This window comes from Faecalibacterium sp. OF03-6AC, assembly GCF_003478175.1.
Classification (GTDB): domain Bacteria; phylum Bacillota; class Clostridia; order Oscillospirales; family Ruminococcaceae; genus Faecalibacterium; species Faecalibacterium taiwanense.
Map to the genome: position 1 here is coordinate 358 of NZ_QUEN01000014.1, position 46,226 is coordinate 46,583.

52 protein-coding genes and 8 pseudogenes are annotated in these 46,226 nt (G+C 44.3%); 19 read left to right on the plus strand and 41 right to left on the minus strand.

Annotation, left to right across the window (positions count from 1 at the left end; translation table 11 throughout):
• Nucleotides 1-205 precede the first annotated feature (205 nt).
• The 9 genes and pseudogenes from DXA66_RS12785 to DXA66_RS12825 form a co-directional block, all read right to left on the minus strand.
• Entirely contained in the window at nucleotides 206-409 is a 204-nt protein-coding gene (locus DXA66_RS12785) for a transposon-transfer assisting family protein (protein ID WP_118529247.1), read from the minus strand.
• Nucleotides 399-713: pseudogene (locus DXA66_RS12790) on the minus strand (YodL domain-containing protein); the annotation flags it as partial. The gene DXA66_RS12785 and the pseudogene DXA66_RS12790, both read right to left, overlap by 11 nt.
• Before the next feature lie 722 nt (nucleotides 714-1,435).
• A complete protein-coding gene (locus DXA66_RS12795; RefSeq protein ID WP_002304425.1) occupies nucleotides 1,436-1,741 on the minus strand; it encodes a hypothetical protein in 306 nt (101 codons plus the stop codon).
• A gap of 85 nt (nucleotides 1,742-1,826) precedes the next feature.
• The gene (gene xerC / locus DXA66_RS12800) at nucleotides 1,827-3,200 is read right to left on the minus strand and encodes a tyrosine recombinase XerC (protein WP_002304423.1); all 1,374 of its coding nucleotides are present in this window, start codon (nucleotides 3,198-3,200) and stop codon (nucleotides 1,827-1,829) included.
• A 4-nt stretch (nucleotides 3,201-3,204) separates the two neighbouring features.
• On the minus strand, nucleotides 3,205-3,828 hold the full coding sequence (locus tag DXA66_RS12805; RefSeq protein WP_002304420.1) for a helix-turn-helix domain-containing protein: 624 nt from the start codon (nucleotides 3,826-3,828) through the stop codon (nucleotides 3,205-3,207).
• A gap of 117 nt (nucleotides 3,829-3,945) precedes the next feature.
• Complete coding sequence (locus DXA66_RS12810) at nucleotides 3,946-4,182, minus strand: helix-turn-helix domain-containing protein (protein WP_002304418.1); 237 nt, start codon at nucleotides 4,180-4,182, stop codon at nucleotides 3,946-3,948.
• Nucleotides 4,183-4,188: 6 nt separating this feature from the next.
• Nucleotides 4,189-4,596: a type II toxin-antitoxin system PemK/MazF family toxin gene (locus DXA66_RS12815; protein ID WP_002578938.1), complete on the minus strand. Its 408-nt coding sequence runs from the start codon at nucleotides 4,594-4,596 to the stop codon at nucleotides 4,189-4,191.
• Nucleotides 4,597-5,110: 514 nt separating this feature from the next.
• Nucleotides 5,111-5,416, minus strand: a complete 306-nt coding sequence (locus DXA66_RS12820) for a helix-turn-helix transcriptional regulator (RefSeq protein ID WP_002304413.1) — start codon at nucleotides 5,414-5,416, stop codon at nucleotides 5,111-5,113.
• A 262-nt stretch (nucleotides 5,417-5,678) separates the two neighbouring features.
• Complete coding sequence (locus tag DXA66_RS12825) at nucleotides 5,679-6,242, minus strand: hypothetical protein (RefSeq protein WP_002304412.1); 564 nt, start codon at nucleotides 6,240-6,242, stop codon at nucleotides 5,679-5,681.
• Between the two features lie 286 nt (nucleotides 6,243-6,528).
• On the opposite strand from DXA66_RS12825, the gene DXA66_RS12830 reads away from it, so the two are divergent.
• A complete protein-coding gene (locus DXA66_RS12830) occupies nucleotides 6,529-6,978 on the plus strand; it encodes a helix-turn-helix domain-containing protein (RefSeq protein WP_002304411.1) in 450 nt (149 codons plus the stop codon).
• A 51-nt stretch (nucleotides 6,979-7,029) separates the two neighbouring features.
• Nucleotides 7,030-7,584: an ImmA/IrrE family metallo-endopeptidase gene (locus DXA66_RS12835; protein WP_002304410.1), complete on the plus strand. Its 555-nt coding sequence runs from the start codon at nucleotides 7,030-7,032 to the stop codon at nucleotides 7,582-7,584.
• A gap of 162 nt (nucleotides 7,585-7,746) precedes the next feature.
• Here DXA66_RS12835 and DXA66_RS12840 read toward each other — a convergent pair whose 3' ends face one another.
• Nucleotides 7,747-8,124, minus strand: a complete 378-nt coding sequence (locus DXA66_RS12840) for a helix-turn-helix domain-containing protein (RefSeq protein WP_002578940.1) — start codon at nucleotides 8,122-8,124, stop codon at nucleotides 7,747-7,749.
• A gap of 382 nt (nucleotides 8,125-8,506) precedes the next feature.
• Here DXA66_RS12840 and DXA66_RS12845 point away from each other — a divergent pair, with 382 nt between their 5' ends.
• The 16 genes and pseudogenes from DXA66_RS12845 to DXA66_RS12935 all read left to right on the plus strand — a co-directional run bounded on the left by DXA66_RS12845 (nucleotide 8,507) and on the right by DXA66_RS12935 (nucleotide 18,173).
• Complete coding sequence (locus DXA66_RS12845) at nucleotides 8,507-9,643, plus strand: site-specific integrase (RefSeq protein WP_002304408.1); 1,137 nt, start codon at nucleotides 8,507-8,509, stop codon at nucleotides 9,641-9,643.
• A gap of 34 nt (nucleotides 9,644-9,677) precedes the next feature.
• Entirely contained in the window at nucleotides 9,678-10,061 is a 384-nt protein-coding gene (locus DXA66_RS12850; RefSeq protein ID WP_279233781.1) for a helix-turn-helix transcriptional regulator, read from the plus strand.
• Nucleotides 10,021-10,122, plus strand: a pseudogene (locus tag DXA66_RS14720) (peptide-binding protein); the annotation flags it as partial. The gene DXA66_RS12850 and the pseudogene DXA66_RS14720, both read left to right, overlap by 41 nt.
• 46 nt (nucleotides 10,123-10,168) lie before the next feature.
• Nucleotides 10,169-10,906, plus strand: coding sequence for a 23S rRNA (adenine(2058)-N(6))-methyltransferase Erm(B) (gene erm(B) / locus DXA66_RS12860; protein WP_002292226.1), 738 nt, complete (start codon nucleotides 10,169-10,171; stop codon nucleotides 10,904-10,906).
• 169 nt (nucleotides 10,907-11,075) lie between these two features.
• Nucleotides 11,076-11,336 (plus strand): annotated as a pseudogene (locus DXA66_RS12870) (topoisomerase DNA-binding C4 zinc finger domain-containing protein); the annotation flags it as partial.
• 102 nt (nucleotides 11,337-11,438) lie between these two features.
• Nucleotides 11,439-12,335, plus strand: coding sequence for a ParA family protein (locus DXA66_RS12875; RefSeq protein ID WP_002304405.1), 897 nt, complete (start codon nucleotides 11,439-11,441; stop codon nucleotides 12,333-12,335).
• Between the two features lie 91 nt (nucleotides 12,336-12,426).
• Complete coding sequence (locus DXA66_RS12880; protein ID WP_001835296.1) at nucleotides 12,427-12,642, plus strand: peptide-binding protein; 216 nt, start codon at nucleotides 12,427-12,429, stop codon at nucleotides 12,640-12,642.
• Nucleotides 12,643-12,658: 16 nt separating this feature from the next.
• Nucleotides 12,659-12,931: an antitoxin gene (locus DXA66_RS12885; RefSeq protein ID WP_000301765.1), complete on the plus strand. Its 273-nt coding sequence runs from the start codon at nucleotides 12,659-12,661 to the stop codon at nucleotides 12,929-12,931.
• A 1-nt stretch (nucleotide 12,932) separates the two neighbouring features.
• Nucleotides 12,933-13,094 carry a hypothetical protein gene (locus DXA66_RS12890; RefSeq protein WP_002304403.1) on the plus strand — a complete coding sequence of 54 codons (162 nt, stop codon included), beginning with the start codon at nucleotides 12,933-12,935 and terminating at the stop codon, nucleotides 13,092-13,094.
• Between the two features lie 47 nt (nucleotides 13,095-13,141).
• On the plus strand, nucleotides 13,142-13,687 hold the full coding sequence (locus tag DXA66_RS12895; RefSeq protein ID WP_002304402.1) for an AAA family ATPase: 546 nt from the start codon (nucleotides 13,142-13,144) through the stop codon (nucleotides 13,685-13,687).
• Nucleotides 13,688-13,973: 286 nt separating this feature from the next.
• A pseudogene (locus tag DXA66_RS14770) lies at nucleotides 13,974-14,277 on the plus strand (toxin zeta); the annotation flags it as partial.
• 503 nt (nucleotides 14,278-14,780) lie between these two features.
• Entirely contained in the window at nucleotides 14,781-15,650 is an 870-nt protein-coding gene (locus DXA66_RS12915; protein WP_002578944.1) for a hypothetical protein, read from the plus strand.
• Between the two features lie 19 nt (nucleotides 15,651-15,669).
• Complete coding sequence (locus DXA66_RS12920; protein ID WP_002304399.1) at nucleotides 15,670-16,710, plus strand: hypothetical protein; 1,041 nt, start codon at nucleotides 15,670-15,672, stop codon at nucleotides 16,708-16,710.
• Nucleotides 16,711-16,719: 9 nt separating this feature from the next.
• Nucleotides 16,720-16,974 carry a hypothetical protein gene (locus DXA66_RS12925; RefSeq protein ID WP_002588965.1) on the plus strand — a complete coding sequence of 85 codons (255 nt, stop codon included), beginning with the start codon at nucleotides 16,720-16,722 and terminating at the stop codon, nucleotides 16,972-16,974.
• A 16-nt stretch (nucleotides 16,975-16,990) separates the two neighbouring features.
• Nucleotides 16,991-17,254 carry a DUF1292 domain-containing protein gene (locus DXA66_RS12930; protein WP_002304397.1) on the plus strand — a complete coding sequence of 88 codons (264 nt, stop codon included), beginning with the start codon at nucleotides 16,991-16,993 and terminating at the stop codon, nucleotides 17,252-17,254.
• 49 nt (nucleotides 17,255-17,303) lie between these two features.
• Nucleotides 17,304-18,173 (plus strand): zinc metalloprotease HtpX, encoded by an 870-nt coding sequence (locus tag DXA66_RS12935; protein WP_002588966.1) that lies wholly within the window; start codon nucleotides 17,304-17,306, stop codon nucleotides 18,171-18,173.
• 278 nt (nucleotides 18,174-18,451) lie between these two features.
• Here the strand turns inward: DXA66_RS12935 and DXA66_RS12940 are convergent, their stop codons facing one another.
• The 24 genes and pseudogenes from DXA66_RS12940 to DXA66_RS13055 all read right to left on the minus strand — a co-directional run bounded on the left by DXA66_RS12940 (nucleotide 18,452) and on the right by DXA66_RS13055 (nucleotide 40,884).
• A complete protein-coding gene (locus DXA66_RS12940; RefSeq protein ID WP_002578945.1) occupies nucleotides 18,452-19,864 on the minus strand; it encodes a relaxase/mobilization nuclease domain-containing protein in 1,413 nt (470 codons plus the stop codon).
• 62 nt (nucleotides 19,865-19,926) lie between these two features.
• Nucleotides 19,927-20,211, minus strand: coding sequence for a hypothetical protein (locus tag DXA66_RS12945; RefSeq protein ID WP_002578946.1), 285 nt, complete (start codon nucleotides 20,209-20,211; stop codon nucleotides 19,927-19,929).
• A 116-nt stretch (nucleotides 20,212-20,327) separates the two neighbouring features.
• Complete coding sequence (gene mobC / locus DXA66_RS12950; RefSeq protein WP_002578947.1) at nucleotides 20,328-20,660, minus strand: plasmid mobilization relaxosome protein MobC; 333 nt, start codon at nucleotides 20,658-20,660, stop codon at nucleotides 20,328-20,330.
• Nucleotides 20,660-21,499, minus strand: a pseudogene (locus DXA66_RS14435) (helicase); the annotation flags it as partial. The pseudogene DXA66_RS14435 and the gene mobC, both read right to left, overlap by 1 nt.
• Nucleotides 21,500-21,955, minus strand: a pseudogene (locus DXA66_RS14595) (YodL domain-containing protein); the annotation flags it as partial.
• A 13-nt stretch (nucleotides 21,956-21,968) separates the two neighbouring features.
• Nucleotides 21,969-22,814: an LPD16 domain-containing protein gene (locus DXA66_RS12960; protein ID WP_002304387.1), complete on the minus strand. Its 846-nt coding sequence runs from the start codon at nucleotides 22,812-22,814 to the stop codon at nucleotides 21,969-21,971.
• Entirely contained in the window at nucleotides 22,811-24,886 is a 2,076-nt protein-coding gene (locus DXA66_RS12965) for a DNA topoisomerase 3 (RefSeq protein ID WP_002578949.1), read from the minus strand. The genes DXA66_RS12960 and DXA66_RS12965 overlap by 4 nt, the downstream gene beginning before the upstream one ends.
• A gap of 177 nt (nucleotides 24,887-25,063) precedes the next feature.
• On the minus strand, nucleotides 25,064-26,296 hold the full coding sequence (locus tag DXA66_RS12970) for an ATP-binding protein (protein ID WP_002304383.1): 1,233 nt from the start codon (nucleotides 26,294-26,296) through the stop codon (nucleotides 25,064-25,066).
• A gap of 151 nt (nucleotides 26,297-26,447) precedes the next feature.
• A complete protein-coding gene (locus DXA66_RS12975; RefSeq protein WP_002578950.1) occupies nucleotides 26,448-27,131 on the minus strand; it encodes a DUF4366 domain-containing protein in 684 nt (227 codons plus the stop codon).
• Nucleotides 27,121-27,378, minus strand: a complete 258-nt coding sequence (locus DXA66_RS12980; protein WP_002304378.1) for a DUF4315 family protein — start codon at nucleotides 27,376-27,378, stop codon at nucleotides 27,121-27,123. The genes DXA66_RS12975 and DXA66_RS12980 overlap by 11 nt, the downstream gene beginning before the upstream one ends.
• Nucleotides 27,379-27,392: 14 nt before the next feature.
• Nucleotides 27,393-29,129 (minus strand): C40 family peptidase, encoded by a 1,737-nt coding sequence (locus tag DXA66_RS12985; RefSeq protein ID WP_002304377.1) that lies wholly within the window; start codon nucleotides 29,127-29,129, stop codon nucleotides 27,393-27,395.
• Nucleotides 29,130-29,132: 3 nt separating this feature from the next.
• On the minus strand, nucleotides 29,133-31,520 hold the full coding sequence (locus tag DXA66_RS12990) for a VirB4-like conjugal transfer ATPase, CD1110 family (protein WP_002588967.1): 2,388 nt from the start codon (nucleotides 31,518-31,520) through the stop codon (nucleotides 29,133-29,135).
• On the minus strand, nucleotides 31,480-31,914 hold the full coding sequence (locus DXA66_RS12995; protein WP_002304375.1) for a PrgI family protein: 435 nt from the start codon (nucleotides 31,912-31,914) through the stop codon (nucleotides 31,480-31,482). Before DXA66_RS12995 ends, DXA66_RS12990 begins: the two co-directional genes overlap by 41 nt.
• Before the next feature lie 17 nt (nucleotides 31,915-31,931).
• Entirely contained in the window at nucleotides 31,932-32,798 is an 867-nt protein-coding gene (locus tag DXA66_RS13000) for a VirB6/TrbL-like conjugal transfer protein, CD1112 family (RefSeq protein ID WP_002304374.1), read from the minus strand.
• Between the two features lie 25 nt (nucleotides 32,799-32,823).
• Nucleotides 32,824-32,907, minus strand: a pseudogene (locus tag DXA66_RS13005) (Maff2 family mobile element protein); the annotation flags it as partial.
• 89 nt (nucleotides 32,908-32,996) lie between these two features.
• On the minus strand, nucleotides 32,997-34,667 hold the full coding sequence (locus DXA66_RS13010) for a recombinase family protein (RefSeq protein WP_118529250.1): 1,671 nt from the start codon (nucleotides 34,665-34,667) through the stop codon (nucleotides 32,997-32,999).
• Nucleotides 34,668-34,865, minus strand: a complete 198-nt coding sequence (locus DXA66_RS13015; protein ID WP_118529251.1) for a hypothetical protein — start codon at nucleotides 34,863-34,865, stop codon at nucleotides 34,668-34,670. It lies immediately after the preceding gene.
• A 241-nt stretch (nucleotides 34,866-35,106) separates the two neighbouring features.
• The gene (locus tag DXA66_RS13025; protein ID WP_038292699.1) at nucleotides 35,107-36,444 is read right to left on the minus strand and encodes a virulence-associated E family protein; all 1,338 of its coding nucleotides are present in this window, start codon (nucleotides 36,442-36,444) and stop codon (nucleotides 35,107-35,109) included.
• The gene (locus tag DXA66_RS13030) at nucleotides 36,413-37,057 is read right to left on the minus strand and encodes a CHC2 zinc finger domain-containing protein (protein WP_118529252.1); all 645 of its coding nucleotides are present in this window, start codon (nucleotides 37,055-37,057) and stop codon (nucleotides 36,413-36,415) included. The genes DXA66_RS13025 and DXA66_RS13030 overlap by 32 nt, the downstream gene beginning before the upstream one ends.
• Nucleotides 37,058-37,122: 65 nt before the next feature.
• Nucleotides 37,123-38,703 carry a MobQ family relaxase gene (gene mobQ / locus DXA66_RS13035; protein WP_118529253.1) on the minus strand — a complete coding sequence of 527 codons (1,581 nt, stop codon included), beginning with the start codon at nucleotides 38,701-38,703 and terminating at the stop codon, nucleotides 37,123-37,125.
• Between the two features lie 188 nt (nucleotides 38,704-38,891).
• Entirely contained in the window at nucleotides 38,892-39,728 is an 837-nt protein-coding gene (locus tag DXA66_RS13040) for a DUF2262 domain-containing protein (RefSeq protein WP_118529254.1), read from the minus strand.
• Nucleotides 39,729-40,068: 340 nt separating this feature from the next.
• Nucleotides 40,069-40,365, minus strand: a complete 297-nt coding sequence (locus DXA66_RS13045) for a DUF3847 domain-containing protein (protein WP_118440873.1) — start codon at nucleotides 40,363-40,365, stop codon at nucleotides 40,069-40,071.
• The gene (locus tag DXA66_RS13050) at nucleotides 40,358-40,699 is read right to left on the minus strand and encodes a DeoR family transcriptional regulator (protein WP_118529255.1); all 342 of its coding nucleotides are present in this window, start codon (nucleotides 40,697-40,699) and stop codon (nucleotides 40,358-40,360) included. The genes DXA66_RS13045 and DXA66_RS13050 overlap by 8 nt, the downstream gene beginning before the upstream one ends.
• Entirely contained in the window at nucleotides 40,696-40,884 is a 189-nt protein-coding gene (locus DXA66_RS13055; protein ID WP_002304353.1) for a hypothetical protein, read from the minus strand. Before DXA66_RS13055 ends, DXA66_RS13050 begins: the two co-directional genes overlap by 4 nt.
• Nucleotides 40,885-41,366: 482 nt before the next feature.
• Here DXA66_RS13055 and DXA66_RS13065 point away from each other — a divergent pair, with 482 nt between their 5' ends.
• Nucleotides 41,367-42,173 carry a helix-turn-helix domain-containing protein gene (locus DXA66_RS13065; protein WP_118529256.1) on the plus strand — a complete coding sequence of 269 codons (807 nt, stop codon included), beginning with the start codon at nucleotides 41,367-41,369 and terminating at the stop codon, nucleotides 42,171-42,173.
• A gap of 61 nt (nucleotides 42,174-42,234) precedes the next feature.
• On the opposite strand, the gene DXA66_RS13070 is transcribed toward DXA66_RS13065, so the two are convergent.
• The 7 genes and pseudogenes from DXA66_RS13070 to DXA66_RS13100 form a co-directional block, all read right to left on the minus strand.
• A complete protein-coding gene (locus DXA66_RS13070; RefSeq protein ID WP_005601707.1) occupies nucleotides 42,235-43,197 on the minus strand; it encodes a DUF3658 domain-containing protein in 963 nt (320 codons plus the stop codon).
• Between the two features lie 29 nt (nucleotides 43,198-43,226).
• Nucleotides 43,227-43,604, minus strand: a complete 378-nt coding sequence (locus tag DXA66_RS13075) for a TnpV protein (protein WP_005335912.1) — start codon at nucleotides 43,602-43,604, stop codon at nucleotides 43,227-43,229.
• The gene (locus DXA66_RS13080) at nucleotides 43,564-43,926 is read right to left on the minus strand and encodes a helix-turn-helix transcriptional regulator (RefSeq protein WP_005335920.1); all 363 of its coding nucleotides are present in this window, start codon (nucleotides 43,924-43,926) and stop codon (nucleotides 43,564-43,566) included. The genes DXA66_RS13075 and DXA66_RS13080 overlap by 41 nt, the downstream gene beginning before the upstream one ends.
• Before the next feature lie 70 nt (nucleotides 43,927-43,996).
• Nucleotides 43,997-44,149 (minus strand): annotated as a pseudogene (locus DXA66_RS13085) (Maff2 family mobile element protein); the annotation flags it as partial.
• An 83-nt stretch (nucleotides 44,150-44,232) separates the two neighbouring features.
• Nucleotides 44,233-44,625 carry a helix-turn-helix domain-containing protein gene (locus DXA66_RS13090; protein ID WP_002304334.1) on the minus strand — a complete coding sequence of 131 codons (393 nt, stop codon included), beginning with the start codon at nucleotides 44,623-44,625 and terminating at the stop codon, nucleotides 44,233-44,235.
• Between the two features lie 5 nt (nucleotides 44,626-44,630).
• Nucleotides 44,631-44,951, minus strand: coding sequence for a hypothetical protein (locus DXA66_RS13095; protein ID WP_002304332.1), 321 nt, complete (start codon nucleotides 44,949-44,951; stop codon nucleotides 44,631-44,633).
• A gap of 12 nt (nucleotides 44,952-44,963) precedes the next feature.
• Nucleotides 44,964-46,226, minus strand: a 1,263-nt coding sequence (locus tag DXA66_RS13100) for a VirD4-like conjugal transfer protein, CD1115 family (protein WP_118529257.1), incomplete at its 5' end; no start/stop codon positions are given.

Below are 46,226 nucleotides of genomic sequence, written 5' to 3' on the forward strand. Positions count from 1 at the left end.
TTGTTTCGGATGGTCTTTTCAAAGATTGCCATAATGGTTCCTCCGTTCTGACAATTAAAAATCGGTCCCTTATTTTTGATACGAGCAGAGCCACAGGAAAATTGCGGAGAAATCGCTTGAAGAGAGGAATTTTGTCTAATTTGATTATAGCATATCTTTTGGAAGAACAAAATACTTTATGTACGCCGCCCGCAGGCGGCAAAGATCAATCCGGGGGAAATTCCAGTTCGGCAAACTCCGCATCCGTCAGCAGTTTCAGCTTTTCGATAACACCCTCCGACAGTTCCCGTAGAGCGGTCTCGTCCGGCATCAGATAGCATTGCATGAGCCGCAGTTCGTGGACAAGCCCCAGCCGGGTGCCGGTGTTGTAGAGCATCATCAGCATGAGTTCCTCATGGTCAAAGTTCATGTTCAGCCCTCACTTTCCGACAGACGGTGGGATTGCACTCCGGGGCATCGCACTTCTCTTTGAGATTTTGCAGGACAGAGGTGCGTTCCGGCTGCTTGTCCAGAAAACCCTGTAAATCCTTGAAGCCGATGCTGTCCACATAATGCACAGATACATTGCCGTTGCGTTTAAGTGCGATCACATCGCTGACCGACAGGCTGTGTCCCTCAAAATCATGCGGACGGGAGAGGTTGAACACCTGAAACAGTTCTTCCAAAACCTCGTTGTTCGGCACATCCTGCCACATGGCGGGCAAATCAGCATAGCCCTTTTGTAACAGGGCATTGCCGCACTCGATCACGATACACAGTTTATCTTCTATTTACATGGATTTACAGGAAAGCGGCTACCAATTTTAGCAGAGAGCCGGAAAACAGAGTTCAAAAGGTGCTTTATGGGGCTTCATTAGCTGGAAACCTGATTTTATTAGCTGAAACCGAAAATTCTGCTAATGGCATTAGCTGGCTAATTTTGGTGATAGGTTCAAAATGAAAAATGCGAAGATCGTCTTTCACATGGAAAAATGACCTTCGCATTTTCATAAAGGGATACCCCAGACAGGATTCGAACCTGCGGTCTCCTCCTTAGGAGTAGACCCGATACGACATCGGGAAGTGGCATCTAATGCTTAAAAATGCTTGGAAATACAAGGTTTTTCAGCATTTCAAATCCCATCTGATACTACGCTGTGATAGCTAATTCAGAGGGATTTTACACCGTCCGATTGGCTCGAAATTAGCAAGTCTTTCGATTTTTGGTGGACGTTGCAAGTGCAAGTAAATGTCACTATGTAACTTCTCGTGATGCGAAATGATAGGAAATCCTATTCATTCTCGTGTGAGGGTGCGGGTGTCCTTAGACACAGATTTCAGTCTGTTTTATATATCATTTCAAAATGAATTTTTCAACCAGAATTATTAAGAATTTCAAAGGTTTTTCAGACTCAATGATTCTATGTAATTTAGACCCGCCGAAGCAGGTCTTTTTTTATTTCAGCATAATCTCTCTATCCTCAGCGCCGAGCATATAAGCACCCTTGGCAAAAGCATCCCTTGCAAGAAGCTCTGCTACATCAACCCTATCGAACAGCATCCATATTTCTTTCTCTTTCGGAGTCAGTTCATGGCTATGGTCAAACAAATGCTCAAGTCCCAATCCTTCAAGCAATGCCGACTTTGCTGCTTTGTATTCCTCAGCTCTGCCAACATATTCGTCGTTCCTTTCCTTGGAAAATGCCTCGATATTGTCAGCTCTCAGATGCTCGTAATACTCGTCCATAAAGATTCTATCCATACTCGTTGACCTCCATAACAAAAAAATAAGGGCAGACCCTTTTACAGCTATTGTAGCTATGTAAAAGGATCTGCCCTTGCAGTTACTATAATGTTTTTGCCAGCGACTTCAGGAGTGCTGCCATTTCCGGATTTTGCAGAAGCTTCAGAAGAAGTTCTTTATCATCAGCGGAGCTTTCCGTTGCGGCTGGTTGAACCGGCTCAGGCGTTGCCTGTCTGCCTGAGTAGAACGCAGCTTCCATTCTTTCAGCGTTCAGTCTGCGGTCATCGTCGATGATATGGGAGTAAACATCCGCTACCATCTTGACCTGTGCATGACCGGAATCGCCTTGAACGGATTTCATATCGCCGCCGTTCAGCTTCAGCTTGTAAGTGATACTGGAATGTCGGAGACTATGGAAAACCACTTTCGGCAGTCCCTTCTCCTCAATCAGCTTATTGAAAGCACGGTTGATAACCTGCCCCTCAATCGGCTTGCCATTGGAAGAACAGAAAACCAGATTGAAGTCTACGAACTCGTCACCGAAAAGGTCTTTCAGTTCTTCGATGTCAGCCTTTCGCTGTACCAACATTTCCGCTACGGTTTTCGGTAAGAACACCTTGCGGACACTTGTTTTGGTCTTAGGAGTTTTGAGAACCAATGCGGTATGCGTACTGGCGAAGGTCGGTGGGAACTTGAACATGATGTCCTTACCGTCCAGATCTGCCATCGCTTCACGATTTACTCTCTGCAACTCCTTTTCAACGAAGATGCTTGCCTGACCAAGTTCAATACTGGTGGGGGAAATGTCAATACAGTCCCAGGTAAGCCCCAGAAGCTCGCCCATTCGCAGGGAACAGGAGAAGGCAAGGTTAATAGCCAGACGAAGAATATCATCGTCACAGGCTTCCAGAGCCTTCTGGAGCACTTCTGCTGTCCAGATATCCCTGGTCTTGTGTTCTTCTTTCGGCAGCGTAGCGTGCTCCACAGGGTTTCTGGTCATCAATTCCCACTTGACCGCTTGATTGAAAGCATTTCGCAATGTCTTGTGAACCTCTCGGACAGTATGCGGAGTCAGATATTCTGTACGGGCTTTTACATACTTAGAAGAAACCGCTTTGACAGAAAGCAAATCTCGGTAATACTTGTCCATGATTCTCGGCGTGACATCCTCCAGCTTCATATCACCGATGAGGGGACGAATATAGTTTGCAATCAGGCTCTTTCTGCTTTCATAGGTAGACATCGCCCAGGTGTTCACACCATAGATTGACATATACTCATCCAAAAGATCATTGACGGTTTTAGCAGAAGGGGGAATAAAGGTTCCGGACTCCTGCTCATATTCAACCTGCAACTTCCTTTTCTTTGCTTCGGCATTCGTTTCAAAGGTTTCCCACTTCTGACGCTTGTTGCCGTTCTCATCGGTGTATGTATAAACCACAGAATACTTCTTTTTTCTCTTAACGATAGATGCCATGTAATCAGCTCCTTTCCTGTCTATCTTCCGCTAACTGGTAGCGGGTCTGATTGTGATACCATTTTTCAAAGCTCTCTTTGGTAGCTCGCTTATACCTGCCAACCTTGATAAGCTCAAAATCTTCATTGGCAACGATATAGTAAATGGTCTGACGATGTACCCCAAGCATTCTTGCCATTTCCGGCAGACCGTAGGTGGATGCCATAATATCTGCATCCAGTTCCTGATCCTCTACCGTGCGGTAATCGGTTTGAGAAGCATACCATCTTTCAAAGCTCTCCTTTGTCACTCTGCGCTTGCCCAGGACATCGACCACATCAAAATGCCCTTTGGCAACCAGTTCGTAAGCAGTCGCTTCTTTCAGCCCAAGGCGCTGTCCAAGCTCCTCCATTGAATATGTAGTTTTCTTCAATTCCTCGCCGGGAGGGGTTCCATCGACCTTCTGGTATTTGAACTGATTGGCATACCATTCTTCAAAGCTGTCGATCATCACCCTCATGGTGTTGCCGACAAGAATGGTTTTGAAGTAATTCTTCTTAATGAGCCAGTATGACTCCGTTTTACCAAGACCGAGCATCCTGCCCATTTCCAGAACAGACATACTCGTGCGTTTTCTCATTTCCGCCATCGTACAACCTCCTATGTAAAAAATGTAGCCATGTGTTTCTTGTCATGGCTACATTTTATCGAACTCTCAATATGTTTTGAAGTTTGTCGCCGGGTTGTACGACGCCCTTGACAAATTTTACATTTGATGATCCAACCACTCATCAAAACTCTTTTTGGAGATTCTGATACTGCCACCGATGCGGACGCTATGGAAAACTTTCTTTTTCACAAGGTTGTATGCGCTGGTTCTGCTGATGCCCAGAATATCCTGAATCTCATCAACCGTATAGGTTCTCTTATCAAACTGAACTGCGTTAGCAGCCATCGCTTCTTCGGTGCGCTGATTCATGGCAGCGATTCTTTCTTCAAACATTTATGTTCACTCCTTCGCTCTCTTTGCTTTATGTTTTGGGGAACGCTTTTTCAGCTGTTCCATTGCCAGGCTGACAGATAAGGCTTTCTCAATCGCTACCATTTCACGGGGCGTTACCTTACCTAAGTAATTATCAATCCTGCTTTTATCAATGGTACGAATCTGTTCCAGCTGAACAACGGACGCTTCTTTGAATGCAGGATTGTCGTAAATAACAAAGTGCGTCGGCATATTCGCTTTCTTATGGATTCTGGTGGTGACCGTTGCCACAATCAATGTGGGAGCGTGTTTATTACCGGTATCGTTCTGAATGACGATAACCGGACGGATGCCGCCTTGTTCCGACCCAACTACCGGGTCCAGCTTGGCGCAATAAATATCACCACGGCAATATACCCAATTTTCTTTCATCATGTGCCATGACCTCCTTTCGTTGGCTATGTAATAACTGACTGCCAGAAAGGAATCAGGCAGTCAGTCCAAAAGTCTATGTGTCCCATATTTGCCACGCACCCCTGGGAAAGAGGGCTTACGCCCTCAGGGAATCACCGAACGACTGATTGCGAATCAGTTCCATAGGAATCTAACCTCTGCCGGGTTCTCCGCCAGCTCCGTAGAGAAGTATCTTTAATCCTGTTGCTTTCATGGCCGTATTGGGAGCAACCCAATATTTACAAGCCAGTATTGATCGCTGGCATCGGGAGAGAGACAAGCGCTTAATTTATAGAAGAAAGTCGTTCTGTTTCTCTATCCGATACGTCTCGGCGTACCGCTGATGTGGCTGATGCTCTCGCACCGGCAACAGGAACGTATTCGATGACTGTGTATTCAGTTTTCAAGGATCAAGCAGCCGATTTTCTTTGGCTGTATCTAAATTGTACCTGTTCCTCATGCAAGTTTTTATTGCCTCGTAGGTATAGTTTTGAGGTTATTCACGACCTAAAAATATGTAATCAAGGGTTGTCTCAAAGCGCACAACCAGTTCGATTGCCAAATCAATAGAGATACCTCTGTTGCCGGTTTCAATTCGTGCAATGGTGTTTGCGGCAACACCTAACTGCTCCGCAAGCTGTTCCTGTGTAAGCCCATGTTCCTTTCTCAAGGCTTTAATTCTTTTTCCGCTTTCAACCAAGTCGTAATACATTTTCGTTCCTCCGTGTTTTTGAATTTGTGAAGTTGCAAAATCAAAAACAGCGGGAGGAGATCGTGCCCGATTCTCAATACCCTTTGCCATCTGCCTGTCCTCCTTGCAGGCATAAAAAAAGAGCCGGAGTAAATTACTCCAAGCTCTCGTTCATGCCTTTGTGTTAATTATGGGGGAAAATAGGCAGGTATAAAAAAAGCCCCGTACCCATTACAGGCACGAGGCGTAACTCTCTCTATTCAATTTTATGCCGCTATCTCCCAGCATAGCCATTTTAACACTGGACAAGTCGGACTTTCAGTAGGGGAACCGTCGTATTTTCATCGGATTTTAGTCGGACTAAAATCCTGTCTTAGCATTCACAATAACACAATGCTTCTTCCTCCCGGGCACTTTCCAGGAAATCTTTCAATTTAGGAATGGCTGTTCCCCAAAGTGACAGACCAAATAACAGTATCGCTTCTTTCTTTCGGTCATAGTAGGTGCTGCGTTCCATATTCAAAACCTCCAGCATTTCTGATTCCCTGTACTTGAAGCGGTTGAGATATGCCTTTGAGATAATCTCACAGTACAGAGCGCCTTTATCTGGATATTCTCTGATTTTCAACATAGCCATATCTACCAGTTCAATGATCCACTTTGTCTCAAATAAGCTGCGAATGCGTTCTTCAAATCGTTCTCTCGCTTCATCCGGAGCAAAGTTCTCCAGATAAATCAATGCACCATCTAAGCTGTCACCGTAAGTACAAATAAGGGTATCACATACATCATTCGCACGATCAATGGTAGACCAGCACACCTCTCGATATATGGATAAAATCAGCTTTGCTCTTTCATACAGAACCTTCTCGTCAATGTTCTGCATCCGGCAAAGCATTCGAATACTGCTTAATACCTGTGTATTATATCTGCTCATTCAGAATCTCCTTTCAGCCTAATCCATAAAATAAGAATTCCTTTCTAACTCCTGTCACTTGGCTAAAGGGAAACAAATACCATGGGACAAGAATGACTATAACTTCCGATATTTGATTAAAATAACAGAAGTGAAATCGGAAGTTCTTGACTTTATAAAAGTTCCGATATATAATTAAGTGGAATTAAAACTTCTGTTATGATTCTTATTATAGCATTTTCCAGAAGTTTGTCAACAAATAATCGGAAGTTACGAATAAATATTTTTTGAAAGGAAGGATACTACCATGACATTTGGAGAAAAAATTAAAGAAGCTCGTTTGGCTATGAACCTATCTCAAACGGAGCTTGCCCAGATGACCGGCATTTCCGAAAGATCCCTTTACACCTATGAGCAGCTCGGAACACTCCCCAGAAAAAGCAACATCAGAAAACTTGCTGAAGCACTGCATATCTCTGTGTCCTATCTTTTGGACGAATCTGAAACGGATAGCCAGAGCCATATAGATCAGGATATGTTTATTTTAGAGGCAAAGGAAAACTTCGGTTCAAAAGGAGCAAAAGAAGCTCAGGAAGTGTTGGGTCGTGTAAATTCTCTGTTTGCCGGTGGAGAATTGGACGAGGACGCAAAAGATGTATTCTTCCAGGCGATTATGTCAGTTTATATGGACTCTAAGAAAACAGCACGGGAAAAGTACACTCCGAAGAAATACAGAAAGCATAAAGATAAAGAGTAAAATCCTCAAGCACAGAATATGTTTTCTGTGTGCGATTCGGAGGTGAAGCAAATGAAAACGGCAGAGCATATCATTGAAACTGTCGATAAGCTTGTGCGAAAATATCACACCAGAGACCCTTACGAGCTATGTCAGCTGTTAGGTATCAAAATCCACTATTACGATTTACAGAAGAAATTGAAGGGCTTCTTCTATTACCAGTCCAGACAAAAGAATATCGTGATAGATCACAATGTGAACGGTATCCTGGAGCGTATATTAGTCGCACATGAATTAGGACACGCTGTCCTGCATACAAAAATCGCTATGATGCACGGCTTTCAAGAAATGGAAGTTTTTGATGATAGATCAATCGAAGAAAATGAAGCAAACTTCTTTGCGGCGGAGCTTCTGTTAGAAGATGGGAAAGTCCTGGAATGCCTTTCGGAACACACATTTTTTGAAACGGCTAAAATGCTCTATGTACCGGCAGCATTATTAGACTACAAATTCAGCCTGCTCCACGAAAAAGGAGAGCTGGTAAATTCGATGTATATTCGTAAAGCAGATTTCCTGAAAGAAGATCTTCATGCCTACGATAACGACATTGGTTATGGCGATATATGAATATCTATTTTTATATCTTTACAGAAAAAGTCCACCAGTACGATGCGTAGTGCATCATGACTGGTGGACTTTTTGCTTCTTAAAGAATCAGTATATTGTGCTGCAAAAAAGAACCCCATAGCAGTTCACTCTGTACCGTCAATGGGCTTCTTTTTCATTATATCAATCAAGCTCCGCTTTTTTTATCATCTCTTGCTGGTCAATCAAGACATCAATCAACTTTCCTACGGTTATCAATGTTGTTACATTACACTTTTTCAGTTTTGCAGCAATCTCATTATCAATGATGCTGTCGCATTTTGCATATGGGGTATCCAGTAAAAAATAGTCAAAGTTCTTTTCCAAGACGAATGCCAGTTTTAGAAGCATTGCCAAAGAAACTTTCGTCTGTCCAACTTCAACATGGCTCATATGATTGTTCGAGCAACCAACCAACGCACCCAAATCAGCCTGACTATAACCCTTTTCCAGTCGGGCAGCTCTAATGCGCTGACCAATCTTAACGTAATCAATTTCCGGTTGCGTTTCAATCACCTCCATGCTGTGTATGATTCTGCTATACATTATAAAATGTACCAAAAATCTCAACAACCAACATCGGGTGCAAGTTGCATTTATAAATGCAATATGATAAAATTTTATAGGCAGATTGCATTAAATGATAGAATGAAAAGAACCCCAAGACGACAATATGAGCTATCTTGAGGTTCTTTAAAATAAAAAATTCGTAGAGTACATTACTCCACGAATCGCATTCTTCTCTGTTTTTTTTAGTTTATATCTTTATTTTACAAATTGTCGCACTGTTTGTCAATATGTTAGGGACATAAAACACGAGGTTTTGCACAAAAATCCATCTTAGAAAGTTCCAAAGTCACAATTTGCCGTCAGAATTATAGTCATATTGAAGGAGGTGTACCTTATGGCACGAAAAGGAGAAAATATTTACAAAAGGAAAGACGGCAGATGGGAAGGAAGATACATTAAGTCCCGATCTTCTACAGGCAAAGCCAATTACGGTTATGTTTATGCAAAGTCATATCGAGAAGTCAAGGCAAAACTTATCAGTCAAAGTTCGTGCACGAGTAATTCTGTCACTGTCGATCCAGAAATTAGCTCAGATCAATTTGAACAGGTTGCTATGGAATGGTTTCAAGCTATATGTCCTAAAGTGAAGGAATCTACAAGCAACAAATATAGGAATCTTCTCAGCTCGTATATACTTCCTGTGTTCGGAAGCAAACAATTGCGTGATATAACACACGAGTTTATTGAAACGCAGTGTAATTTTTTCCTTGTTTCTGGTGGATTAAAGGAGAATGGACTTTCCTCTAAAACTGTTTCAGATATTTTATCTCTAATTCGAAATGTCTTACAATTTGCCACCCGAAACGGGAAAGCCATTTCTTGTGACGCACGATCTATACAGATAAAACGTCAAACGAAGGAAATGAGAGTTTTGAGTCGTGCTGAACAGGAAAAATTATGCCAATACTTGTATTCTAATCTTGATTCCTGCAATATTGGTATATTAGTATGTTTATTCACTGGTCTCAGAGTAGGTGAAATTTGTGCGTTACGATGGGAAGATGTTTCATTCTCAGATTACACAATCCACGTGCATCAAACGCTCCAGAGAATCCAAGATAGAACCAACAGTGAATACAAGACAAGGATTGTTGTTACCACACCAAAAAGTGCTTGCTCCATCCGTACTATTCCAGTACCCCATGGCTTAATGACTATTCTTACAGCACACAAAGCTTCTTCTACTGGCTACATCCTAACCAATAGCGATCAGAATCCATTAGAACCAAGAACCATGCAAAATCATTTTAAGAAGGTATTGAAAAACAGCGGAATCACCTCCGCAAATTATCACTCGTTACGTCATACATTTGCTACAAGGTGCATAGAGCTTGGATTCGATGTAAAAAGTCTCAGCGAAATATTGGGTCATGCCAGCGTGAATATTACAATGAATCGCTATGTACACCCATCCATGGATTTAAAAAGAGAAAATATGCAACGGCTTTCTGATTTATTAGCCGTCAAATAAATTGTCAACACCGTCAAATAATGCTGAGTTTTCAGTGTTTGGCGGTGTTTTTTCGTGGAGTAATGTACTCTACGAAAGAGTATACCCAGGAGGAGATTTATTGATTCAATTTGTAGGGCGAGATGCTTATAAGCAGTTTTGGAATTTTAGTAAAGATGAGAAAGAGAACTTGGCCACTCAATTGGCGATTGAGTTACCCGCACTCAGAGGAAAAGTTGGTGCATCACAAGAAGAAATTGCTTCGGCTGCTGGTATTTCACGACAAACTTATAGTGCCTACGAAAATCGGACACGCCCAATTCCATGGAGTTTATATCTAGCACTATTGTTTTATTTTGATTACATTCCAAGTACACATTATATGATTCGCCAGCTTGAATTATTCCCAAATGAAAGAAGTTATGGAAATAAGACTTAGAAGCAAACTTAAGAGTGTGTTGATAGTGCAGTATCTTAAAATTTTGTATAATAGGAATTGAAGTTAAATTAGATGCTAAAAATTTGTAATTAAGAAGGAGTGATTACATGAACAAAAATATAAAATATTCTCAAAACTTTTTAACGAGTGAAAAAGTACTCAACCAAATAATAAAACAATTGAATTTAAAAGAAACCGATACCGTTTACGAAATTGGAACAGGTAAAGGGCATTTAACGACGAAACTGGCTAAAATAAGTAAACAGGTAACGTCTATTGAATTAGACAGTCATCTATTCAACTTATCGTCAGAAAAATTAAAACTGAATACTCGTGTCACTTTAATTCACCAAGATATTCTACAGTTTCAATTCCCTAACAAACAGAGGTATAAAATTGTTGGGAGTATTCCTTACCATTTAAGCACACAAATTATTAAAAAAGTGGTTTTTGAAAGCCATGCGTCTGACATCTATCTGATTGTTGAAGAAGGATTCTACAAGCGTACCTTGGATATTCACCGAACACTAGGGTTGCTCTTGCACACTCAAGTCTCGATTCAGCAATTGCTTAAGCTGCCAGCGGAATGCTTTCATCCTAAACCAAAAGTAAACAGTGTCTTAATAAAACTTACCCGCCATACCACAGATGTTCCAGATAAATATTGGAAGCTATATACGTACTTTGTTTCAAAATGGGTCAATCGAGAATATCGTCAACTGTTTACTAAAAATCAGTTTCATCAAGCAATGAAACACGCCAAAGTAAACAATTTAAGTACCGTTACTTATGAGCAAGTATTGTCTATTTTTAATAGTTATCTATTATTTAACGGGAGGAAATAATTCTATGAGTCGCTTTTGTAAATTTGGAAAGTTACACGTTACTAAAGGGAATGTAGATAAATTATTAGGTATACTACTGACAGCTTCCAAGGAGCTAAAGAGGTCCCTAGCGCCTACGGGGAATTTGTATCGATAAGGGGTACAAATTCCCACTAAGCGCTCGGGACCCCTTGTAGGAAAATGTCCTAAGTGTGGCAACAATATTGTATTAAAAAAATCGTTTTATGGTTGTTCAAATTATCCTGAATGTACCTTCACTTTAGCTGAACATTTTAGAAAGAAAAAACTCACCAAAACAAATGTAAAAGAATTACTAGAGGGAAAAGAAACCCTGGTAAAAGGAATCAAAACGAAAGATAGAAAGTCCTACAATGCCGTTGTAAAAATCGGAGAAAAGGGATATATTGATTTTATCTCTTTTTCAAAATAAGCATAAAAGCCCTTTAAAGAGGGCTTTTATATATTAATCACAAATCACTTATCACAAATCACAAGTGATTAATCACAAATCACTTGTGATTTGTGATTCCTAATGATACAATATTACTATACAAAAAAAGAATGGGGCGTAGTTATGGAGAAGGAAGAACTCAAAATACTTGAAGAATTAAGACGTATTTTAAACAGTAAAAATGAAGCGATTGTTATCTTAAACAATTATTTTAAAGGTGGTGTTGGAAAGTCAAAATTATCGACTATGTTTGCTTACTTGACAGACAAATTTAATTTAAAAGTTTTAATGATCGATAAGGACTTACAAGCAACATTGACAAAAGACTTAGCAAAAACATTTAAGGTAGAATTGCCACGTGTTAATTTTTATGAAGGACTGAAAAATGGAAACTTGGCTTCTTCTATTGTTCATTTGACTGATAATTTAGACTTGATCCCTGGCACGTTTGATTTGATGTTACTGCCAAAATTAACTCGCTCATGGACTTTTGAAAATGAAAGTAGATTGCTTGCTACTCTTTTAGCACCTTTAAAAAGTGACTATGATCTCATTATTATTGATACTGTACCAACGCCAAGCGTTTATACAAATAATGCAATCGTGGCAAGTGATTACGTTATGATCCCTTTACAAGCAGAAGAAGAAAGTACAAACAACATTCAAAACTATATTTCCTATTTGATTGATTTACAAGAACAGTTTAACCCTGGACTAGATATGATCGGTTTTGTTCCTTATTTAGTTGATACGGACAGCGCAACGATAAAATCAAACCTGGAAGAACTGTACAAGCAACATAAAGAAGATAACTTGGTTTTCCAAAATATTATCAAGCGAAGTAATAAAGTAAGTACCTGGTCTAAAAACGGAATTACAGAACACAAAGGCTATGACAAAAAAGTTTTATCCATGTATGAGAACGTATTTTTTGAAATGCTTGAGCGAATCATTCAATTAGAAAACGAAAAAGAATAGAATCACAAATCACAAGTGATTAATCACAAATCACTTGTGATTTGTGATTGTTGATGATAAAATAAGAATAAGAAGAAATAGAAAGAAGTGAGTGATTGTGGGAAATTTAGGCGCACAAAAAGCAAAACGAAATGATACACCAATCAGTGCAAAAAAAGATATAATGGGAGATAAGACGGTTCGTGTTCGTGCTGACTTGCACCATATCATAAAAATCGAAACAGCAAAGAATGGCGGAAACGTAAAAGAAGTTATGGATCAAGCCTTAGAAGAATATATACGGAAATATTTACCTGACAAACTTTAAAAGGAGTGAAAATGAAATGGCAGTTACGTATGAAAAAACATTTGAAATAGAGATCATTAACGAATTATCGGCAAGCGTTTATAATCGAGTATTAAACTATGTTTTGAACCATGAATTAAATAAAAATGACTCTCAATTATTGGAAGTCAATTTATTAAACCAATTAAAGCTTGCAAAACGTGTAAATCTTTTTGATTATTCTTTAGAAGAATTACAAGCCGTTCATGAGTATTGGCGGTCAATGAATCGTTACTCAAAACAAGTTTTGAATAAAGAGAAAGTGGCTTAATATGGCAAATATAGTCAATTTTACTGACAAACAGTTTGAGAATCGCTTAAATGATAATTTAGAAGAATTGGTTCAAGTAAAAAAGCGGTTGAATCGCCAACCGCTTTTTTACTTGGTGGGCAATCAGGGTCAGGGAAAACCAGTTTGCGAAGAAGATGATTGAGCAGGCAGGAACAAAGTGATAAATTCAAATTGTGAGGGAAAATACAGATGAATCAAGGAAGAATTATTGTGATTACAGGCTCACCGGGGACAGGAAAAACAACAACTGCGTCAATTGTCGCAAAGGAATCAGATATGGATAAATCAGTGCATATGCACACCGATGACTTTTTTCATTACTTAAGCAAAGGCGCAATACCACCACATTTGCCAGAATCCAACAAGCAAAATCTGGTTGTCATTGAAGCCTTTTTAGAAGCTGCAAAGCGATATGCTCGTGGCGGATATGATGTAATTGTAGATGGGATTGTCGGGCCATGGTTTTTGGAGCCATGGAAAGCTCTTGCCCAAGAAGATTACGAGGTACACTATATTGTATTAAGAGCGAGTAAAAAAGAAACTATGAAGCGAGCTGTGGAACGCTCAAAATTAGATAGAAAAACAAATATTGAATTAGTGGAAACAATGTGGGAGCAATTTTCCGGTTTGGGGATATATGAATCAAATGTCATAGACACAACTACATTCACAATTAAAGATACGGTTTCCGCAATAAAAGAAAGAGTTGCATGTGGGACGTCTTTACTATCTTAGACATTCCCATTTGTCAGGAAGATAGCAAAGCCAGCCGAGCCAGTCAACGGTCAAGATGAACGGCGCATTTCATGCGCCGCCGTTGACAGTCACGCCCGTCTTTGCTAAAAAGTAATCAAGGCGGGAAAGCCCTAAAATGGCTTCCCGCCCATTTCAATTTTTAGAAAAGAAACGCTCCAAAATCAGAAAGAGAGCGTCCAAGCACTTTGAGGGATTGGCCGCCTTGTCCACCCATTCAGCGGGACAGCGGGCGGAGGTCAAGGCCGGGTGTAAACCCGTTCATTTCAGCTTAGAAACCCTTCATAAAACGGGCTTATTTAGCGATATAAGGCTTTATAATAGAGAAGGAGTGAAACTTCTATTCAAGTTTAGAAACGCCTTCCATTAGTCCGAAAGAGACCTTAGAAAGAGAATTAAATCGTAAAGTATCAGGGAAAGAAATTCAACCGACTTTGGAGAGAATAGAGCAAAAAATGGTTCAAAATCAACACCAAGAAACCCCTGAATTTAAAGCAATTCAACAAAAATTGGAAAGCTTGCAGCTACCTACACCACCAATACCCAAAACACCTAAACTTCCAGGACTTTAAACCTTAAAAAAGGAAAAGAGTAGTTACCAAAAAACGGTAACTACTCTTTTTTTATAAAAACCTTTCCTCATGTTTGAAAAGCTGATCGAGAAATAAAGCACACAACGGTATTCTTTCTTTTTTCAGTTGGTACATTTTGCAGTCTGTAACGTGTCATTTACTGTTTGTTACCTTAACATATCCAGTCGAAAACACAAGGGTATATAAACGAGCAAGCTCGCCCTTGTGTTTTCTTTGTGTCTATGTTGCGTTCTCGTCACAGCAAACGACACGAACACACTGGCGAAAATGAACCAACAAAACGAAAAAAGAAAGGAGCGTATACTTCACAGACGGTGTTAAGGATACTTACCAGATGAAACCGTACATTGCACCGACCGCTGCTGAGTTGGAACAATTTCTTTCCTCTCTAAATTAAATCTTGCCGAAGCAGTGATGTGTCAGACTTTCCTGACACATCGCCGCTTTGCACTTCACAAAATCCGCTGCCAGGAGGTGATGAAATGAGTATGGTAAATGCTGACTCCGTTCAGCTATTCGCAATGCTGAAAAAAATGCAGGATTCCATTTCCTCCATCGAAACTACCAAAAAATCTGTAAAGATGAAATATGAACAGTTAGGTGCTGGATGGCAAGATAAAAAATACAACGAGTTGGGCGTGGTTGTAAGAGACTGCAACAAGGCTCTCAATGACATATTGGTAATTATGCTTCAAGCAGAAAAATATGTGGCTTTACTCGCCAAGAGCCTTAGTGAATACGAAAGTGTTCAACTAGGATCTACAAATGGAATATCTGCAAGCACACCTCAGACCAGTAGTTTTGCTGTTACACCATCAAGTGCAGATACAACCACCTTTGAGTCAAATACCTTTGGTTCTAATCTTGCATTTGTTCAAGACAGACTATCAGCTGAACGATATTTTTCCCGTGGAAATCACTATGAAGAATATCGAGATTATTGGGAGAACGGGAACTATACCTTTTCTCGAAATGAAAATCCAGAACTCGTATACGTTAGAGCAAGGGATATTGAAGGAGTTTATCTCAGTGACCGAGAACTTGGGAACCCGGAAGGATTTTGGACACGGAATGGTCGAGAGGGATGGTCGAGAGAAAACATTCTAAGGCGAGCTTCGCACATCCAAGATGTTCGTCAAAATACTGAGTCAGGAATGTCTTTGGATGAGCTTTCACAAAACCCAGTGTTAGATGATACCATTCGTAGCTATTACAATAATCCTGTCCAGGTTGCGCAGGTAGGTTCTTATTATGTATTTCAGAGTGATGGGCGACATCGAACACTTGCAGCTCAATCGCTTGATACATATATCCCGGTTTTAGTAACAGGTAGCTACACTCGAAATGATTAACAAATGAGGAGGTGAGTGTTTGAGCAACGTAAATGCTGATGCAACTCAATTACTGACAATACTGAAAAATATGCGGACCTCCATTTCTTCTATCGAAACTACAAGAAGTTCTGTGAAGATGAAATATCAGCAATTGGGAATTGGATGGAATGACAAGAAGTACGATGAGCTGGGAACTATCGTAAAAGATTGCAACAAAGCCCTGAATGATATTTTACAGATTATGCTTCAGGCCGAAAAATACGTTGCTTCACTTGCCAAAAGTGTACAAGAATATGATAATGTTAATTTGGACACTCCTTCTGCACGAAATTCTTTCCTCCAGGGTCTGCAAACACCTAATGTTGGTAATTCGTCTTATCAGTATTGCCTTGGCGTGCTAACCCAAGGTAGCACACCAGACGGATATATCGCTGTTATATCACAACGCCATGAAAATGCAGAGCAGAATGTCAGAGAAGTGTTTGACCATTTCGCTGGTAAACTGATGATACAAGATTCTGAATATCCACCGGATCAGACAGCACATTACTCACCGGGAAATTATATAGGGCATTCACGAGGAGTCTACTACAATGCAGCTTCTGATATGACAAATCCAAGAGGTGCAGGAACAACTTATTTCCACGAGCTTGCTCACATGATCGACCATGCTTCGTGCAACTATCGGAGCAATCTATCCAATACTCCAGAATTTGCTGAGGCACTGGTTGAGGACGGACAAAGAATCCTGAGCTTATATAACAATCTTCCAGTGGAAAAGCAAACTGCTTTTCTGACCCGTATTAGGCAGGATTCAGCTCACTCCTTCTCGGACTTAATTGATGCGACAACAAATGGTCAATTGCACGGAAATTATGGTCACTCAAGGAACTATTGGACGAGACCGGGCAATCTACAAGCAGAAGCCTTTGCCCACTTTTTTGAAGCGTCTATGGGAGACCAAGGCAAATTAGAGCTATTAGCAAATTTCTTTCCTACAGCGTTTGGTATTTTTTCTTCAATGATTGATTCTATTAGACCAGATAATCATGTTAGGGTCTTGAGCAGAGAAAGGTAGGTGCATACAATGGACAAAAACAAGAGCGTTGCAGATTTTATGAATAGCTTCCTTAATACACCTGAACCGAAAATTGATAATGAGTATTATGAAATCGAAGAACAGTATTTTCGGCAATTCGGTCATGGTGTCCCAAGGGAAATGTTGCCTGATAGCATTTCAACGGAACAAATTAAACAAGCCATGAAAAAATGCATTCTTTCCAAAAAGGATAATCTCTTTGAACTATTAGGCATCATTATCAACGATAATTATTTATATTAAGAAAAGGAACGACGACATGGATGAAGACAACATTATAACTTTGAATGATGAGAATGGGAACGAAGTTGAATTTGAATTTCTTGACTTAATACCGTATCGCCAGAACGAATATGTTGTCCTGCTTCCTATTGGAGATTCGGATGGGCAAGTTGTTATTTTGCAGCTGAAAGAAATTGACGATGAAACAGAAGAATATGTTGGTGTTGAAAACGAATTTGTGTTAGAGACTGTCTTTGCTCTGTTCAAAGAGCGAAACAAAGATTTCTTTACATTTGAGTAATTAAACAATGCAAGCTCAAACCAACAACACGATAAAAGGGGGGTGCATTATGGATATTTGGCATCGTGTAGGCAGAATTGTTCGCTTCTCAAACTTAGGAACTCTTCTGTTCTTTACTCTTAATATTCTGCTGATTGTTGCTGTGTTCGGTTCGTCAGGAAGCATTGTTGAACTGATTTGTATTTACTTTTTCACAGTAGCTATCAGCTTATCCCCATTAGGCGAAATGTGCCTGGCTGCCTTCGCAGGAGCAAGCGATATAAAAAGAGTAGATATAAAACTTCGAGTTGTCCCGCTGGTTCAATATGTTTTAGATAAAGCAAAAGAGAACACATCATACTGTCCTAAAAAAGTGAAAGTGAAGATTATCCATGATCCTGCTCCAAATGCATTTGCTCTAGGTAGGCAAACACTATGCATAACTGACGGATTGCTTTTACTCTCCGATGATATGATACTTGGAATTCTCGCCCATGAGATCGGACATCTCTCATACGGACATACTGTTATCCAATTATTGATTGGCGGGGGCAATATATTTATATCCGGGTGCCTCCTGTTAATCAAAATATCCTACTGGATTTTTTCTGCAATCATGGGGCTGTTCGCAATATGCTCTCGTAGTGGTGTAATGGGTATAATTACCGCAGTTTTCGCAGGAATATCAACAGCACTTTCTTGGTTATGGGTAAAGTTCTGTATGCTTTTTCTGATGTGGTCTATGAGACAAAATGAGTATCTGGCTGATGAATTTGCTTATAAAATTGGTTTTGGTCTTGAATTAGCGACGGTATTAGACCAACATATCTCAGATGTTCCGCATGATGGTTTTCTCAGTGCAATATACTCAACTCATCCATGCAACGATGATAGGGTTGCAGCATTGCAAAATTTAGGTGTACCCTATTCTCGATACTAAATTCATAATCTCACAAATTGGCAAGCAGTGTAAACCTGTACAGGTTCACTCATTTTCTCGATTTTCCCTTCGGTGCAATCTTCGCAAATTTGCTTGTTGGGGAAGCATCCCCAATCCCCTTTGAACATCATCTGCCGATGATGGCTACACGATTTTCAATCGTTTCTCAAAGAACAGTAGAATAAAAATTTGCCCATGGTTGAAAGCACCGAAATCGAAAAGCAAAAAAGCAGCCACGATCCGCACCCTTTGGGGAGTGCAGACCGTGGCTTTTTGCTTTAACGGAAGTTCTTCTTTTCCTCTTTCTCTTTCTCTTTTTCCTGCTCTTTCTGCCTGTCGATATTCAAAATCGTTTCAACCGTCCGTTTGGCAATCAGCAGTTCTTCTTTCTCTTTTCTGATCTGACGGTACTCAGCGTAGTCCTGCTTTTTCTGGACTGCCAGCTGATGAAACTCCTCATACAATGATTGCATGGACGGGAGCTTTGTAATCTGCAATTCATCAAAGGCTTGCTTCGCCGCTTTATGAATTGTGATTTCCTGACGGTGTTCTTCAAAGAATTTTTTGCTATATCCAGACTTGCGGTACTCGATATAAATTTGCCTTGTGTTGCGATAATTTTTGATGTGCTGCTGCAACGCCTGAACCTCAACCATACGTTTCTCTGCGACCTTGATAGAATCAGAAAGCGCATCGAACCGGGCAGACAGATTTTCAATATGAGCAGTCAGATCGTCGTAGTTGCCCAAGCCTTTTTCTTTCAGTAGGATTACCGTTCGGGCAGCTTCTTTTCGGTTGAACTTCTTCGCCCACTTTTCATAACCGACCGTCTTGCCCTCGGCCATCTTTGCCTGAATATCAATCAGCATCTGGAACTGCTTCGGGGCAGGAGCCTTGGCAGAGCCGCCTTTTGATTTGTGCAGGTTCTTGCCGGAGATAACCGCTTGAATTTCCTCTTTGCTATATCCTTCGCCCAGGGAACGCAGCCGAATGAAACGCTTCTGATTCTCGCCCTTGAACGCAGGCTGCTTTCCATCCTTGAACTCAAATCCCATGTCAGCCAGAGCCTGAACAAAGCCATCAAAGCTCTTTGGTTTCTGCTTCAGCACCGCATCAATCGCATCACATAATTCGTCACGCTGGGTACGCTTCTTGGGATAAACAGTTCTTTTCTGGCGCTCCCGATACGGCTTCGGTGTAATAATGGACAGCCCGTGTTCCAGGCAAACCATATCACTGAGTCTTTGCACCGCCAGACCGGAAAGAAAGAAGTTTTTGAATTTCCGTGTGGCATCCAGCGAGGTCGAATTATAAATGATATGATTGTGAATGTGGGATTTGTCGATGTGGGTCGCAACGATGAAAGCGTGTTTTCCCTTTGTCCATCGCATCGCTGTTTCATAGCCGACTTGGTTCGCTTCTTCCGGGGTGATTTCTCCCGGCTTAAAGGACTGGCGTATCTGGTATGCGATGATATTGTTCTTCTGCTGTCTGCCGGTAATATGCTGATACTGCCGTTTGGAAAGCAGAAATTCCTCATCTGCTGTCTTTGGATCACACTCATAGGAACTGATAAATTCGCCATCATTGGTTTTTGCGGCATTTTGTGAGTAGTCGGTTCTGTCTGCCAAACATTGAGCGACCGTCTTTCCCTTATTCACATGGAGTGCAATCAATCTTGTCGCTGCCATTCCCATCACTTCCTTCCCAAAAAGAAAAAGCCACCGGTCGGTGACTTTTCTCTGATATTATCTTATGACCTGATAAATGCTCCCAGACTTTCTCCAATATTCTCGACTTTCATAACAGCCCAGACGAGCAAGAACACCGCTGCTATTGTCGCAATTCCAAGAACCACAAGAATAAGCAGGGACTGCCACAAAGCCTTTACAATGCAGTAAATCGCAGATCCGCCAATGACCAAGAGCAATAAACCAATTACATAGGACACAACATTTGTAAGCAGATTTCCAAGAATGCAAATCACTTTTACAACGAACAGCACCGGCAGTGCCAATATCTTCAATACCAGCTTCATAGGCTCAACCCCTTTCTTTTAATTATATTGTACAAGGGTATCTGCCATAACGCAATGATGTCAACCCTTATGTAAAAGCCGCAGCCGAAACTGCGACTTCCCAACAAGTTGTCGGATTACTGGATTGAGGACAGGCGAACAAGAACTTCTCTCATGTCCGTCCAGATCTCCTCCAGCCGTTTTTGCAAATCCTCAATGTCAGCACGATAGATGCTGCCTGTTTCGTTCGCTCGCTTTGCGTACTGGTTCAGGTTGTTGGAGCAGATTCGCAGGAGCGAAACCAGGGCTTTCACATCCTGCAAATCCAGTCTGATACAGTAACCATCCAGAGCCATTTTCCGCAGATAGGCTCCCATGCTGCGGATGCCAAGCTCGTCCATCTTCTCATGGATTCGCTCGACCTCCTCCTTGGATGCAAGGAAATGAACATCCTGATCTCGCTTTGCCATTACAACACCTCCTCACGGGTTTCAGAGTATTTTGCAGGCGGGATATGCTCCGCTTTGGATTTCAGATCAGCCAACACAGAAGGACGCTCTGACTCGCTTCTTTCGTCACGATTTTCCACAGAGTCCTCCATATTCAGGGCTGCATCCAGTTCTGCCAGTCGCTGACTTTTGGCTGTCAGCTCTGCTTCCTGCGGGAACGGTTTTCCAACCTCCGCCTTGGCTGCTTCCTGCTGATTGTAGAGATTATTCAACTGCTCATTGGCTCGTTCTAAGCGCTCAAGGATGCCTGCAAGGGCATTGTCCAGTCGGGTGATATTTCCTCGTGCGTCCGTTCCAAGGGCTACTCTGTGGCTCACAGCGCCCTTCAGGGTCACATCGAACTCGTTCCGGAAACTGTCAAACGAAAGCTCCATCTGAAAGCCACGGTAACTGCCAAGAGGAACCGGATCGGCACTTTTCGTGTCCTTACAAGCCGCAAGGAGGATTTCACCGGCATCTGCCTTTTCGGTGTAGGCTTTGCCCATGATTTCCATGCCGCAAAAGCCATCGGCAATCTGCGGGTGTGCTTCCACGGTTTTAATATCAGCTTCAAAGCCATGAATATAGCCTGTCTGCTTTTCAATCTCAGCCGGGAAGTATTTCAGAAGCTTATCTTCCATACGGTACTGCTGGCTCTGGTGGTCAGCTTTCAGCACCTTCAGCCTTGCCACATCAATGTCCAAGTCCATCTTTTCCTTGATAAGCGGATTGCCGGCACACAGCGCCTTGATCTCCGCATAGGACAGCGCCTGCTCATCCACATCGTCACAGGAGCGAACCGGTGATTTGGAGGTCATAATCCCATAATCATCTTCCATTGCCATCTCTGCGTTTTTCAGGTAGTTTTCGGACTTCATAAAGTTTTCCAGCTTCTGAAACCCAACAGAATCTACATAGTGAAAGGATACCTCACCGACTACCTTTAAGGCTACGATGTCGCTGACCGACATACTGTGACCACGGAAATCATCCGGGTGGTCAATATTGAACTTTACATACAAATCTTCCAGCTGCCGATTCACATCCTCGGACATAGAAATGGAGCCATGATAGACCACCTCGTAACGGTCAATCTCAGGCTCCATTTCTTTCTTCTGAAGGTAGCTGTAATTTGCAAACATGAGCGGGATATTATCGTCTACATCTTCCCGCAGCTGAAGAATCGCATAGGAATCCGTGGGGCTTTCCAGAAAAGCAACCATTCTGTCATCCGGGGTGGTATTTCCGTGAACATCATCCCATTTTTCGTTTTTCATATCCGTGTCCTCCTTATCGTTCAGGCTCTTTGCGTTTGGGAGAGGGACTGGCAGGCGCAGCTTTTTCTGCGGCCTGTGCCAGTTTTTCCATGACCGACTCACGCTTCGGAGAGTCGAGCTTATCCAGCTGACTTTTCAGCACTTTGGCAACCTCAACCGCAGTTTCCTCACGGGCTTCTTCAATGGCTGTATTCAGGAACTCACGATACGGAGCCGTATTACCAGCGGCAAGATCTGCCTTGATTTCTTGGATATGCGCCTGCACATCATCGACCTGATCCATATATTCATAGGGGTCGAAGTTCTCTGCAAAACGGTCGAGCTTAAAAGCAAGCTCAGCGATAGGGTCATTGACCACCACCGCCTGTCTGCCGACTTCAAAAGCCTGCTCCATGACATCCTCATAGAACATTGCCCGCAGTTCCCGGCGCTCCAGCCCGAAGGATTCCAGAATATCCCGGCGGACTTCGAGCATGGACAGTTCAGGGTTATCAACCTGACCGCCATCAATCTCGTTGTAGTTTTCATCCAACAGGGTGTAGTCGTAACCATCTTCGCAGGTCTGCACCGCAAGGATTCTATCCTTTCCGACCTTCCATGCGGCTTCATCGCCCATAATCTCAGGCTCCGGCATATAGCTTGCGCCGTTGCGCTCCATAATTTCTGCAAACTGGCAGATATGAAACACATTGTATCCGATCTGCGTATGATACTCGTCAATGAAGGTGCAGGGCTTCACAACCATTTCATCCGGGTAGTGAATCTGCACACAGCTGCCATCGGGGATATGAAACAAATCCTTATAATGGCTGTCGATAAATCGGATTTCCTTACCATCCGGGTTGTACTCATTTGTCATTTGCGCTTTCCTCCATTTTCAAATTCCATACTGAACTTCGTTTTGCCATCATCTGATACCTCCATAAAGACGGTGGCATCAAAGGTGTTGCCCGTTCTTTCGGACTTGCAATTCTTGAGCTTTACCTTGCCGGAACCAAGCAATTTCTGCGCCGTGGCAGAAGTCATGCTCTTGCCGATGCTCGCAAAGTAGCGATTGTTTTTCCAGAGGGCAAATTTGCAAGCTCTGTTGGAACAGAAAAATGCCTTGGCTTTGTCCTCTACAGCACTGCCGCAGAGCGGGCATTTGCCGATAGAATTGGCTTCTTTCGACATCATAACCTCGGAATCACGGATTACTTCATAGTTCTGAATCAGACCGGCAATCACATCTTTGATCTCGTCCATAAAGTCCTCGCTGGCATATTCGCCTTTCTCAATGAGCAACAATTTTTCTTCCCAATCCGCCGTCATGGATGGGGACTGAATCTGTTCCGGCATGACTGTTACCAGAGCCGTACCCTTGTGGGTCGGAATCAGGTGTTTGGTTTTCTTATCACCCTTACGCTCCAGAAAACCGATGCGAACCAGCTTCTCAATGATACCGGCACGGGTCGCAGGCGTTCCCAAACCTTTGCGCTCCACCTCATCAGGCATTTCGTCCGCACCGGCAGTTTCCATAGCAGAAAGCAGAGTATCCTCGGTAAAGTGTTTAGGGGGAGATGTTTTCCCTTCCTTGATTTCCGTGCCGCTGACGGTCATTTCGTCACCAACGGAAACAGAAGGGAGTGTCTGCACGTTTTCGTCGGATTTTGTCGAATCATTTTTCTGAACCAGAGCTTTCCATCCATCCTGCACAACAGTTTTGCCTTTGGTGGAAAACACGGTACCGCCACAGTCCAGCTCAATAACTGTCTCTGCGTATCGGTGCGGATCGCCAACAGCTACGCACAACCGATTCGAGATCAGTTGCAAAATTGCAAGTTCACCCTTGGGAAGTTCGCTCAGATTGCATTTCTGCAATTCTCTGGTCGGAATGATGGCATGGTGATCTGTGACCTTTTTGTTATTCACAACCTGCTCTGCATGAACTGGTATGTTATCCACATCCTCCACGGGGAATGTGTGGAAAGCCAGCTTTACGAGGTCGGTCAGGCTATGTGCCATATCTTCCGTCAGAAACCTGCTGTCGGTACGGGGATAAGTGACCAGTTTCTTTTCATAGAGGTTCTGCGTGTAGTCCAAGGTCTGCTGTGCCGTGTAGCCAAGCACACGGTTGGCTTCTCTCTGTAAACTGGTCAGGTCATAGAGCGCAGGCGGCTTTTCTGTTTTCTCCTTACATTCAGCTTTCTGAACGATTGCCACCGAACAGCTTTGTTTGACAGCTTCGGCTGCTGCCTTGGTTTTGAAGCGTTCGCTTGCAGCCGTAAAACCATCCAATCCAATCTGAACTGTGTAGAACAGTTCAGGCTTGAATGCGGAAATGGCAGCTTCTCGCATAACAGCCATAGCAAGGGTAGGGGTCATAACACGACCAACATTCAGGGTCTGCCCGTAAAGGGTCGAAAAAAGTCGAGTAGCGTTAATACCAACAATCCAGTCGGCTCGTTCTCGACACAGTGCTGCTTCATACAAAGCATCATATTCCGTTCCAGACCTGAGATTTTCAAAGCCCTCCTTGATTGCTACATCTTCCATCGAGGAAATCCAAAGCCGCTCAAACGGCTTTCTGCACCCGGCTTTGTGGTACACCAACCGAAAGATCAGCTCGCCCTCACGACCGGCATCTGTTGCACACACAAGACTCGCAACATCTTCTCTGGCCATGAGCTTTTTCAGAATCCCAAACTGTTTTTTCGTACCGGCAGAAACCTCATACTGCCAGTCCATCGGGAAGATAGGAAGGTCTGCATAAGCCCATTTGCTGTACTTCGCATCATAGACTTCCGGCTGTGCCAGCTCCACCAAATGCCCTACACACCAGCTGACCACATATCCGTTTCCCTCTAAGTAGCCATCCTCACGCTTGGCAGCACCTAACACTTTGGCAATACTCTGTGCAACCGAAGGCTTTTCAGCCAAAACTAATTTCATTTGCATCTGCTCCTTTCACAAAAAAATAAGCAGCCACACACCGTAGTGCATGACTGCTATGTAAAAAGTTCGGAAAGGATTTTTGCAACCTGATACAATTTTCTGTTCTACAATCTCCGTCATAATAAAAATATCTCCATCATTTCAAAAGAGAATGACGGAGATATTTCACCTTGCTTATTCTTGTAGCAACCAATCGGCTATATCGTGAATTTCGATTCCTTCATAGCTATATTGGGGATGTTTGGTTCTGGCAATAATCATTTTCGGATAAGCGTCTCGAATCTGAAGCAGAGGAGAGCATTCTCTCTCAAATGTTTCCTGCCCGGAAATGTTGTCGCTGACCTGAATATAAATCTTTTCGCTACCTCTCTGAGCAACAAAGTCGATTTCCTTTTGATAGAGCTTGCCGACATAGACATCATATCCACGGCGAAGAAGCTCGATACAAACAACGTTTTCATATACTCTGCCATAGTCTATATTTCTGCTTCCCAGTATTGCATATCGAATACCGCTGTCACACAAATAGAACTTTTCAGAGCTTTCAAGGTATTTCTTACCTCGGATGTCATATCTCTTAATATCATAAAATACAAAAGCATTGCACAAATACTTAATGTACTTGCCGACGGTTACATGATTGGTTGGAGTCTCATTTGCTGTCAGTAGCTGACTGACCTTATTCGGAGAAGTCAGGTTGCTGATATTATCCATAAGGAACTCGCTCAGACGTTGTAAAACCAAAGTGTCCGGGAGAGTATATTTCTGTACCAAATCCCTTGTAACAATCGTTTCGTAGACCTCTTTGATATAGTTTGTTCTGTCTTTTTCGGTTCTATAAGCATAGGAACCTGCTAAACCGCCCTTGATAGCGTACTCATCAAAGAGCTTATCTTTGTCACTAATATCATCATAATACTGGCAATATTCCTGGAAGCTGAAAGGAAACACATGAATTTCAATATAGCGTCCGGTAAACAGAGTTGCCAGATCTGCACTCAACAGGAAAGCATTAGAGCCTGTTACATAGATGTCGTATTTTCCCTTAGAGTACAGGCTATTGATTGCCAACTCAAACTTGGGACACATCTGAACCTCGTCTACAAACAGGTAGTTCGTTTTTCCTTCCTGATAATGTTCTTCCACATAGGCGTGTAAGGCATGGTATTCCTTGATTTCTTCATACGCCAAATCCATGAAGTCGATGAAGATAATATTGATGTTTTCAAAATTGCTTTTCAGATACGCAATATACGCCTGCATCAATTTGGACTTACCAGATCGACGAATGCCCGTGATGATCTTGATGTCAGGAGTACCATTCAGTTCAATGATTCTATCGAGATATTTTGCTCTCGTGATTGTTTTCATATAGTCACCCGCTTTCAAAAATTGAAGTTTTTTCATTTCTCGAAACCGCTTCGCTGTACTTATTATACTGTCTGCTAATAGTATATGCAAGATGTCACTTTCAAAAACGCAAATTTTTTTATTTTTTGAAAGCGGAAACTATGTAAAGGCAACCCGAAGGCTGCCCCAGGCATCAAGCCTATCCTGTTTACACAGGTTCATTATCATCTTCATCGACGGAGCTATCTTCATCGTCGTCCTCAAACTCCGGATCGTACCCATAGTCCTCGTCATCGTCCACATAATCAGCATCTGGGTCAGGCTTTGCCGCTTCCTGTGCCTTCTTCTTTTCCTGGACTTTCTTAAATACGAAGAATCCACCACCACAGGCAAGCACAATCAGAGTAAGAATCGCCGGGAGCATATTTGTGGATTTCGGCTTTTCCTCCGGTGTCGGTTCTGTAATTTCAGGAACTGTTTCAACTACTTCCGGCTTTGTTTCCTCAACCGGCTTGGTGAACTCTGCAACTTCTTCCTCGTCCATCAGCTTGAGCAGGTCGGCTTCATCCACCTGATTCAGAAAATGCACGGTTTCCTCGCCCTTATCATCACGGTCAATGATGATATAGAAGTAGTTTCCGTTTTTGGTTACAGCGGTAATGAACTGCTTTCCGCTTTTCGTAGGCGAGCCAGCGTCATCAACCAAAGTCAGATTGCCGTCGGGAGTAAGCGGTAGCATCGGCTCCTCCGGCTCTGTTTCGGGAACTTTTTCTTCGACCGCAGGTTCTTCAGTCGCTACGCTTTCATCTACATAGGCAAATGCCGTTGTAGAAAACACGCCAAAACACATTGCACACGCCAGCAATGCGGCTCCAATTTTCTTAAATCTCATTCTGCGTTTCCTCCTCATTCATAGTATTGATCGTATCAGGCTTCGGAGCCATATCCGCAGCAAACATACGGAGCAGCTCGGAAAGCTGTTCGGGATTCAGGTTCGCAGCATGAACCATCTCATGGATTTCGGAATTTTCCTCCTCACGGTATCTGCGTTCCAGGTCTTTCACCTTAGCATCCCATTCTGCCCGTTTCTTACGGGCTTTTTCAAGGTCTGCACCTATTCTGTCTAACTTGGCACTCAATCGCCATCCCTCCTTTAGTTTCTGATTCTGCCGAAGCAGTAAAAATGCTGTTGCCAGTAATTCGATTCGATAGAAGCGTAGGAAATGGGGTTTCCGCAGTGGATCATCATACCATTGCCAACATAGATACCAACGTGTGATGCACCGGAGGTATCATAAGTGCCTTGGAAGAAAATCAAATCTCCCGGTTTGGCAGAGCTTTTCGGGATAATGTCGCATACGCCCATCAAACCGTTTGCGGTCAAACGACCAACACTCCAACCGTTTCCGCAGTGATTGATTACATAGGAAACAAATCCGGAGCAGTCAAAGGAGGTAGACGGGCTGCTGCCGCCCCACACATACGGGTATCCCAGATATTTTTCAGCTTCCCGAATCATATTGGCAAATCTTGTGTCTGTCAGCGCTTCGCCCGGAATATCATAATCGGTGTACTCGCCGCCAGGGGTGGCGTAAATGTCATTTCCGAAAATATCCGGTCTGTTGCCCCTTGTCTGAAGCAAAATTCTATATCGCTCCATATCATCTTCCGACAAGCCGGAATTTGAAATCACACTGTTCAAGCCCTTATTTCTGAGCTTCACATTCAGAATATAATATTCGTAATCTTCTTCCTCTGTTGTTGTCTCTCCCGTTTCGGGATCAGTAGAAGATGTTGTTCGTGTACGAATCTCTACTACTTCCGTCAGGGTCAGCTCATATTGTTGCTCAAATAGCCATTGCAGGGTAGCCTGCACCTCATCTCTGGTGTAATCCTCAAACTTCACCGTCAAATACGCCGCCAGCTCATAAGGATTGTGGTTGATTTCATCAAGGTCATACCGGTACTCGTCATATCCGCTATGAGTACGCTCGATATTATTGATTTTATTGCGGAGCGCAGCTTCCAAAGCCTTGTAATCATTGTCCGCACCAATAATATCTTCCTCTTTTGCAGTAAAAGAAGTTCCCAGAATGATCTGTGTGCCGCCTTGGAACATAGCCGAACAAGACGAGAACATCCCTGAGAGTATCATAAAAAGCAGTCCGGCAATCAAAACAAACAGAATCGTTTTAGAGTGTGTGGTGCAGAACTCCGTTACTCTTTCTGTGATGTTCTTGGCTCCCTGAGCTGCTTTGCCCGTTGCCTTGCCTGCACCCTTAGATGCAGAAGCCGTTGTCGAAGCGGTATTCTTACCGGCTTTGGCGGCAGCATATTCTTTCTTGATTGCCCTTTTCTGTTGCCAACGGGAAAAGGGATTGGAACCGGCATCGGGGTTGTCCTTTTTGAACTTCTCATACAGGGCATTTACATTTGCTTTATCTGACTTCTCAACCAGCTTTTCCGCCTTGTCGTAGGCTTTCAGCTTGTGACTGTAAACGGCATGATCGACGGTATAGACAGTGGATTCAACAGCCTTGGTCGTTTCCTGCACAGCCTGAACGCCGATATTATCATCCTCATATTCTGACACCGCCCGATGTGCTTTGGATGTGAGCGTGACTGCGGCACCACGGCTTGCCATGTGCTTTGCCACAGATGGGCGCTCGATTTCCGTAAACTCCGCTTTTTCAAAACGGAGCTTTGCTTTACGGGAACCGGCTGCATCTGTTTCCAGCTTTAGCTTCGGCTTTGCCTTTTTAGAAGCCAATTTGTCTGCCGCTTTTTCAGCCCTATCAACCGCCTTATCTGCACGGTCGGCAGCTTTCTTCACATGAGAATCTGCAAGGTCATCTTCGGTAAAACGGAGTCGTGTAGGTCTTTTCGCCATACATTACGCCTCCTTTTCCTGTGCCACCTCGTTTAACTTCGTGGTCATAATGCGATACAGTTCCAGATCTGTCGGGAATCGGTCAATGAACGGCAGAATCACATTGCCATAGAACAGAAGTCCTTCGCCCTCACCGGAGTTGGTTACATAGGACAGCTGATGCGGCGAAATGTTCAACCGCTGTGCCAGAATACTTCGGTCATCGCTTGCCTGATTCAGCATATAGATGAAATCAGAGTTTTCGAGGATGTTGGCAATCTCCGGGGAACGAAGCAGGTCTTTGACATTCTGAGTAATACCGGTCGGCAAGCCGCCCCATTTACGGAATCGCTTCCAGATTTCTACGGAATAGGTTGCCGTCTGTTCTTCCTTCAGAAGCAGATGGAACTCGTCAATATAATATCTGGTCGATTTACCGGCAGAACGGTTGGCAGTTACACGCCCCCAGACCTGATCCTGAACGATCAGCATACCGATTTTTTTCAGCTGATTGCCCAGCTCCTTAATGTCGAAGCACACCAGACGATTCTGAATATCCACATTGGTTCTGTTGTTAAACAGTTTCAGAGAACCCTTAACATAGATTTCCAAGGCGGTCGCTACATGGTGGGCTTCCTTTTCGTCCTGTTTCAGAAGGGCATCATACAAATCCTCAAGGATCGGCATATTCTCAGGGGCAGGATTGTCGAAATATCTCTGGTAAATCTGATGCACACAACGGTCGATAACCGTCTTTTCGATAGGCTGCAAGCCATCCTTACTGCCCATAATCAACTCACAGAGGGACAGGATAAAATCAGCTTTCAGTGCTACCGGGTTGTCATCCTCAGAGTAGTTCAGGTTGATGTCCATAGGGTTGATATAGTTGGTACTGGAGGAGCTGATTTTTACCACCTGACCATTGAACTTGTGAACCAGAGCCGCATATTCCGCTTCGGGGTCGCAGATGATAATATCGTCATCCGTAACCAGGAACGCATTGGTGATTTCACGCTTTGCGGAAAAGGATTTACCGGAACCGGGAGTACCCAGAATCAGTCCGTTGGGGTTCTTGAGCTTCTTTCTGTCCACCATGATAAGGTTGTTCGACAGAGCATTCAGCCCGTAATAGAGCGTTTCTCCACCATTCTGGAACAGCTCCTGCGTGGTGAAAGGCACAAAAATAGCCGTGGAACTGGTAGTCAGGCCACGACGAATCTCAATCAGGTTTTGTGCCAAAGGCAGGCTGCTCATCAGTCCGGATTCCTGCTGAAAATCCAAACGACGCAGATTGCAGTTATGCTTCTGGGCGATGCTCTGTGCCTGGAACACATTGTTCTCCAGTTCCTGCTCGGTGCGCCCGGTGTTCAGCACCAGAAATGTCACCATGAACATTCGCTCATTCTGGCTCTGCAATTCTTTCAGAAGTGACTTCGCATCTTTACCATAGGTAGCAAGGTCAGATGGGATAATGTCCATGTCATAGCCAGAACGCACAGCCTTTTTCTGTTCCTCGATTTTGGAACGGTCAAGCTCGGTGATGATTCTCTTGATGGTCTTAATCGCCGCAGTCTGGTCAACCGACTGGATGTGCATGGTCACGATCTGCGTGGATTCCATATCCAGAAAATCCGCCAGCATACGATCAGACAGGTCTGATGCCGTAATTGCCAGATAAGACATCGAACCGAAGATACTGCCCATCTGGAAGGTGCGGTTGGTCTTAAAGGCAAACGCCGTCGGAGCAATGAAGTCCTTTACGGACAGCCCGGATTCCACAAGATACTTCCAATCGAAGAAGAACTTATCATTATCACCCATGTGGAACATAGAGTGCATCAGATGCAGCCGCTCTTTGCCGTTCATGGTAGTGGCAATGACACCCAAACGCCGAAAGTTATTGAGCAGATCGTTTTCGATATGGTTGAGTCTCGGCTTTGCCTGCCGCATGGATTCGGCTTCAATGCCGAATGTCAGGTACTTGGTTTTGGTCAAGCCGTTGTTGCCCTGCGCCAACTGCTTTTTCAGCATCTGGCTATACTCGGCACGGACGGGATTGAAGCTGTCCTTCTTGAACGGGATACGGATACTCTTTTCAAAGCTTTCAGCATCGGTACTCAGGTTCATAAAGGAAAGCTCAAAGTGAATGGAGCTGTCAAAGAAATTCAGGAAACTGCACCACTCATCGAAGATGGCAGTCTTATCTTCCTGCTGTGCCAGCTGATAGTTGATGTCCTGAAACTGAATGGTCTTGGTGTAATAACTGTCAGTGACACGGCAGATGCCATCCGGGAACATTCTCTGAAAGGGAATGGACTGCTGTGCAGTCTGCGGAATACCGTTGTCCTTCTTTGCCCGTTCCACAACAGCTTTAATTTCTCGCTGCTGCTTCCGATTCAGATTTGCAGGCATTTTGATGTTTCTTGCCTGTGGCTTCTTTTTGAAAAACAATTCGTTCAACCTCCTTTTCCAGTTTGTACTGACGCATCAAAGCGTCATAATAGTTGTCCGTCTGATAAGGGCGAACCTTGGGACGAACGAATTTGGTCTGAATGAAGTGTTCTACAACCACTTCCAACGGCTGACTATCCTTTTCATACATTGCCAGAAAGAACAACGGTAACATGACGATCATCATGGACAGTGCTGCAAGGCTCACATTTCCGGTTGCTTTGACCAGAAAGAAAATCGGCACTCCGATGAGCGCCGCCGCACCAAAGCAAAGTAACTGCCGTTTCGTCAGATTGAAGAACACTTTTGTTTTTACCCTCGTCAGGTCACGAGGTACGGGAATATACGCTGCCAAACAATTTCCTCCTTCCCTTAGTGAGCGCTGAATACACCCTTCGCAAGCGAACCAGTCTTAAACAGGGTGAAGCACAAAAGGACGGTGTAGCCCATAACACCCCAGATAGAACCGATGATGTCATCACTGAATGCGATAGACTGAATCAGCACCGCATAAATGCCCACGCAGATCATAATCAGGAATCCCTGGAATCCGATTGCAAACAGCGAACGCAGATAATTCTGTCCGATATTGCTCTGTTCTCTGTTTCCAAAAGTGGAAAGCGGAATCGGGGCAAGGCTGACCATCAGATAAATTTCAATCATTCGACCGTAGACGATCACAAAGATGATGATTGCCAAAGCGGACATCGTGACCTGCACGATAAAGGATTGCAGGAACAAGCCGAGCAAAGGACCCAAATCCATTGCCATCAGCGTTTCTTCCATTGTTTCCAATGCCGAAGCATCTATGGCAGTATTTCCGGATATGATACCGGCGCTTGCGTTTATAACGTGCTGTGTCACATCAAACACAGCCATCGTGATATTGAATGTGTTTGTGATTAACATGACCGCAACAAAAGTCTTGAACACCCATTTGAAGAAGATCCAGGTTTCAAAATTTGCCAGATTGTTGTGGTCAATAATCATCTGAATTAGCTCATAACAGGCAATGAAGGTCAGAATCAAGCCTGCGATTGGGATAATCACTGACTCGGAGATGTTTCGTACCATGGCAAAGACACCCGGCGAAAAATTCGCCGGGGTCATGCCAACGGAGGTTGCTATCTCGCCAACCTGGTTGTTGACGGACTCAAACATCCCCGACAGATTTCCCATAATAGCTGAAACGAGCATTTCTTTCAGCCAGTCTGTGATCTGTTGGAGTATGCTGTCCAAAGGCGATTACCTCCTTGTTTTGTGATTAACCGAACAGTCCGGAGAGCAGAGGTACAAGGGTGGTGCCGATGAGGGCAACACCGCCGCCAGCCATGAGCTGTTTTATCCCCAATTAGGTGTAAAACTCTGCTCGATGGCGGGCGGCGGCGTACAAAAATCTATATGGTGTTTTTAAGAGAACCGTCCCGGCAGGACAGGTCAGGCAGTGACCTGTTCCACCTCCGGGATGGGTTTGAGATTAAAATGAATTTCGATAGAAATGTGTCTTATTTTATCTTCGTCAATGCGCTCATGCACGACGATTTCTTTGATTAAGCGGTTAAGGGTGGCTGCGTCCAGCTCTGTGATGTTGGCGTATTCCTGAATGGCTTCCACCCATTGTTTTGCGTCATTGGCAAGCTGGACTTCATCGGACAGCCGCTTCCTGCCCTCTGACACTTTTGTTTTAAGCTCCGTCTGCTCGGTCTGTGTCTTTTCCAGCATGGTGTTGAAATTCTGCTCACTGATACGCCCTGCAATCATATCCTCATAAAGCCGCATTACCATTTTGTCCAGAACCTCAATCCGTTCCTCGTCCCTTGTAAGGGAGCGTTCCATTGCTTCCCGCTGTTTCCGCTGCTCGGCTTCGCAGGTATTGGTCAGGCGGTCGGCAACCGCTTCCCCGTCCATCAGGGCGGCTCTGGCACATTCCCGGATTTTTCGCAGCACATGGCTGTAAAGGGTGTCATAATCAATCCGGTGCTGGGTGCAGTGGTTCTTTCCAAAGGCATTGTAGGTCTTGCAGGAATAAATTTGCTGGGGATGTTTTGCGTTTGTGTAGCGTATCGTCAGAGATTTCCCACACTCGCCGCATTTTATCAGTCCGGCAAACAGGCTGATTTCATTGGTCTGCCCCGGACGCTGACGGGATTTCAGCTTGTTCTGCACAATATCAAAGCTCATGCGGTCAATCAGCGGTTCATGCTGTTCCTCCACTACAATCCAGTCCTCCGGCTTCTTTTCCCCAATCGTGCCGATTTTGAAACGGTAGTCCTTTTTCTGGGAAGCAATCGCCCCGGTGTAGACGGGATTCATCAAAAGGTCTTTGATAACTGAGAAGTCCCACATATACCGCCCGTTTTCCGGGTCTTTCTTTTCCCATTTGGTGCGGGTATTGCGAAGCCCCCGTTCCCGGTTCCACCATGTGGGGCAGGGGATTTTTTCTTCCTCCAGCCGTCTGCGGATATAGTTCGGACCATGACCGTTTAGGGCATATCCGAAAATCAGCCGCACAATCGGGGCGGTTTCCTCGTCAATGAGCAGATGGTTTTTGTCCTCCGGGTCTTTCCGATACCCAAACGGGGCAAGACACCCGGTAAACTGTCCTTTCTGCGCTTTCAGAAGATAAGAGGAATGGACTTTCTTGGAAATATCCTTGCTGTACATCTCGTTCAGGATATTCTTGAACGGGGCAATATCGTTGTTATCCCGCAGGGTGTCGATACCGTCATTCATGGCGATATAGCGGACACCGTTTCTTGGGAAAAAGTCCTCAATCAAATGCCCGGTTTGCAGATAGTTACGCCCCAGACGGCTGAGGTCTTTCGTGATGACAAGGTTGATCTGCCTGCGCTCAATGGCTCTCAACATTCTCTGTAAATCAGGACGCTCCATATTAAGACCTGTGAAACCATCGTCCTGATAGACTGCCACAACCTCCCATCCCTGCTTTTCGCAGTATTTTTCCAGCATATCACGCTGGTTTGCGATACTGGCACTTTCGCCTTGTAGGTCATCGTCCTTTGACAGCCTGCAATAGACCGCTGCACGATAGCCCCCGGCAAGTGCCTTTCCGATTGTTCTATATTCCATTTCGTTCATCATAGCCATTTACCCACACAATCCAGACGGTATCTGGCTCTTTTGAACCTCATCTTCATTATACTTCAAATCTTTCTTTTTAGCAAGATATTCTTTTGTATTTGTCTTTCTATATTTCTGGGAAATCAGGCTGACGAACACATCGGTTGCGTCCAGTTCCCCGTCAAACACCGTTGTAACATGAATCTCTGTTTTGTTTTTTGCCATAGGCAGTTATCCTCCATACATGAAAATAGCCAGACAGAGGGTGTCGGCAACGAAGTCCGGCAACGGGCTTCAAAAGACCTTGCAAACAATCTCAATCTGGCGATGGTTACTATTTATACTTTTCTTTTATTTTTCTGTTGTTTTGGTTGTCATAGGGGAGAAAAGCCGATAGTTTCGGGATTTTCCCCGGCAACCGGCTCGGCAACGGGATAGCAACAGGGGGTGCAACGGGCTGTCATTTTCAGAATGGAAGCTCCATCTGTTCTGTGACCTCCACAAAACCATCCATCGTTTTTTCAGACGGGTTGCCGGAGTCCGTTGCCGGGTTTTCACGCTCCCAGCCCTTTTGTCTGCCATATTCTGAAAACATTCTTGGGTTCGGGAAGTACCGCCAGCGGTCAATGCACTGGTTCATAATCTCGTTGATTTCCCGGATTTCCCATTGTTTCGGCTCGTCAAAGGCATGGTTCAAGGCTTCCTTGTAGAGCTGCTTGGAGCAGACCATGCTCCCGGTGTACTTATCAAGATACGCCTGTATCATCCCGGCTTTGGTGTCCTCCGGCATAAAATCCCGCTGGTGTTCTTTGAGATACCGCTGCATGGCGGGGCTGAAAGCCAGCTTGAACCTGCCGCTTCGGTAAATCTCCATAGCTTCTGCCCACATCTGCTCGATATAGGCTCTGGAAGCAGCTTCATCCTCCAAAATGTGAACCTCGGCTTGCTCCGGGTACACCATGACGGGGATAAAGCGGCGATTGCCGGAACGGTCAAGGGGAAGAAAATCAAGAGCATTGGAAGTGCCGCCAAACACGCACTGACGCGGGCGGTCTGCCGGGTGGGTTTCATAGGGTATCTTGTAAACCTCTTTCTGCCGGCTTAAAAACGACTTGATTTCTTCGATGCTCTTGGCGTTTGCGGTTGCCATCATTTCCGACATTTCGATAATCCAGTGACCTTGCAGCTTGCGGTACACATTGTCATCGTCCAGCTTCCGCAAATCATCGGAGAACCACTCGTCCCGGACTGCCAGCAAACGGAAGAAGGTGGACTTGCCAGCCCCCTGACCGCCTACCAGACAGAGCATGATTTCAAATTTGCACCCTGGCTGAAAGGCTCGTGAGATTGCACCCAGCAGGAACAGCTTCAACGCTTCATAGGTGTAATCGTCTGCGTCAGCCCCCAGAAAGTGCCGCAGGCAGAAACGGATTCGTTCTGTCCCGTCCCACACAAGGGTATTGAGATAGTCCCGGATGGGATGGTACTTGTTTTCATTCGCCACAATCCCGATGGCGTTATCAATCTTTTTCTCATTGGTAAGCCCATAGGTTTCTTCCAGATAAAGAAGCAGATACTTCATGTCCGTATCGTTCAGGGCGGTGCTTTCCCTGTGAAAACCGATGGGCTTTATGATGTCCTTGCGGTCGGTCAGAATGTTGTATGCGATAGCCCCGGAAAGCAGCGGGTCACGCTGGAATACGGTCAGGCAGTTCCGTATGCTCTGACGGACACCGCCTTTCTCGGTAGTTTCCAGCCCCGCCTTGATTTCCTCAATGCTCTGGGGCGGCTGCATAGCGTTCATGGTGTTTTTTAGTTCTTGCTGCGTCTGCGGCTGCAAGCTCTGCCATTCGTTGTTCAAGCTGTATCACATCCTTTCCGTAGTCCGTAATCAAAGCCGCTTTTTCCTCTGTCTCCCCGAACAGCAGCACATCCAGCAGATATTCCACTTGGGCTTGCTTCTGTAAGGCTTCCACAAACCGGGGATGAACGGCTTCCTCCGGGGAGTGCGGGACATAATCCTTTCTCCATGCCCTAAGCAGGTGGAGATAATCGGCAAGGATACGGAAGCAGCGGTTCTTTGCTTCCTGAAACTGTTCCTCCGGGGATTTCTGCCGGGGCTTGGGCTTTTTTACCTTTCCCGGCGGTTTCCAGTCCTCATAGGAAATTCCAAAGTCCTGTGCCAGTTGTACGGCGGCTTCTTTCTTTCCCAGCCCATACAGGGCGGCGGTAAAATCAATCACATCCCCATCCGCACCGCAGCCGAAGCAGTGGTAACGCCGATCCAGCTTCATGCTTGGGGTTTTATCGTTATGGAACGGGCAACAAGCCATCCCGTTCCGACCTACATGGATTCCATAATGCTCCGCAGCCTGTCTTGTTGTGACGGACTGCTTCACAGCTTCAAATACATTCAAATCTATCCCTCCTTGAAAATAAGAAAAGCACCTGACATTCTCTGCTTGAAAATGGCAAGTGCCTGTTAAAGTTCCATATCCTGTTGTCTGTGTTTCGTCTGCGCCGGGGCGGTTCTTTGTGCTTTTTTCTCGTCTGCCTTATCCTGCAAGACTTCCTTGATAGGCTGCTTCCTGGGCGGCTCTTTGCTTTCCTCTGTACCGGGTGTGGCTTTCCGTACCCAGTAGCGGATGTCCCGCAGCTTCTTCAAATCCTCCTGTACCTCGGTCAGCGGTACTTTCAGCTCTGCGATTTCGCTAAGAAGCTTTTCCTGCTCCTGTTGCAGCTCATTTTTCGTTTTATCCTTATCGTCCGGGTGCTTGGCAAGATAGGCGGCGGCTTTCGCATATCGGGCAACCTCCGGGTGTTCCTGTTTGAATGTTTCCTTTGTTTTCTTGAAAAATATCTTCTGGTACTTCTCATAGACAGGCTTACATTCCTTGCAGTCTGTCCGGCTGGCAAGAATCCCGTCAATCACTTTGCTTCGGGCTTCCTTTGGCTTCATCTGATTGCGGTAATCGGCGGCTGATTTCCCGGAAGATTCCAGAAATGCTTCTAAGTCCTCCACAGTGGAAAGCCCCTTTTGCCGGAGATAGGACAGGGCTTCGCTGACTGCCTTTAAGTCCTGTGAAGTCCCCCGGTTCTGTCCAGCCCTCGTCCAGTCCTTCCGTTCTTCCTTTCGTATCTCCATGTACTTCATCAGCAGATTGGGAAGAAGTGTCGCTTCCTCCGCCGCCTTTTGTGCAAGCAGCTCTTTCCGTTTTTCTCCCAGCTCGGTAATCCAGCCTTTGAGGTTTTGGATAAGCTGCCGGATGGACTTCATCAGACTGTTGGCGGCTCTGATTTCCCGGTTCAGGTTTCCGATATTCGTCTGGATACCACGCTTTTCCATCTGCCGGACAGCAGCCCCCTCATGGACAGTGGGGACAATATCAAGCCCCTGTCTGGCATAGGAACGCAAGTCCACACGCTCCGGACGGTCATTGGCTTCCAGATAGCGGTTCTGGATGACCTCCCATTCATGCCGCCAGATTTCGCAATACTTCTGGTCGTTCCAATCCACCGTATCCTCCTTGTGGCTTTTCCATCTGCCGGACGGAAGTTTTATCCGTTCCCCGTTTTCGTCAAGGTCATAAACCTTGCGGCTCTTGGGAAGCCATTTTCCATGTTCGTCCATTGCCCTCATAGTGAGCATGACATGGGCGTGGGGATTGTGTCCCGGCGGATGGGGGTCATGGATGGCAAAGTCAGCAATCATGCCTTTGGAAACAAACTGCTTCTGGCAAAACTCCCGGACAAGGACAGCGTACTGGTCAGGCGGTATCTCTCTGGGGATGGTAAGCACCCATCGCCTTGCAAGCTGGGAGTTCCATTGCTTTTCCACCGCTTCGGCGGCGTTCCACAAAGTATTGCGGTCGGCATATTCCTGTGGGGCATTTGCCGGGAGCAGGATTTCATTGTGGACGATACCACGCTTTTCCGGATAGTGCTTCACTTGCTGGTCATATTCACAGAACAGCTTTTCGCCGCTCTGGTAAGCAGCGGCGGCAACCGCAGACTGCCGCTGGCTGCGCTGAACAATCGTGATTTCGTTGTGTGGGCAGGGCATTTCGTGTCACTCCTTTCGGTAATTGGTGGATGGGGTGGCGTTTTACCACCTCATTTTGGGCAGAAAAAAAGCAGGAGATCTTTTTTCAGATTTCCTGCTCGGTGTGCCGCTGTGTGGGCGGCGGGTATTTAGTTGTAAAAGTTCGGGACAAGTTGACTCGATGTGTGGGTGGCAAACTGGAAGTTTTTTCATCCGGCTATATTAGCACTTATAATCTCTCCATTTGGCTCAACCACTATTTCAATAATATGTCCCCAAAACATATCGTCATCGTTGTAAAATAAAGATAAACTTCCATCTGGACTAACTGTTATTGAGCTAATTTCCATACGTTTTTTAAACAGTTCTCTTGTGATTTTTTCTGTATCAATTTCATCTGAATCCTCTAGCCATTCATTTGCAAGTTCTGTTAGCTCTTGTGCAGCAAATGCACGATATTTATTATCATTATCCACAATATTATCTACTAATTCCTTTAATACTTTCATTGCCTGTTCAGCGGTATCTCCATCTTCCTCATCGGTTTTCAAATATACATTTGCCTCTACACCATTCCAATTTATACTTCCTTCAAACCATGAAAACTCTCTTTCCAAAACAAAAGTACCTAATTCATTTTCCGTAGAAATAGGTTTTGAATAATGTTCCTTCAAGGCTTCCAATTTTTCGTTTGAAGCATTTTCTTCCAGTACTCTTATTAGCATATATCTGTTGTTCATATAATGTAATTGATATGGTTGTAATTTTTGAGGTATGCATTTCCTAACAACGACACGATAAATGCCAAATTGCTCAAATTCATATCCCCACCCATTGCGTTTATTGTCATTTTTTATAAGCCATTCAATACGACCTTTCTCATGAAAGAACTGACCTGTGCGCAAATCTATGGACGCAAGAAAATCAACAGATGGTTTCAGCATATCTTTTATAATTGCTGCTCCTTTACACGATGCTTGCACTAAAATAAGCATTTCATATTCTTCTGTTTCGAATTCTTTCTCAAAATCTGTTTGTACTGACATAATTCTTTCCACCTTTTCTTGGTAATTTACATAATCAAATTTTCTTTATTTTCCGAAAACTTCTAATTTGTTGTTGACTTCATTATACTTTACCCGACCCTCAAAGTACAGAGAGATTTTGTAAAACTTGTCGGCTGGGAACAGCTTGCAATGCAAGGTGTCCCCAGATGGCAAGTCCACAAAAGGGTAGCTGGCGGCAGCCAGCGCAGGGGAAGCGTAGCGTCCCCTGTATGATTTGGAGCAGACCTTGACTGCGGAAAATCACAGCCCTCCGGCGAGGAGCCTTCGGAGAACGCAATGCACCAACCTTTGGGTGGTGTATAATTGCGCCCTTAGTAAACTAAGGGGTTTCCGGCTTCTCCCGTTCCAGCAGTTTCTTCAATAGTTCCTGCGTGTCCTGCCTGTGAAAAATGAGTTTCAACAACAGCATAACATCATCATCTGTCAGGCGTTCCGGCTCTTGCAGAAAACTTTCCAGCATACCGCCACGAGTACAGAGCCGGTGCGTTCGTTCCTTTCGGGTAAGCTGCTTTAGCTGGTGCTGCAATGCCTTTTCATCATTGAGGGCTTTCCGCAGTTTCTTTTCACTCTTTTCCAACTCCCGGTTGAGCTTTTCCAGCTTTGAGGTATCAGGCAAGGGCAGCGTCCTCCTTTCTCGGTATCAGCACATAAATCCTGTTTGGTTCTCCAACGCCCTGACGCACCCGCATGATAAGTCCGGCTGCTTCCAGTTCATTCAAAGAACGCTTGACCGTCATAGAGCTGCGGGACAGGACTGCGGCAATGGCTGTGACAGGGAAGCAGACAAACAGGATTCCGTTCTCGTCCTCCTGCCCATTGGAGAGCATAGCGTCCAACATCCGGCAGTACATGACCTTTGCGGTGCTGCTGACTGGAAACCCTGTCAACGCTCTTGGAAAAGCCATACAGGGCGGCAATGGTGTGTCTATCGTCATAAATTCAAAATTCATTCGGTGTGTTCCTCCTTTTTCTTTGCTCGTTTGGATAAATAACGGGGGCAGTCAATCACAACCGCCCGGAAGCTCTGCTTGCACCCATGCTGGCATTTCCGGCATAATTCGTTGTAAGTGACACGCCCCCGGTCATTGAGGTAAAAAGAAAGCTCATGCTTCCTCTTTTTGCTCATTCTCGGCATATTGCGCTTCCTCCCGTTTTCGTGTATGGTTTCGGGGCGATTTTCTGCAAAATTACAGCCATAGAGCCGCCTAAAATCTCCCGAAGTATCAGCGATAGGGTAGACTATCCCCCTATCAGATTGTCGTGTTTCGGTATCATTTCGGTGTCAGTTCGCCAGTTCTCCCCGGTGTCGTTCCTCCCCTGAATCTCACAGCGGCGTATCGCTCCCTTTGGTATGCTCGTTTCGGTCAGGGTTCCTCCATATCCCTGCCAAAAGTCATGGCGCTACATCGCCGGGGAAGCATATCCCACACAGGCTGGTCATTCGATTGGAATAATCCATCGATGAACTACCTGTATCATAGAACATTTTTGTGCCCTGTGCCGTATATCCACAAAGTAGGAATCAGGGGGAAAATCAGAAATTTCCACGATTGCGGAAAGTGTGATATAATCCAGTTAAACGGCAGAAATAAAACCACCGGAAAGGAGCGTGCGCCCATGAAAGTTGCAACAAGCATACAGGAACGCCTTTGGGAACTCCGCAAGGACAAAGGCTTAAATCTGGAAGAACTATCAAAGCTGACAGGCATTTCCAAATCAGCTCTTGGAAGTTATGAAAAAGAGGATTTTAAGGAAATCAATCATGGCAACCTTATCACGCTGGCAGACTTCTATGGGGTCTCTGTTGATTATCTACTGTGCCGGACAGAGAACAGGGAGCAGATCAACACACCATTGACGGAGCTGCATTTGAATGATGAGATGGTGGCACTGCTGAAAAGCGGTCGGATTAACAACCGTCTGCTCTGTGAGCTTGCTACACATAAAGATTTCATCAAGTTTCTTGCAGACATTGAGATTTATGTGGACGGGATTGCTACCATGCAGATTCAAAACCTCAATGCACTTGTCGATACCGTCCGGCATGAAATCATTGAACGGTATCGCCCAGGCGAAGATGACCCGCATTTGAAAGTGCTGCAAGCCGCCTATATCAGTGATGATGAGTATTTCAGTCACATGGTTCTGGATGACCTCAACCTGATTATCCGGGATATTCGGGAAGCCCACAAAAAGGACAGTGAGAGTGCGCCCCAGACCACCGTTGCCGATGAATTGAAAGAAAATCTCGAAGCAGTCGAAAATTTCAAGGGCAGCCGGGATGAAAAGCTGGTTGTCCTTTACTGCAAGCAGCTTGGTATCAACTATAAAAATCTGTCAGACGAAGAATTTCGCTGGCTGATTCGGATTCTCAAAAAATCAAAGAAAATGGGAACGCCTATCAGCCAGAGGAAAAAACGGTAAAGGAAAACCGCTGTTGCATGGTTTGTTGGATTCCATGTAGCAGCGGTTTGTGCTGTGGTTATTATTTCATTCGTTTTCTTAATATCCGGCGATAATTTGTTTCTCCCTTTGGTGCGTCCTGTATAATTTCCAACACACCATCTTCAAGCATTTTATCAATGCGATTGGAAATCCATACATCACTAATTCCAAGTTGATATTTTCCTAAAACATTACCTATGACAATAGCCATTTTGAATTGCTCTGGCTGTTCCGCAATTTCACGAAGAATGAAACTATCATATATATCTTCTGAAACGCTTTGCAATTTACCATTTAACATTGCACGCAAAGGTGCATTTTCATTTTGAAGTTGATTCCATTTCATAGTACAAGCTGAAAGAAATACAGGATTAGCTTTCTCTTGTAGAGTTATATAGTTTCCCCATTCGCCAGGAGAGACCTCGCCCCATGCTATTTTGGATGTCATAGTATTTTCTTTTCCATATTCCCATGTAGGTAACTTAACCAAATAAATTGTTGTCTGGCAGTTTAATGGTTGAAGTTGTTTCATAAGCCAATACATACCACAAAGCTCATCTGGATTATAGCTATACCAAATGCGAATTTCTTCCCCAGCTACATATCGTTCAATCACTGAGGTCAATGTAGTTTTAATTTTCTGTATTTTTTCTTCAACCTGATAATCTAAATCCTCTACAAAGCAGACAGACAGCATTTTCTTGAAAATATTTTTCCGCTGTTCGCCAATTCCATTATCAGAAATATCTCCCACACTAAGAACCATATCAAAACAATAAACATCACTGCTCTTGCCTCCCAATGGAATAGCATTCTCCCAAGCAATGCGTTCTTGTTCCTGTGCTTGAAGCTGTGCCTTTTTCATTTCATCTGAAGATGGAACACTCCCGTCTTCGTGCCTCATAAATATTGAAACAGCACTTCCTCTATACTTTCCCTTGCCGTAAGTTTGGGCAATTTTCAAACTTCCACAGGCACTTTCACCAAATACAATTTCAATCATCTTATATACCTCCGATTTAATTGCTCCCGTTATGAATAAATCATCTCATACAAAACAATTTCTTCTGCCCTGTTGTGAATGTTATTGCAACGCTGCACCCATTCCATTTGTCGGGTACACTTCAATTCCTCTGTCACGCCCTCGGTAGCTTTCATCTGCTCCATGATAGTGTCTAACCGTTTTTGTGCCTGTTCATTCAGGTCTGCAAGATATGTCAACAATTCTCCGGTCAGTATCAATGTATTCAATCTGGCTGGGTGGACTTCTCTTAAATATTCCCGGTGCATTCGTCCGTACTTTCCGATAGGGCGGTGTTCCTCCGGCAGTTTCAAGCCTGGAATGTAGTAATCTCCGACAAGGATATAATCAATTCCGTTTTCCGTTATTCTTGGTTTCAATTCGCTCATGTTCCTTACCTCCTGTGGAAGCAGGCTCGTCTGGTACTAACTCAATTACATCGGTAATCTCACAATTCAGCGTTTCGCAGATACGGGCTAATGTGTCCATGCTGATGTGCTTTCCCTCTTTGCTCATGTTGGCAATCATATTCGTTGTCATACCAGCGGCAAGCCTTAAATCTTCTTTTCTCATATCACGCTCTAACAGTGTGTGCCAGAGTGGTTTATAGCTGATGTGCATATTATTTTCCTGCCTTTCTATCCATACCACCGGGGCGGTTGCCCCGGCAGGAACTTTTCTCTTATTATAACACCAATCTTGTGAAATCACAATTTATTCTTGTAGCCTGCCGCTGATACCGTCTGGATTGGTTTTTCCTTTCTTTTTGTTCCCTTTAATTAGCCATGAACTGCTTCATGCCCTGGGACTTTGCGCCGGGGTTATCGTTGCCGTAGCCCTCAAGCAGATTGATTGCACCCCAGATGCCAAGACCTGCGCCCAGAGCGATAACGAGAGTCTGAAGAACGGTTACTGCGCTATTGAAAAATGCCATAATATTTTCCTCCTAAAATTTGAAATTGTTTTGAGAATAGAAAAAGCCCTCCGTACTACCGGCATCAAAACCGGACGGAAGGCTTAGTTTACGAGAATCTTTTCAAGGAACTCCTCGACGGTTATCACGCCAAGTTTCTGTTCCATTCTGCTTCTTGCATATTCAGTTTCACAATCATATATATCACCACCACCTTTCATAAGAAACAGCCAATACATTGACTGCAACAAATCTTCACGAGAAGCACAGATTGTCGGTGAAAAAACGACAGGTGAAACCTTCAGAACCTCTGCGAGTTTCGCTGTGGTTTCTGCATTAGGGGTTCGAGCGTTTTTCTCATACTGAGCAATACGGACATCCGCTGTTTTCTCGGAATACCCCATCAGGAGTCCAAGCTCTTTCTGGGTAAGGCGGCGAAATCGTCTAACGAACTTCAATCGCTGCCCAATAGAGGTATCCGTGATCCACCAAGTCATTTTTTTTACACCTCGCTTTCTGCAAATTCTCGATATACAACCTCATTTTTTGCTCTGCGCTTGCCTACGGCTTCACTGGGAGCAAGGTCAGGGTAGGTTGCCTGCACTTTCTGTCTGCTTCTGCGGACAGTTTCAAACCCCGGAAAGCTGCGTCTATCCAGTTCCTTCAAAAACACAGGAACCGTCATGGCATGAATGTCGATGCCACGCAGACCGGAATAGTGTTCCAGTACCATCAGGTACAAATGATTGTCGGTATTTCTTGCCTTGTGGTCGTGTTCCAAGATGTTCTTAACCAGGGCAGATACCGTTTTCAGATTTTCCAAACAGAAACCTCCTTAATCCGCATCGACTACCACAAACTCATCACCTGCCTTGAGCTTCAACCTTCGACTCAGAAACTGCTCAATGTTGAACTCATTTCTCTTATCAAAGTCTGATGTGTACTTATAATTGGGGTGCTGCGTCAGATCGTACTTGTCAGAAAGAAACGGTCTGACACCACGCAACTGCAAAATACACTTGCTGCCATCCAGAACCGCAAGCTCATCTACGCTCGCAAGGTCTTTGCCTAACTTCTGATAATTCAAGCCGTAAGACGGGCTGTTACCTCTGGTGTTGGAGGTGTTGTAGGTGTCGATAGTTTCTTTTCCCAATGCCTGATTCAGTTCTTTGAGCGTGGTTGGCTCAGAACCACCCAGGAAAATTCGGGAATCCATGTTGCCGATGATGGTATCGGCATTGTCTTTATAAATGGCTTTCAGCTGTGATTGTGCCTGGAGAACAAGGCAAGCCGATATTTCACGGCTTCGGATTGTCGCTACCAGTTTTTCCAGATTGGGAATCTGACCGATGTTTGCCATCTCATCAATCAAGCAGCGCACATGAACCGGCAGTCTGCCGCCGTACACATCATCTGCTTTCTCGCACAACAAGTTGAACAGCTGTGTGTAAATCATGGAGATCAAAAAATTAAACGTCGCATCCGTATCTGACATAATCAGAAAGAGCGCCGTTTTCTTATCTCCGAGAGTATCCAACTGCAACTCGTCATAGGCAGTCACATCTCTGACCTCCTGAATATCAAAAGGAGCCAGACGAGCGCCGCAGGAAATCAAAATCGACTTAGCGGTCTTGCCGGCAGCCAGCTTGTATTTTTTATACTGACGGACTGCAAAGTGATTCGGCTTTTTCTTTTCCAGGGCTTCAAACATCAGATCCACCGGGTTCTGGAACTCCTCATCATCTTCCCGCACCTCCATTGCGTTCAGGAACTCAATCAGGGTGGAGAAATTCTGTTCCTCAACCGGAGCTTCATAGTGGATATATCCGATCAAGGCACAGTAGAGCAGCGTTTCCGCCTTCGTCCAGAACTCATCACCGGCTTTTCCATCACCCTTTGTGTTGGCAATCAGCGTTGTCACCAGTTTCAGAATGTCTTTTTCTGAATGGATATAGGCAAATGGGTTATAGTGCATCGACTTCTGAAAGTTGATGGTGTTGAAAATCTTGATGGTGTAGCCATGCTTCAAAAGGGCGTTGCCGCACTCAATCACGATGCTGCCTTTGGGCTGCATTTTGTCAAGATAAAAAATCAAGAT

What these genes read in the sequence shown, in the direction of transcription:
- DXA66_RS12820 (WP_002304413.1), bottom strand. Translation starts at nt 5,416, where the DNA reads ATGGCAAAGGGTATTGAGAATCGGGCACGATCTCCTCCCGCTGTTTTT.
- DXA66_RS13055 (WP_002304353.1), bottom strand. Translation starts at nt 40,884, where the DNA reads ATGCCGAGAATGAGCAAAAAGAGGAAGCATGAGCTTTCTTTTTACCTC.
- DXA66_RS12925 (WP_002588965.1), top strand. Translation starts at nt 16,720, where the DNA reads ATGGACAAAAACAAGAGCGTTGCAGATTTTATGAATAGCTTCCTTAAT.
- DXA66_RS12890 (WP_002304403.1), top strand. Translation starts at nt 12,933, where the DNA reads ATGGCAAATATAGTCAATTTTACTGACAAACAGTTTGAGAATCGCTTA.
- mobQ (WP_118529253.1), bottom strand. Translation starts at nt 38,703, where the DNA reads ATGCCCTGCCCACACAACGAAATCACGATTGTTCAGCGCAGCCAGCGG.
- DXA66_RS12935 (WP_002588966.1), top strand. Translation starts at nt 17,304, where the DNA reads ATGGATATTTGGCATCGTGTAGGCAGAATTGTTCGCTTCTCAAACTTA.
- DXA66_RS13015 (WP_118529251.1), bottom strand. Translation starts at nt 34,865, where the DNA reads ATGGCAAAAAACAAAACAGAGATTCATGTTACAACGGTGTTTGACGGG.
- DXA66_RS13010 (WP_118529250.1), bottom strand. Translation starts at nt 34,667, where the DNA reads ATGGCTATGATGAACGAAATGGAATATAGAACAATCGGAAAGGCACTT.
- DXA66_RS12975 (WP_002578950.1), bottom strand. Translation starts at nt 27,131, where the DNA reads ATGAGATTTAAGAAAATTGGAGCCGCATTGCTGGCGTGTGCAATGTGT.
- DXA66_RS13050 (WP_118529255.1), bottom strand. Translation starts at nt 40,699, where the DNA reads ATGAATTTTGAATTTATGACGATAGACACACCATTGCCGCCCTGTATG.
- DXA66_RS12825 (WP_002304412.1), bottom strand. Translation starts at nt 6,242, where the DNA reads ATGAGCAGATATAATACACAGGTATTAAGCAGTATTCGAATGCTTTGC.
- DXA66_RS12835 (WP_002304410.1), top strand. Translation starts at nt 7,030, where the DNA reads ATGAAAACGGCAGAGCATATCATTGAAACTGTCGATAAGCTTGTGCGA.
- DXA66_RS12970 (WP_002304383.1), bottom strand. Translation starts at nt 26,296, where the DNA reads ATGAAAAAACTTCAATTTTTGAAAGCGGGTGACTATATGAAAACAATC.
- DXA66_RS12965 (WP_002578949.1), bottom strand. Translation starts at nt 24,886, where the DNA reads ATGAAATTAGTTTTGGCTGAAAAGCCTTCGGTTGCACAGAGTATTGCC.
- DXA66_RS12795 (WP_002304425.1), bottom strand. Translation starts at nt 1,741, where the DNA reads ATGGATAGAATCTTTATGGACGAGTATTACGAGCATCTGAGAGCTGAC.
- DXA66_RS12960 (WP_002304387.1), bottom strand. Translation starts at nt 22,814, where the DNA reads ATGACAAATGAGTACAACCCGGATGGTAAGGAAATCCGATTTATCGAC.
- DXA66_RS12845 (WP_002304408.1), top strand. Translation starts at nt 8,507, where the DNA reads ATGGCACGAAAAGGAGAAAATATTTACAAAAGGAAAGACGGCAGATGG.
- DXA66_RS12830 (WP_002304411.1), top strand. Translation starts at nt 6,529, where the DNA reads ATGACATTTGGAGAAAAAATTAAAGAAGCTCGTTTGGCTATGAACCTA.
- DXA66_RS12990 (WP_002588967.1), bottom strand. Translation starts at nt 31,520, where the DNA reads ATGCCTGCAAATCTGAATCGGAAGCAGCAGCGAGAAATTAAAGCTGTT.
- DXA66_RS13025 (WP_038292699.1), bottom strand. Translation starts at nt 36,444, where the DNA reads ATGAACGCTATGCAGCCGCCCCAGAGCATTGAGGAAATCAAGGCGGGG.
- DXA66_RS13070 (WP_005601707.1), bottom strand. Translation starts at nt 43,197, where the DNA reads ATGATTGAAATTGTATTTGGTGAAAGTGCCTGTGGAAGTTTGAAAATT.
- DXA66_RS13065 (WP_118529256.1), top strand. Translation starts at nt 41,367, where the DNA reads ATGAAAGTTGCAACAAGCATACAGGAACGCCTTTGGGAACTCCGCAAG.
- DXA66_RS12810 (WP_002304418.1), bottom strand. Translation starts at nt 4,182, where the DNA reads ATGTTTGAAGAAAGAATCGCTGCCATGAATCAGCGCACCGAAGAAGCG.
- DXA66_RS12945 (WP_002578946.1), bottom strand. Translation starts at nt 20,211, where the DNA reads ATGAAGCTGGTATTGAAGATATTGGCACTGCCGGTGCTGTTCGTTGTA.
- DXA66_RS13040 (WP_118529254.1), bottom strand. Translation starts at nt 39,728, where the DNA reads ATGTCAGTACAAACAGATTTTGAGAAAGAATTCGAAACAGAAGAATAT.
- DXA66_RS12840 (WP_002578940.1), bottom strand. Translation starts at nt 8,124, where the DNA reads ATGGAGGTGATTGAAACGCAACCGGAAATTGATTACGTTAAGATTGGT.
- DXA66_RS13075 (WP_005335912.1), bottom strand. Translation starts at nt 43,604, where the DNA reads ATGAGCGAATTGAAACCAAGAATAACGGAAAACGGAATTGATTATATC.
- xerC (WP_002304423.1), bottom strand. Translation starts at nt 3,200, where the DNA reads ATGGCATCTATCGTTAAGAGAAAAAAGAAGTATTCTGTGGTTTATACA.
- DXA66_RS12885 (WP_000301765.1), top strand. Translation starts at nt 12,659, where the DNA reads ATGGCAGTTACGTATGAAAAAACATTTGAAATAGAGATCATTAACGAA.
- DXA66_RS12895 (WP_002304402.1), top strand. Translation starts at nt 13,142, where the DNA reads ATGAATCAAGGAAGAATTATTGTGATTACAGGCTCACCGGGGACAGGA.
- DXA66_RS12985 (WP_002304377.1), bottom strand. Translation starts at nt 29,129, where the DNA reads ATGGCGAAAAGACCTACACGACTCCGTTTTACCGAAGATGACCTTGCA.
- DXA66_RS12930 (WP_002304397.1), top strand. Translation starts at nt 16,991, where the DNA reads ATGGATGAAGACAACATTATAACTTTGAATGATGAGAATGGGAACGAA.
- DXA66_RS12940 (WP_002578945.1), bottom strand. Translation starts at nt 19,864, where the DNA reads ATGGCAGCGACAAGATTGATTGCACTCCATGTGAATAAGGGAAAGACG.
- DXA66_RS12805 (WP_002304420.1), bottom strand. Translation starts at nt 3,828, where the DNA reads ATGGCGGAAATGAGAAAACGCACGAGTATGTCTGTTCTGGAAATGGGC.
- DXA66_RS13090 (WP_002304334.1), bottom strand. Translation starts at nt 44,625, where the DNA reads ATGACTTGGTGGATCACGGATACCTCTATTGGGCAGCGATTGAAGTTC.
- DXA66_RS12785 (WP_118529247.1), bottom strand. Translation starts at nt 409, where the DNA reads ATGAACTTTGACCATGAGGAACTCATGCTGATGATGCTCTACAACACC.
- mobC (WP_002578947.1), bottom strand. Translation starts at nt 20,660, where the DNA reads ATGGCAAAGCGAGATCAGGATGTTCATTTCCTTGCATCCAAGGAGGAG.
- DXA66_RS12815 (WP_002578938.1), bottom strand. Translation starts at nt 4,596, where the DNA reads ATGATGAAAGAAAATTGGGTATATTGCCGTGGTGATATTTATTGCGCC.
- DXA66_RS12915 (WP_002578944.1), top strand. Translation starts at nt 14,781, where the DNA reads ATGAGTATGGTAAATGCTGACTCCGTTCAGCTATTCGCAATGCTGAAA.
- DXA66_RS12875 (WP_002304405.1), top strand. Translation starts at nt 11,439, where the DNA reads ATGATACAATATTACTATACAAAAAAAGAATGGGGCGTAGTTATGGAG.